Here is a 42,514-nt window from a genome sequence, read left to right as displayed (position 1 = left end):
CCGGTCACGTGACCGGGCCGGCCGCCCGCCGGGGGCCTCAGGAGTAGACCGGACCGGTGAACTTCTCGCCCGGGCCGGCACCCGGGGCGTCCGGGACGATCGAGGCCTCGCGGAAGGCCAGCTGCAGCGAGCGCAGGCCGTCGCGCAGCGGCGCGGCGTGGAAGTTGCTGATCTCCGGGGCGCCGGCGGTGACCAGTCCGGCCAGCGCGGTGATGAGCTTGCGGGCCTCGTCGAGGTCCTTGTCCTTCTCGCCGCCCTCGGCGAGGCCGCACTTCACGGCGGCAGCGCTCATCAGGTGCACCGCGACGGTGGTGATCACCTCGACCGCCGGGACCTCGGCGATGTCCCGGGTGAGGTCGTCGAAGCCGATGGCCTCGTCGTCCGCGGCGGGGTTCTGGATGGGCTCGCTGCTCAAGGGGGGCTCGTTCCGTCGTGCCGGTGTCCGTACAGAGGGAGCGTACAAGCCGGGGCGCGCGGGGGCGGAATAGCGTTCGACCCCCCGGCGCTGTATGCTTCGAGACTGACCGGCCAGACGTCTTCGCGGATGTCCGGCCAGCAAGTGGAGGCTCCACCCAGGAGGCCCGAGAGGGCAACCGCGAAAGTCTCCCACCTGATCGGCCTCGCGGTCGACGGGTCCGGTCCGCGACGGGCGCCCAGTGCGCCGACGGTCGCCGCAGCACCCCTCACCGGGTGCCGCCCCCGGTTGTGTGGAGCCCCGCTTGTACCGAGCGGGGCTTTTTTCGTGTCGCGGTGTGAACGGCCGAAGGGAGCCGGGTACAGCGCAGCACGAATGAAGCCCCGCCCAGTGGTCGAGTCCACTACGTGCGACCGCCGTCCGACGGCCGCATCGCAGAAGGTGCAACCGAGGAGGCCCCATCAGCACCGAGCCCCGCATCAACGACCGGATTCGCGTCCCCGAGGTGCGACTCGTCGGTCCCAGCGGCGAGCAGGTCGGCATCGTGCCGCTTGCCAAGGCGCTGGAGCTCGCGCAGGAGTACGACCTCGACCTGGTCGAGGTCGCGGCGACCGCCCGGCCGCCGGTGTGCAAGCTCATGGACTACGGCAAGTTCAAGTACGAGTCGGCCATGAAGGCCCGTGAGGCGCGCAAGAACCAGGCGCACACGGTCATCAAGGAGATGAAGCTCCGGCCGAAGATCGACCCGCACGACTATGACACCAAGAAGGGTCACGTCGTCCGGTTCCTCAAGCAGGGCGACAAGGTCAAGATCACGATCATGTTCCGCGGTCGTGAGCAGTCCCGCCCCGAGCTGGGCTTCCGTCTGCTCCAGCGGCTCGCCGACGACGTCCAGGACCTGGGCTTCGTCGAGTCCTCGCCGAAGCAGGACGGCCGTAACATGATCATGGTTCTCGGCCCGCACAAGAAGAAGACCGAGGCGATGGCCGAGGCCCGCGCCGCCGCTGACGCCCGCAAGGCCGAGCGCCAGGGCCGCACCGTCGGCCCCGACGCCGCCGTCGAGGCCGACGCCGATGCCGAGCCCGCCGAGCTCGCCGAGGTCCAGGACGCCGCCGACGAGACGGAGGCCCCCGAGGCCGACGCTCCGGTCGAGCAGCCGGCCGAGGCCTCCCAGGGCGCCTGACCTTCCCAGGTCAGCAGAGCCCGGGAGACCGGCCACCAGGGTGACGGGGCGCCCCGCCCGGTCACCGCAGATCCATTCCTTCACGCCCGCGCGGCGCACACCGCGCGGGCGTGGACGGACCGACGAGGAGATACGGCGAAATGCCGAAGCAGAAGACGCACAGTGGCGCCAGCAAGCGCTTCAAGATCAGTGGCTCTGGCAAGGTGCTGCGCGAGCGCGCCGGCCGCCGCCACCTCCTGGAGCACAAGCCCTCCACGCTGACCCGCAAGCTGGCCGGGACGATCGAGCTGGCCCCCGCCGACGCCAAGAAGATCAAGAAGCTTCTCGGCAAGTGATCGCCCTCCCGCCCGGCGCGAGCCGCGTGCGGGGCAGCTGATCCTTCCCGACCCATTCGAATGACGGACCACGTGAAGTAGTCCGTGGTCCAACCCAAGGAGTAATCAAGTGGCACGCGTCAAGCGGGCAGTGAACGCCCACAAGAAGCGCCGGGTCATCCTGGAGCGCGCCAGCGGCTACCGCGGCCAGCGCTCGCGCCTGTACCGCAAGGCCAAGGAGCAGGTCACCCACTCGCTGGTCTACAACTTCAACGACCGCAAGAAGCGCAAGGGCGACTTCCGTCAGCTGTGGATCCAGCGCATCAACGCTGCGGCCCGTGCCAACGGCATCACCTACAACCGCTTCGTGCAGGGCCTGAAGGCCGCCAGCGTCGAGATCGACCGCAAGATGCTGGCCGACCTGGCCGTCAACGACCCGGGTGCCTTCGCCGCCCTGGTCGAGGTGGCCCAGAAGGCGCTGCCGGCCGACGTGAACGCCCCGAAGGCCGCCGCCGACGCCGCCTGATCCTCCTGGATCAGTCGAGTTGAGCTGACCGGACCCGCAGGCTCGATCCTGCGGGTCCGGTTTTGCGTTACCCCGGTCCTCCCGGTCAGCCAGGACAGAGACGAGATCATGCCGAGCACCGACACCCCCCTGCTCACCTCCCTGCGCTCGCCCCGCGTGGTCGCCGCCCGGCGGCTCGCCAAGCGGAGCCAGCGCGGCAAGGAGCGCCGCTTCCTCGCCGAGGGCCCGCAGGCCGTGCGCGAGGCCGTCGCGTTCGGGCGGCTGCCGGGCTCGGGCGAGCACGCCGTCGTCGAGGTGTACGCCACCCCCGAGGCCGCCGAGCGGCACGCCGCCATCGTCGAGGCCGCCCTCGCCGAGGGGCTGCCGGTGCTCACCGCCACCGACGAGGTGGTCGCCGGGATCTGCGACACGGTGACCCCGCAGGGCATCGTCGCGCTCTGCCGCTTCATCGACACGCCGTTCGCCGACGTGCTCGCCGCCCGCCCCCGGCTGGTCGCCGTGCTCGCCCACGTGCGCGACCCCGGCAACGCGGGCACCGTGCTGCGCACCGCCGACGCGGCCGGCGCGGACGCCGTGGTGCTCACCGACGCCTCCGTGGACCTCTACAACCCGAAGGCCGTGCGGGCCTCGGTCGGCAGCCTCTTCCACCTCCCGGTCGCCGTCGGCGTGCCGGTCGAGGAGGCGATCGGCAGGCTGCGCGAGGCCGGGGTGCGGGTGCTGGCCGCCGACGGCGCGGGGGAGCGCGACCTCGACCAGGAGCTCGACGAGGGCACCCTGGGCGCGCCGGGCGCATGGGTGTTCGGCAACGAGGCGTGGGGGCTCCCGGAGGAGACCCGCGCACTGACCGACGAGGTCGTGCGCGTGCCGATCCACGGCCACGCCGAGAGCCTCAACCTGGCCACCGCCGCCGCCGTCTGCCTCTACGCCTCGGCCCGCGCCCAGCGCTCTCCCGGCGGGTGCCGCGCCACGCGCTGACCCGCGCCGGCAACTCGCCGGGGGCCCGATGACGCGGGCCCTACTACAGGGGGCTGCGAGGCGCTAGGGTCTGCCTCGGTGGGGGGAAAGACACGGTGGGTAATCGGGGAGGACACCCATGGTCGGCAGCGGGCCAGAGCTCGACCCGGACGACCTGCCGGACGGCCTGGTGGTCGCCGACGCCCTGGGCCGGGTGGTCCGCTTCAACCGGGCCGCCGCCCGGCTGACCGGCGTCGCCGCGCAGGCGGCGCTCGGCAGCGCGCTGGAGGACGTCCTGCCGCTGGAGGACCTCGACGGCCGCCGCTGGTGGCAGCTGACCGACCCGTACGGCGGCCTGGCGGTGCGCACCGGCCAGCCGGAGCGCAACCTGCTGCTGCCCGGCGGGCGCGAGGTGCTCGTCTCCGCCCGCTACGTCCGCAGCCGGCCCGGGGAACCGCTGGAGCGGCTGGTGATCGCCCTGCGCGGCACCGAGGCCCGCCGGCGCACCGAGCGCAGCCACGCCGAGCTGATCGCCACCGTCGCGCACGAGCTGCGCTCGCCGCTCACCAGCGTCAAGGGGTTCACCGCGACCCTGCTCGCCAAGTGGGAGCGGTTCACCGACGGGCAGAAGCGGCTGATGCTGGAGACCGTGGACGCCGACGCCGACCGGGTCACCCGGCTGATCGCCGAGCTGCTGGACATCTCCCGGATCGACGCCGGCCGGCTGGAGCTGCGCAAGCAGGTCGTCGACCTGGCCGCCGCGGTGCGCCGGCACGTCGAGCGCAAGGTCGCCACCGGCATCCCCGAGGAGCGCTTCGACGTCCGGGTCAGCGAGCCGCTCACCGTGCTGTGGGCCGACCCCGACAAGGTGGACCAGGTGCTCGCCAACCTGCTGGAAAATGCCGTGCGGCACGGTGACGGGACTGTCACCATCGAGGTGGCACCGGCCAAGGAGGTCGTCGAGGCCCCCGTCTGGGAGCGCCCCGGCACCCCGCCCCGCATCGTGGAAGGCACAGCGGTCACCGTGAGCGACGAAGGCAGCGGCATCCCCGAGGAGGCGGTGCCGCGCGTCTTCACCCGCTTCTGGCGCGGCTCCAAGCGCGGCGGCACCGGGCTCGGCCTCTACATCGTCAAGGGCATCGTGGAGGCCCACGGCGGCTCGATCCGCGTCGACCGCGCGCCCGGCGGCGGCGCCCGGTTCCGATTTATCCTGCCCGCCGGGGTGCCCGACTTCATGCTCTGAAGGAGCACGAACGACGAACACAGCATGCTGTGAGCGCGTGGTGGTCGGTCCCCCGGGCGGGCTTGACGGCAGTCGCGCCAAGCGCTGCGACTACACTCGACCTTTGGCGTTGTGGAACGCCCGGCGCGGCCGAGCCGCGGACACCCCGCCTCCCTCGTTCGGAGAACGGCTGCCCGTGCCCCGGCCACGCCGGGCGTGACGCGAAGGCACGAGCCCCTTACCTGAGCACGGACGAGCAGGAGCACGGGAAAGATAGAGATGTCGGCACCCAACAAGTCGTACGACCCGGTCGAGGTCGAGGCCCTCAAGCCCGAGGTGGTGGAGGCGGCCCGGGACGAGGCCGTCGCCGCGTTCGCCGCCGCCACCAGCCTCGACGAGCTGAAGCAGGCCAAGGTCGCCCACACCGGCGACCGCTCCGCCCTGTCCCTGGCCAACCGCGAGATCGGCGCCCTCCCCCCGCACGCCAAGGCCGCCGCCGGCAAGCTGATCGGCCAGGCCCGGGGCGCCGTCAACCAGGCGCTCGCCAAGCGGCAGGCCGAACTGGAGGCCGAGCGCGACGCCCGTGTGCTGGTCGAGGAGGCGGTGGACGTCACCCTTCCCTACGACCGCACCCCGCGCGGCGCCCGCCACCCGCTGACCACGCTGGCCGAGCGCATCGAGGACACCTTCGTCGCGATGGGCTACCAGGTGGCCGAGGGCCCCGAGGTCGAGGCCGAGTGGCTCAACTTCGACGCCCTCAACCTGGGCCCGGACCACCCGGCCCGCTCGATGCAGGACACCTTCTTCGTCCAGGCCCCGGACGGCTCCGCCGACTCCGGCGTGGTGCTGCGCACCCAGACCTCCCCGGTCCAGGCCCGCACCCTGCTCGACCGCGAGCCCCCGGTCTACGTCGTCTGCCCCGGCCGGGTCTACCGCACCGACGAGCTGGACGCCACCCACACCCCGGTCTTCCGCCAGGTCGAGGGCCTGGCCGTGGACGAGGGCATCACCTTCGCCGACCTCAAGGGCACCATCGAGCAGCTGGTCTCGACGCTCATCGGCGACGGCCTGGAGCTGCGCTGGCGGCCCTCGTACTTCCCGTTCACCGAGCCGAGCGCCGAGATCGACCTGCAGTGCTTCGTGTGCCGCGGCGCGTCGGTCGGCAACCCGGACCGCCCCTGCCGCACCTGCGGCTCCGAGGGCTGGATCGAGCTCGGCGGCTGCGGCGTCGTCAACCCGCGGGTGCTGGTCGCCTGCGGCGTGGACCCGAGCCGCTACAGCGGGTTCGCCTTCGGCCTGGGCCTTGAGCGGATCCTGATGAACCGTCACAACGTCGCCGACATGCGCGACATGGTCGAGGGTGACGTGCGCTTCACCCTCCCGTTCGGGATGGAGATCTGATGCGCGTCCCGCTTTCCTGGCTGCGCGAGTACGTCGACCTGCCGGCCGGCGAGACCGGCCGCGACGTGGCCGAGAGGCTGGTCCGCGCCGGCCTGGAGGTCGAGACCGTCGAGCAGCTCGGCGGCGACCTCAAGGGGCCGCTGGTGGTCGGCGAGGTGCTCTCCATCGAGGAGCTGACCGGCTTCAAGAAGCCGATCCGGCACTGCTTCGTCAACGTCGGCGACGCCAACGGCACCGGCGAGCCGCAGGAGATCGTCTGCGGCGCCAGCAACTTCGCCGTCGGCGACAAGGTCGTCGTGGTGCTCCCCGGCGCGGTGCTGCCCGGCCCGTTCCCGATCTCCGCCCGCAAGACCTACGGCCAGACCTCGGCCGGCATGATCTGCTCGGCCCGCGAGCTCGGCATGGGCGACGACCACAACGGCATCATCGTGCTCCCGCCCGAGTACGAGCCCGGCACCGACGCCATCGAGCTGCTCCAGCTCGTCGACGAGGTGCTGGACATCGCCGTCACCCCGGACCGCGGCTACTGCCTGTCCATGCGCGGCGTCGCCCGTGAGGCCGCCGCCGCGTACGGGCTGCCGCTGGCCGACCCGGCGCTGCTCGACGTGCCGCCGGCCAACTCCTTCGGCTACCTGGTCAAGGTCAACGACCCGGCCGGCTGCGACCGCTTCGTGGCCCGCACGGTCGTCGGCCTCGACCCGGCCGCCAAGTCCCCGATCTGGCTCCAGCGCCGGCTGCAGAAGGCGGGCATCCGCCCGATCTCGCTCGCCGTCGACATCACCAACTACGTGATGCTCGAGGTCGGCCAGCCGCTGCACGCCTACGACAAGCAGCGCGTCGACGGCCCCATCGTGGTCCGCCGGGCGGAGGACGGCGAGAGCCTCACCACCCTGGACGGTGTCAAGCGCACGCTGTCCGCCGAGGACCTGCTGATCTGCGACAACAGCGGCCCGATCGGCCTGGCCGGCGTCATGGGCGGCGCCTCCACCGAGATCCTCGACCCGGCCGCCGGCCCGGGCACCACCGAGGTGATCATCGAGGCGGCGCACTTCGACGCGGTCGCCATCGCCCGCGGCGCCAAGCGCCACAAGCTGCCCTCCGAGGCGTCCAAGCGCTTCGAGCGCGGCGTCGACCCGGAGGCCGCCCGCGCCGCCGCGCAGCGCGCCGTCGACCTGCTGGTGCTGATCGCCGGCGGCACCGCCGAGGCCGGTGTCACCGACATCGCCGCCCCGCACCCGGTGCGCACCATCACCATCGCCGCCGACCTGCCGGACCGGGTCGCCGGCACCGCGTACGGCCGCGAGACCGTCACCCGGCGCCTGCAGGAGATCGGCTGCTCGGTCGCCGGCGCCGACGTCCTGGAGGTCACCCCGCCGACCTGGCGCCCCGACCTCACCGACCCGTACGACCTCGCCGAGGAGGTCATCCGGCTGGAGGGCTACGACAACGTCCCCGCCCGGATGCCCACCGTCCCGCCGGGCAAGGGCCTGACCGAGGCCCAGCGGATGCACCGCCGGGTCGGCGTCGCGCTGGCCGGCGCCGGCTACGTCGAGGTCAACAACTACCCGTTCGTCGGCGAGGCCTCCTTCGAGTCGCTCGGCCTGGAGCCGGCGGACCGCCGCCGGCGGACCGTCACCCTGGTCAACCCGCTGAACGACGAGGAGCCGGGGCTGCGCACCACGCTGCTGCCGGGCCTGCTCGGGGCGCTGCGCCGCAACGTCGGCCGCGGCAACACCGATCTGGCGATCTTCGAGACGGGCACGGTGTTCCTGCCGAAGGACGAGCTGTCGGTCGCCCCGCGTCCGGCCGTCGACCGCCGGCCCAGCGACGAGGAGCTGGCCGCGCTGGACGCCGCGCTGCCGCACCAGCCGCGCCGGGTCGCCGTCGCGCTGGCCGGCGAGCGGCTGCCGTCCGGCTGGTGGGGCAAGGGCGCTCCGGCGACCTGGGCCGACGCCATCGAGGCCGCCCGCACGGTGGCCCGCGCCGCCGGCGTCGAGCTGACCGCCCGCCAGGGCCGGCTGATGCCGTGGCACCCGGGCCGCTGCGCCGAGCTGGTGGTGGCCGGCACCGACCGCGTGGTCGGCCACGCCGGTGAGCTGCACCCGCGCGTCGTCAAGGCGATGGGCCTGCCCGAGCGCACCGGCGCGATGGAGCTCGACCTGGACCTGCTGGCCGCCGACGGCGCCGCGCGGGTCGAGGGTCCGGCGGTCTCCGGCTTCCCGGTGGCCACCCAGGACGTCGCGCTGATCGTCGACGCCGACGTGCCGGCCGCCGACGTGGAGGCCGCGCTCCGCGCCGGGGCCGGCGAACTGCTGGAGGCGATCCGGCTGTTCGACGTCTTCACCGGCGAGCAGGTCGGCGCGGGCAGGAAGTCGCTGGCGTACGCGCTGCGGTTCCGCGCCGCGGACCGGACGCTGACCGCCGACGAGGCGAGCGCCGCCCGCGAGGCGGCCGTCGCCGAGGCCGTCGCCCGCACCGGCGCGGTGCTGCGCGGCGCCTGACGCCCCGTCAAGTGCGCCCTGCCCGGGGCGTTCTGCCGAAGTGGCCCCGACCGGTACGCCGGTCGGGGCCCTTTCGCGTGCCTTTGCGGGCAATCCCCTTGCGCCGTGCCCGGCGTGAACGCTTCAATCAAGTTAGGAAACTTTCCTAACTCTCACGGGTCCGGCCACCCCCATGCCCGGATCAGGGAAACGGAGCGTCAGATGCGTACCCAGCACCGCACCGTCCGCCTCGCCCTCGCCGCCCTGCTGGTCGCCGCCCCGGCCACCGTCGCGGCCGCCGGCACCGTCCACGCCGCGCCCGCCGCCGGCACCGTCCGGCTCGCCGCCGTGGGCCTGGACGACCCGCACAAGAAGGACATCGCCATGCAGCTGGTGTCCAGCGCCGAGAACTCCTCCCTCGACTGGAAGGCCCAGTACAAGTACATCGAGGACATCAACGACGGCCGCGGCTACACCGCCGGCATCATCGGCTTCTGTTCCGGCACCGGTGACATGCTCGAACTCGTCGAGCACTACACCGACCTGAAGCCGGGCAACATCCTCGCCAAGTACCTCCCGGCGCTGCGCAAGGTCAACGGCACCGACTCGCACTCCGGGCTCGGCTCCGCCTTCGAGCGGGACTGGGTCACCGCCGCCAAGGACACCGTCTTCCAGCAGGCCCAGAACGAGGAGCGCGACCGGGTCTACTTCAACCCCTCGGTCAGCCGGGCCAAGTCCGACGGCCTGCGCGCGCTCGGCCAGTTCATCTACTACGACGCCATCGTCATGCACGGCCCCGGCACCAGCTCCGACAGCTTCGGCGGGATCCGCGCGGCCGCCATGAAGAAGGCCAGGACCCCCGCGCAGGGCGGCGACGAGGCCACCTACCTCAAGGCCTTCCTGGAGGCCCGCAAGGTCGTCATGAAGCAGGAGGAGGCCCACGCCGACACCAGCCGGGTCGACACCGAGCAGCTGGTCTTCCTCAACGCCGGGAACTTCGACCTCAACCCGCCGCTGAAGTGGAAGGTCTACGGCGACAGCTACACCATCAACAGCTGACCGCCGGCGGCCGGCCGCCGCGGCGCGGTGGCGGGAGGAGCCGGCCCCCGGCCGGACCTCCCGCCCACCGGCGTCAGGCGGTCGCGGTGTAGTCGTAGAAGCCGCGGCCGGACTTGCGGCCCAGCAGGCCCGCGTCGACCATCCGGGACAGCAGCGGGGGAGCGGCGTACAGCGGCTCCTTGTACTCGTCGTACATCGACTCGGCGATCGACACGATGGTGTCCAGGCCGATCAGGTCGCACAGCCGCAGCGGGCCCATCGGGTGGGCGCAGCCGGCCTCCATGCCCTTGTCGATGTCGGAGGCGGTCGCCACCCCCGACTCGAACATCCGCACCGCCGACAGCAGGTACGGCACCAGCAGCGCGTTCACCACGAAGCCGGCCCGGTCGCGGGCGCGGATCGGCGACTTCTGCAGCACCTCGGTGGCGAACGCCTCCACCCGGTCGGTGGTGGCGGCCGAGGTGGTCAGCGTCGGGATCACCTCGACCAGCTTCTGCACCGGCGCCGGGTTGAAGAAGTGCAGGCCGATCACCTGCTCCGGGCGGGTGGTGGCGGCGGCCAGCTTCACGATCGGGATCGAGGAGGTGTTCGAGGCCAGGATCGCGTCCCGCCGCTCCACCACCCGGTCCAGCGTCTCGAAGATCTGCACCTTGACGTCCGCGCGCTCGGCGACCGCCTCGACCACCAGGTCACGGTCCGCGAAGTCCGCCAGGTCGACGGTGAACGCCAGGCGGGACAGCGCCTCGTCGCGCTGCTCCTGCGTCAGCTTGCCGCGCTTCACGGCGGTGTCCAGGGAGTTGGTCAGCCGGGCGCGCCCGAACTCCAGCGCCTCCCCGCTCGCCTCGGCGACCAGGACCTCCAGCCCCGCCCGGGCGAACACCTCCGCGATGCCCGACCCCATCAGTCCGCAGCCGATCACTCCGATGCGCGCGATGTCACTCACTCAGTTGCCCTTCGGTGGTGCTGGGGGTCGCCCAGCGTGGTGGCCCAGCAGCTGCTGTTCGGCGGTTCGGGGCACCGGTATGTGCGGACCGGTGCACCGCCCCGACGACGTTACTACTCCCTACCGGCCAGTAGGTCATCCCCTCCCCGGCCGACCCGCCGCCCCGCGCCTTCCCCCGAACGGGTGGGCCCGCCCGCGTCGCCCGTGCGCTGGCGCCCCGCCCGCGCCCGCCGGGCGACAGAATGCGGGCCCGGACCGAGGGTGGTCCTGGACGGACGGAGGGAGCACGCCATGCCGACGGGATCGCTCGCGGGACAGGTCGCCCTGGTCACCGGCGCCGGCCGCGGCATCGGCCGGGAGACCGCCATCGGCCTCGCCGCCGAGGGCATGGCCGTCGGCCTCGTCGGGCGCACCCACGAGACCCTCACCGACACCCTCAAGGAGTGCGCGCGGCACGGCTCGCGCGGCGTCGCCGTCACCGCCGACGTCACCCGCCCCGGCTCGGTCCGCGAGGCCGTGCGCGTCGTCGAACGCGACCTGGGCCCCGTCGACCTGCTGGTCAACAACGCCGGCCAGATCGACCGCGCCGAGGTCCCGCTCTGGGAGACCGACGTCAACCAGTGGTGGCAGGTCGTCGAGGTCAACCTGCGCGGCCCCTACAACCTGCTGCGCTGCGTCCTGCCCGGCATGGTCCGCCGCCGGCGCGGGCGCGTCGTCAACCTCAACTCCGGCTTCGCGCTGCGCCCCGACGGCCAGTACACCGCGTACGCCACCTCCAAGGGCGCGCTGCTCAAGCTCTCCGACAACCTCGCCGACCCGCTCGCCGAGCACCACGTGGTGATCCTGGACATCAGCCCCGGCGCGGTCGAGACCGACATGACCGCCGGCATGCCGATGTTCCGCGACACCACGAGCTGGGGCTCCATCCCGTACATGGTCGCCGTCGTCGTGGACGCCGCCCGCGGGCGCTTCGACGCGCTGCACGGGCGCTTCCTGCACGCCGGACGCGACAACCTGGAGGAACTCGTCCGCCGCGCCGAGGAGATCCGCGTGGCGGACGCCCGCACCCTGCGGCTGCGCCCCTACGGGCCCGACGACCCGATGGCCTGACGCGCGGCGGTCCGGGGCGCGGCGGTCCGGGGCACGACGGCCCGGGTCGCCGCGGTCCGGTTCACAGCGCGCGCAGCTCCGCCAGCTCCCGCTCGGTGAGCGAGCCCGGCGCCCGGCCGGTGCGGGCGAACTCCCCGGCCAGCCGCTGCAGGGCCTCGTTGAGCGGCGCCGCCACCCTCGTGCAGCCGGGCACCGATCGTGCCGCCCACCGCACCCGCCCCGATGATGACGTACCGCATCCCGGAAGCATCGCACGCTCCGAACGGCGGCCGACCGGGGGTCAGGCGAAGAGGCGGCTCGCGGTGACCGGGGTCAGCCCGGCCCTGCCGAGGCCGTCGAGGATGCCCGGCAGCGCGTCGACCGTGCAGCGGTGGCCCAGGTGCAGGGCGACCACCGAGCCGCCGCGCACCGAGCCCAGCACCCGGCGCTGCAGTTCGGCGGCGCCCGGGTCGGCGTAGTCGCGCGGGTCCACGTCGAAGGAGAGCACGTGCTCGTACCCGACCGCCTTCGCCTGCTCCCGCACCATCGGCGTCGCGTACTGGGCCGCCGACGGGCGGAACCAGCGGCCGATCGAGCCGGTGAGCCGCTGCAGCCGCTCCGCGCACTGGGCGATCTCGGCGCGTGCCCGGTCCGGTGGCATGGTCGAGATGTTCTGGTGGTTCTGGGTGTGGTTGCCCAGCTCGTGGCCGCCGTCCAGGATCCGGCGGGCCATCTGCGGCTGCTGGTCGAGCCAGCTGCCGACGGCCATCACGGTGAGCCCGACGCCGCGCCGCTCGGCGATCTCCAGCAGGGCGGCGGCGAGCGCCGGATCGCCGCTGCCGTGGAAGGTCAGGGCGACGCCGCGGCCGGTGCGCGGCCCGTACGCGACCTCGACCGGGGTGCCGGGCGCCAGCGGCGGCAGCACCGGCGGGGCGGGCGGGGCGGTGGCGGTCGCGGCCGGTGCGGGGGAGGCGGCGGCCGTCGTCCCGGCGGGCTCCGGCGAGGCGGGCCCCTCGCCGCCGGCCCAGGCCGGATCCACGGTGCCCGACGGGTCCACCGCCTCCGGACGCGCGGCGAACACCCCCGGGTCGGCCCGGCGGCGACCGGGGTCGCCGCAGGCGGTGAGCAGGCCGCCGGCGGCGAGCGCGGCCAGTTTGACGGTGGTGCGCAGGACGGTGCGCCGGTCGGCAGTCATCGGCAGCCAGCATAGGGACGGCGACACCCCGGCGGCGACCGCTCGCCTCGGCCGGGACCGGCCACCCCGCACACGGTGTTGACGTGCACACACACCATGGTTCGGATGCTGCGGAAACCTGAACTGCCGCTGTTTCGATGGCGTTTCGTCGGTTACGATCACGGCGCACCGTGCGGTGGGGGCCGCCACCGGCCGCCTGCCGGGAGCGGGGCGGAAGCGACAGGAACCGTCCGGCGGGGGCACCCCGGACGGACGCGAACACCAGGGGGCGGCAGATGACCGAGGACAGGACGGCGGCGCGCGGCGTCACCGGCACCGACTGGGAGTGGGCGCGCGCCGGGGACTGGCAGCCGCCGACCGAACTGGACACCGGGGTCCCGCACACGGCCCGGATGTACGACTACTACCTCGGCGGCAAGGACAACTTCGAGGCCGACCGCAAGGCCGCCGAGGCCGCCATCGCCGCCTACCCGGCGCTGCGGCTGCTGGCCCGCACCAACCGCGAGTTCCTCGGCCGCGCCGTCGAGTTCGCGGCCGGCCGGGGCATCCGGCAGTTCGTCGACATCGGCACCGGCATCCCCGCCGTCGGCTCCACCAGCGAGGTCGCCCGCCGGGTGGCCCCGGACGCCCGGGTCGTCTACGTCGACAACGACCCGATCGTGGCCACCCACGCGCGCGCCCTGCTCGCCGGCCACCCGGCCGGCCACACCTCGGTGATCGAGGCCGACCTGCGCGAGCCCGAGGCGATCCTCGCCCACCCCGCCCTGCGCGGCGCCGTCGACCTCGGCGAACCGGTCGCCCTGATGCTGGTCGCCGTCCTGCACTTCATCCGCGACGAGGACGGCGCCGAGCGGATCGTCCGCACCCTGCGCGAGGCGCTCGCCCCCGGCAGCGCGCTGATCCTCTCGCACGGCAGCCCCGACTTCGCCTCCCGGGAGAGCGCCGCCGAGGGCACCCGGGTGTACCGCAGCGCGAGCGCCCCGCTGGTGCTGCGCCCGCGCGCGGCCGTCGAGCCCTTCTTCGGCGACTTCGAGTTCGCCGGCCCCGGCCTCGTCCAGCTCCCGCTCTGGCGCCCGGACGCCGGTCACGTGCGCACCACCGACCTGCCCGAGGGCTGGCAGGACGTCTCGGCGTACGCGGGCGTCGCCTTCAAGCGGGCGTGACCGACGGGATCGCGCCGCTGCCCGCGACCGCCGCGGCCCTGCTCGCCGAGGTCGGCGCCCCGCCCCGGCTGGTCGCCCACCTCGGGCTGGTCCACGAGGTCGCCGCCGCCGTCCTGGACGGCTGCGCCGGGTACGGCGTGCCGGTGGACCGGGAGGCCGTGCTGTTCGGCGCCGCCACCCACGACATCGGCAAGGTCGTCCACCGCGAGGAGCTCTCCGTCCCCGGCTCGCTGCACGAGCGGGCCGGGTACGGGCTGCTGCTCGCCCGCGGCGTCCCCGAGCGCCTGGCCCGCTTCGCCCGTACCCACGGCAGCTGGACGGACCCCGGCACCACGCTGGAGGACCTGCTGGTCGGCCTGGCCGACAAGGCCTGGAAGGACAGCCGGGTCCGCGACCTGGAGGACCGGGTGGTGGCCCGCCTCGCGCAGGCGGCCGGGCGCGAGCCCTGGGAGGTGTTCCTCGGCCTCGACGACCTGCTCGCCGGGATCGGCGCGGACGCCCCGCGGCGCCTCGCCGTCCAGGCCGCGCACCCGGTGGCCTGACGTCCCGGGCCACCGGCGGACGGGCGGCCCGGGAAAAACCGGGCGACGCGCCCGCTGGTCCGGTGTTAGCTTGCCGGGCATGCGAGCCCTGAACGAGACCGAGATCCGCGCGTCCTTCGTCAACTGCTCCAAGGGCGAGGCCCGGCGGCTCAGCCTGCCCCGCGGGCTGGCCGAACTCCCCTGGGAGCACCTCGACTTCCTGGGCTGGCGGGACCAGGGCGCGCCCGACCGCGCCTACCTGGTCGCCGAGCACCGCGGCGCGCTGGTCGGCGTCACCCTGCGGGTGCCGTCGTTCCGGCGGAGCCTGACCAAGACCAACGTCTGCTCGCTGTGCGTCACCGCCCACGCGGGCTCCGGCGTCGCGCTGCTCACGGCCCGCCGGGCGGGCGCGGCGGGCCGCGAGGGCAACACCGTCGGCACCTACCTCTGCGCCGACCTCGCCTGCTCGCTCTACGTGCGCGGGCGCAAGAACTCCGCCTCGGTCACCCGGCCCAACGAGTCGCTCCCGGTGGAGGAGCAGATCGCCCGCACGGTGGCGAACCTGGACGCCTTCCTCACCGAGGTCCGCACCGACACCCTCGCCGGCTGAGCCGGGGCCGCGCGCGGCCCCGGCGGCGCGCGGCCCCGGCCCCGCCGGCAGTCCGGCCGGCGCCGTGGTGGAGACCGCCGTGCGCGACGCCCTGCCGGTGCTTCCTGCCGCGGACCCGTCTCAGTGCCGCCGCAGCTGGTCCATCTCCCGGCGGTCGCGCTTGGTCGGCCGCCCGGCGCCCCGGTCGCGCACGCCCGGCGCGGCGACGAACTCGCGCGCCGGACGCGGCGGGCTGTTGTCCACCAGGCACTCCGCCGCGACCCCCGCGCCGACCCGCTTGCGGATCAGCTTCGTCACCACGACGACCCGCTCCCACCCCTCCAGGCGCACCCGGACCTCGTCGCCCGGCTTCAGCGCCTGCGCCGGCTTGGCCCGATCACCGTTGACCCGCACGTGCCCGGCCTTGCACGCCGCCGCCGCGGCCGACCGCGTCTTGGCCAGCCGCACCGACCAGATCCAGCTGTCCACCCGGACGCTTCCCTCGTCTTCGACCATCCTCCGAGCTTAGGTCCTCCCGTGCCCGGCGCCGGATTCAGCGCCGGCCGGGCGCCTCCTGGACGGCCCAGCCGTTGCCGTCCGGATCGCTGAAGAAGACGAAGGAGTTCCACAGCTCGCCCCGCCCGTCCACCCGGTCCCCGTCCTCGAAGTGCTGCACCGGACTCACCTCCACGCCCCGCGCCACCAGCTCCGCGTGCGCCCGGTCGATGTCCGGCACCACCAGCTGCAGCCCCTTCAGCGAGCCCGCCGGCGCGTCCGTCAGCCCGGTGCCCACCACGATCGAGCAACTGGAGCCGGGCGGCGTCAGCTGCACCACCCGCACCCCGTCCCGGATCCGGGTGTCGTGGTCGACGGCGAAGCCGACCCGCTCCTCGTAGAAGACCTTCGCCCGGTCGACGTCCGTCACCGGGACCACCACCACTTCGAGCTTCCAGTCCATGGCCGTGCCCCTTCCGTCGGGCCCTCCCAGTATCGGCCGCCGCCCCGGTCCCCGCGCGGGCGCCGGTCGGGCGCCGGTCCCCGCGCGGCAGCCGGTCGGCTAGCCTGGGCGGCGATGAACCACCTCGCCACCGCCGCCGTGACCCCCTTCCCGACCCCGTGGGGCCCCCTCGGCCTCACCCGCTACCCGGAGGACCCGCGCGAGCGGCTGCGCGCCTGGGACGCCGCCGACGAGTACCTGCTGCGGCACCTGGCCGGCGAGGCCGACTCCGCCGAGGGCCGGGCCACCGCCCTGGCCGGCCGCGCCGTCACCGTCCTCGGCGACCGCTGGGGCGCGCTCACCACCGCCCTCGCCACCGCCCCCGCCGAGCGGGCCCCGGCGCGGATCACCCAGATCAGCGACTCGCACCTCGCCCAGCGCGCCACCGCGGCCAACCTCGCCCGGGCCGGCGCCGCCCCCGGGGCCGCCCGGCTGCTCACCACCCGCGACACCCCGCCCGCGTCCACCGACGTCCTGCTGGTGCGCGTCCCCAAGAGCCTCGCCCTGCTGGAGGACCAGCTGCACCGGCTCGCCCCGTCCCTGCGCCCGGACACCGTGGTCCTCGGCACCGGCATGACCACCGAGATCCACACCTCCACGCTCGACCTCTTCGAGCGGATCCTCGGCCCCACCCGCACCTCGCTCGCCGTCCGCAAGGCCCGGCTGATCCTGTGCACCCCCGGCCGGGCCGCCGACCCCGGTCCCAACCCCTGGCCGCACCGCTACGCCCTGCCCGGCGACATCGGCCCCGCCTCGGGCCGCACCGTGGTCAACCACGCCGGCACCTTCTGCGCCGACCGCCTCGACATCGGCACCCGCTTCCTGCTCGCCCACCTGCCCACCGCCGCCCCCGGCGCCAGGATCGTCGACCTCGGCTGCGGCAACGGCGTGGTCGGCACCGCCGCCGCCCTGGCCGCCCCCGGCGCCGAACTGCTCTTCGTCGACGAGTCCCACCAGGCGGTCGCCTCCGCCGAGGAGACCTTCCGCGCCAACCTCGGCCCCGACGCCCCCGCCGAGTTCCTCACCGCCGACGCGCTGAGCGACGCGCCCGTCCCGGCCGGCTCGGTGGACCTCGTCCTCACCAACCCGCCCTTCCACTCCCACCAGGCCACCACCGACGCCACCGCCTGGCGGATGTTCACCGGCGCCCGCCGCGCGCTGCGCCCGGGCGGCGAGCTGTGGGTGGTCGGCAACCGCCACCTCGGCTACCACGTCAAGCTGCGCCGCCTGTTCGGCAACTGCCGCACGGTCGCGGGCAACCCCAAGTTCGTGGTGCTCAGGGCCGTCAAGCGCTGACCGCGTGCCCGCGCCGCCCGGGACGCCGGGCCGGGCGGCGGTCCTTCGCACCCTCCCTTGCATGAATGTTCCGTACTGCGTATATTCATGCCACGACGAAGGAGGAACGCCATGGCATTGCGAGTCGCCGTCGCCGGCGCGAGCGGATACGCGGGCGGTGAGGTGCTGCGCCTGCTGCTCGGCCACCCGGAGGTGGAGATCGGGGCGCTGACCGGCGGCTCGAACGCGGGCACCCGGCTGGGCCTGCTCCAGCCGCACCTGCTGCCGCTGGCCGACCGGGTCCTGGAACCGACCACCCCCGAGGTACTGGCCGACCACGACGTGGTGTTCCTGGCGCTGCCGCACGGCCAGTCCGCCGCCGTCGCCGAGGCGCTCGGCGCGAACGTGCTGGTCGTCGACTGCGGCGCCGACTTCCGGCTCAAGGCCGCCGCCGACTGGGAGCAGTTCTACGGCTCCGCGCACGCCGGCACCTGGCCCTACGGCCTGCCCGAGCTGCCCGGCCACCGCGCCGCGCTCAAGGGCAGCAACCGGATCGCCGTCCCCGGCTGCTACCCGACGGCCGTCTCGCTCGCGCTGTTCCCCGCCTACGCGGCCGGCCTGGCCGAGCCCGAGGCCGTGGTCGTCGCCGCCTCCGGCACCTCCGGCGCGGGCAAGGCCGCCAAGACCCACCTGCTCGGCAGCGAGGTGATGGGCAGCGTCAGCGCCTACGGCGTCGGCGGCGTCCACCGGCACACCCCGGAGATGTCCCAGAACCTCACCCCGCTCGCCGGTGAGCCGGTCACCGTCTCCTTCACCCCCACCCTCGTCCCGATGCCGCGCGGCATCCTCGCCACCTGCTCCGCGAAGGCGAAGCCCGGGGTGGGCGCCGAGGAGCTGCGCGCCGCCTACGCGCGGGCGTACGGCGACGAGCCGTTCGTCCACCTGCTGCCCGAGGGGCAGTGGCCGCAGACCAGCAGTGTCTACGGCTCCAACGCCGCCCTGGTGCAGGTCGCCCTGGACGCGGCCGCCGGGCGGATCGTGGCGATCAGCGCGATCGACAACCTGGTCAAGGGCACCGCCGGCGGCGCGGTGCAGAGCATGAACATCGCCCTCGGCCTGCCCGAGGAGCTGGGCCTTCCCGTGAACGGAGTCGCACCGTGACCGACCACCAGAACGTCGGCGTCACCGCCGCCCAGGGCTTCCGGGCCGCCGGCGTGACCGCCGGGATCAAGGCCTCCGGCACCCCCGACCTCGCGCTCGTCGTCAACGACGGGCCCCTGCTGGCCGCCGCCGGCGTCTTCACCGCCAACCGGGTCAAGGCCGCCCCCGTGCTCTGGTCCGAGCAGGTCCTCAAGGGCGGTACGGTCTCCGCCGTCGTCCTCAACTCCGGCGGCGCCAACGCCTGCACCGGCCCGCTCGGCTTCCAGGACACCCACGCCACCGCCGAGAAGGTCGCCGGGGAGCTGGGGCTGAACGCCGGCGAGGTCGCCGTCGCCTCCACCGGCCTGATCGGCGTGCGGCTGCCGATGGACATCCTGCTGCCCGGCGTCACCACGGCCGCCGCCGCGCTCAGCGCCACCGGCGGCGAGCGGGCCGCGATCGCCATCAAGACCACCGACACCGTCCACAAGACCGCGCAGGTCACCAGCCCGGCCGGCTGGACGGTCGGCGGCATGGCCAAGGGCGCCGGCATGCTCGCCCCGAGCCTGGCCACCATGCTGGTCGTGCTCACCACCGACGCCGAGGCCGACGCCGCCGCCCTGGACGCGGCGCTGCGCGGCGCCACCCGCACCACCTTCGACCGGATCGACTCCGACGGGTGCATGTCCACCAACGACACCGTGCTGCTGCTCGCCTCCGGCGCGTCCGGCACCGTCCCGGACCCGGCCGAGTTCGACGAGGCGGTGCGCACCGTCTGCGCCGACCTCGCCCGTCAGCTGATCGCCGACGCCGAGGGCGCCAGCAAGGACATCCGGATCGACGTCACCGGCGCCGCCACCGAGCAGGAGGCCGTCGAGGTCGCCCGGGTGATCAGCCGCAACAACCTCCTGAAGTGCGCCATCCACGGCGAGGACCCGAACTGGGGCCGGGTGCTGGCCGCGATCGGCACCACCGACGCCGCCTTCGACCCGGACCGCCTGGACGTCGCGATCAACGGTGTCTGGGTCTGCCGCGACGGCAGCGTGGGGGAGGACCGCGACCTCGTCGACATGACCGGCCGCGAGGTGGTCATCACCGCGAACCTCAACGCCGGCGGGGCCGGGGCCAGCCTGTGGACCAACGACCTCACCGCCGACTACGTGCACGAGAACAGCGCCTACTCCACCTGACAGCCGCCACCAGAGCCGGGGAAGCAGAACAGTGCAGATCGCACCCAAGGGCGAACAGGCCCGCAACAACACCGCGTTGCCCAAGGCCATGACGCTCATCGAGGCCCTGCCGTGGCTGGAGCGCTTCCACGGCAAGACCGTGGTGATCAAGTTCGGCGGCAACGCCATGGTCGACGAGGAGCTCAAGGCCGCCTTCGCCAAGGACGTCGTCTTCCTGCGCTTCGCCGGCCTGCACCCCGTCGTGGTGCACGGCGGCGGCCCGCAGATCAGCGCCCAGCTCGACAGGCTCGGCCTGGAGTCCTCGTTCACCAACGGCCTGCGGGTCACCACCCCGGAGACCATGGACGTGGTCCGGATGGTGCTCGCCGGCCAGGTGCAGCGCGAGCTCGTCGGTCTGCTCAACCAGCACGGCCCGTTCGCGATCGGCATGACCGGCGAGGACGCCCACACCATGACCGCCGTCAAGCGGTACGCCGTGGTGGACGGCGAGCAGGTGGACATCGGCCTGGTCGGCGACATCGTCAACATCGAGGCCGGCGCGGTGAAGGCGCTGATCTCCGACGGCCGCATCCCGGTGATCTCCTCGATCGCCCGCGGCACCGACGGCCACGTCTACAACATCAACGCCGACACCGCCGCCTCCGCCCTCGCGGTCGCGCTCGGCGCCGAGATGCTCGTCGTCCTCACCGACGTCGAGGGCCTCTACAAGGACTGGCCGAACTCCGACGACGTGATCAGCCAGCTCAACGCCTCCGAGCTGGAGGAACTGCTGCCGGACCTGGCCAGCGGCATGCTCCCGAAGATGGAGGGCTGCCTGCGCGCCGTGCGCTCGGGCGTCGGCACCGCCCGCGTCCTGGACGGCCGGGTGCCGCACAGCCTGCTGCTGGAGATCTTCACCGACGAGGGCATCGGCACGATGGTCGTGCCGGACGACGAACCGACCGTGACCGGGGGACTCGCATGACTTCCAACGCCCAGCTCACCGAGCGGTGGCAGCACTCCTTCACCGACAACTACGGCACCCCGCGGATCCCGCTGGTCCGCGGCGAGGGCAGCACGCTCTGGGACGCCGACGGCAAGGCGTACACCGACCTGCTCGGCGGCATCGCCGTCAACGCCCTCGGCACCGCCCACCCGGCGGTCGTCGAGGCCGTGAGCCGCCAGATCGCCACCCTCGGCCACGTCTCCAACCTCTTCATCGCCGAACCCACCGTCACCCTCGCCGAGCGGCTGCTGCGCCTGGACGGCCGCCCGGGCCGGGTGTTCTTCTGCAACTCCGGCGCCGAGGCCAACGAGGCCGCCTTCAAGATCAGCCGCCGGACCGGCCGCACCCACCTGGTCGCCCTGGAGGGCGGCTTCCACGGCCGCACCATGGGCGCCCTCGCGCTCACCGGCCAGCCCGCCAAGCAGGAGCCGTTCCGCCCGCTGCCCGGCGACGTCACGCACGTCCCCTTCGGTGACGTCGAGGCGCTGCGCGCGGCCGTCACCACCGAGACCGCCGCCGTCTTCCTGGAGCCGATCCAGGGCGAGAACGGCGCGATCCCGCTGCCCGACGGCTACCTGGCCGCCGCCCGGGAGATCACCCGCGCCACCGGCACCCTGCTCGTCCTGGACGAGATCCAGACCGGGGTCGGCCGCACCGGCCACTGGTTCGCCCACCAGGCCTTCGAGGGCATCGAGCCGGACGTGGTCACGCTCGCCAAGGCGCTCGGCGGCGGCCTGCCGATGGGCGCGGTGCTGGCCTTCGGCCGGGCGGCCGAGCTGCTCACCCCGGGCCAGCACGGCACCACCTTCGGCGGCAACCCGGTGGCCGCGGCGGCCGGCCTCGCGGTGCTCGACACCATCGACTCCGAGGGCCTGCTGGAGCACGCCCGCAAGATCGGCGAGCGGCTGCGGCACGGCGTCGAGGCGCTCGGCGACCCGCTGGTCTCGCACGTGCGCGGGGCCGGGATGCTGCTGGGCATCGTGCTGACCGAGCCGGTGTCGGCGAAGGTGCAGGCGGGCCTGCAGGAGGCCGGCTTCCTGGTGAACGCCGCCGTGCCGGACGCGGTGCGGCTCGCTCCGCCGCTGGTGCTCACCGAGCAGGAGGCCGACGCGTTCCTCGCGGCGCTGCCGGCCGTCCTGCGGGCCGTCCGCGAGGACGCCCCGGACGATGCGAACCGAGCGTAGTCCGGGAGAATAACCACATGACCGTACCCAACTCCGGGCAGCCCGCCGCCGGCCCGACGCCGCAGGTCCCGCAGACCCGCACCGCGCGCCACCGGCGGATCGTGGACCTGCTCACCCGCCAGCCCGTGCGCTCGCAGAGCCAGCTCGCCAAGCTGCTCGCCGACGACGGACTCGTGGTCACCCAGGCCACCCTCTCCCGGGACCTGGACGAGCTGGGTGCGGTGAAGATCCGCAACCGGGACGGCGCGCTCATCTACGCCGTCCCGGCCGAGGGCGGCGACCGCACCCCGCGCGCGCCGATGGGGGAGTCCGCCACCGAGGGCCGGATGGCCCGGCTGGCCGGCGAGCTCATGGTCTCCGCCACCGCCTCGGGCAACCTGGTCGTGCTGCGCACGCCGCCCGGCGCGGCGCAGTTCCTGGCCTCGGCGATCGACCAGGCGGAGGTGTTCGAGATCATCGGCACCATCGCCGGCGACGACACCGTCCTGCTGATCAGCCGCGACCCGTTCGGCGGCCAGGCGCTCGCCGACCACCTGATGCAGCTCGCCCAGGCGAAGGCGCAGTAGCCCGGGGCGCGGCATCCCCGGGTACGGCAACCCCGGGGCGCGGCAGCCCCGTTCCCTCCCCTGTGGGCCCGGTTCCGACCGGGCCCACAGGCGTGTCCGGAACCGGTTCGTCCTTCGCGTTTTGAATTTCATACGGAGTAGTGCATACTTATGCCTATCGCCGTAAGCCTGTTCGCACAGTTGTGAAGGAGAAAGCCGTGACCGAGCGCGTCGTACTCGCCTACTCGGGCGGTCTGGACACGTCCGTCTGCATCGGCTGGATCGCCGAGGAGACGGGCGCGGAGGTCATCGCCGTCGCCGTCGACGTCGGCCAGGGCGGCGAGGACCTGGACGTCATCCGCCAGCGGGCGCTGGACTGCGGTGCCGTCGAGGCCGAGGTCGCCGACGCCCGCGAGGAGTTCGCCGACGAGTACTGCCTGCCGGCCCTCAAGGCCAACGCCCTCTACCAGGGCCAGTACCCGCTGGTGTCCGCCCTCTCGCGGCCCGTCATCGTCAAGCACCTGGTCGCCGCCGCGCAGAAGCACGGCGCCACCACCGTCGCCCACGGCTGCACCGGCAAGGGCAACGACCAGGTCCGCTTCGAGGTCGGCATCAACTCCCTCGCCCCGGGCCTCAAGTGCATCGCCCCGGTCCGCGACTACGCGATGACCCGGGACAAGGCCATCGCCTTCGCCGAGGCCAAGGGCCTGCCGATCGCCACCACCAAGAAGTCCCCGTACTCGATCGACCAGAACGTCTTCGGGCGGGCCGTGGAGACCGGCTTCCTGGAGGACATCTGGAACGCCCCGATCGAGGACGTCTACGAGTACACCCAGAACCCGGCCACCGCGCGCGAGGCCGACGAGGTGATCATCACCTTCGACGCCGGCGTCCCGGTCGCGGTCGACGGCCGCAAGGTCACCGTCCTGCAGGCCATCGAGGAGCTCAACAGGCGGGCCGGTGCCCAGGGCGTCGGCCGCCTCGACATGGTCGAGGACCGCCTCGTCGGCATCAAGTCCCGGGAGATCTACGAGGCCCCCGGCGCGATCGCCCTGATCACCGCCCACCAGGCGCTGGAGAACGTCACCGTCGAGCGCGAACTCGCCCGCTACAAGCGGCAGGTCGAGCAGCGCTGGGCCGAGCTGGTCTACGACGGCCTGTGGTTCTCCCCGCTCAAGCGCGCCCTGGACGGCTTCGTCAACGAGGCCAACCAGCACGTCTCCGGCGAGATCCGGATGGTCCTGCACGGCGGCCGGGCCGTCGTCAACGGCCGCAAGTCCGACCAGTCGCTCTACGACTTCAACCTCGCCACCTACGACACCGGCGACACCTTCGACCAGTCGATGTCCAAGGGCTTCATCGAGATCTTCGGCCTCTCCTCGAAGATCGCCGCCCGGCGCGACCTGGGCTGAGCCCCACCGGCCCCGGCCGCACCCGGCCGGGGCCGCCCCCTCCCTCCCCCCTCTCTCCCTCCCTCCCGCACGTCAGTAAGGAGCCAGCGATGTCCGCCGACCAGACCGCCTCCGGTGGCGACGTCCGCCTCTGGGGCGCCCGCTTCGCCGACGGCCCGTCCGAGGCCCTGGCCAGGCTCTCCGCCTCGGTGCACTTCGACTGGCGCCTCGCCCCCTACGACATCGCCGGCTCCAAGGCCCACGCCCGCGTCCTGCACAAGGCCGGCCTGCTCGACGACGCCGAACTCGCCGCCATGCACGACGGACTCGACCGGCTCCTCGCCGACGTCGAGGCCGGCACCTTCACCGGCACCATCGCCGACGAGGACGTCCACACCGCCCTGGAGCGGGGCCTGCTGGAGCGCCTCGGCCCCGACCTCGGCGGCAAGCTGCGGGCCGGCCGCTCCCGCAACGACCAGATCGCCACCCTCTTCCGGATGTACCTGCGGGACCACGCGAAGACCATCGGCGCCCTGCTGCTCGACCTCCAGCACGCCCTGGTCGGCCTCGCCGAGGCCCACCCGGACACCGCCATGCCGGGCCGCACCCACCTCCAGCACGCCCAGCCCGTCCTCTTCGCCCACCACGTCCTCGCGCACGTGCAGGCCCTCGGCCGCGACGCCGAGCGGCTGCGCCAGTGGGACGCCCGCACCGCCGTCTCCCCCTACGGCTCCGGGGCCCTGGCCGGCTCCTCGCTCGGCCTCGACCCGCAGGCCGTCGCCGCCGACCTCGGCTTCGAGGGCGGCTCCGTCGGCAACTCCATCGACGGCACCGCCTCGCGCGACTTCGTCGCCGAATTCGCCTTCGTCACCGCGATGATCGGGATCAACCTCTCCCGCATCGCGGAGGAGGTGATCATCTGGAACACCAAGGAGTTCGGCTTCATCACGCTGCACGACGCCTTCTCCACCGGCTCGTCGATCATGCCGCAGAAGAAGAACCCCGACATCGCCGAACTCGCCCGCGGCAAGTCCGGCCGGCTCATCGGCAACCTCACCGGCCTGCTCGCCACCCTCAAGGCCCTCCCGCTCGCCTACAACCGCGACCTGCAGGAGGACAAGGAGCCGGTCTTCGACTCCTGCGACACCCTCGAAGTCCTGCTGCCCGCCTTCACCGGCATGATGGCCACCCTCACCGTCCACCGCGAGCGCCTGGAGGAGCTCGCCCCGGCCGGCTTCTCCCTCGCCACCGACATCGCCGAATGGCTCGTCAAGCAGGGCGTGCCGTTCCGCGTCGCCCACGAGGTCGCCGGCGCCTGCGTCAAGGAGTGCGAGGCCCACGGCATCGAACTCGCCGACCTGACGGACGCCCAGTTCGCCGCCATCTCCGAGCACCTCACCCCCGAGGTCCGCACCGTGCTCAGCGTCCACGGCGCCATCGCCGCCCGCAACGGCCGCGGCGGCACCGCCCCCGGCGCCGTCGCCACCCAGCTCGCCGAGGTCAAGGCCGACCTGGCCGCCCAGCAGGAGTGGGTGACCGGCTGACCCGGTCCCACCACCCGGGGGAGGGGCGCGGTGCACGGTGCACCGCGCCCCTCGCGCGCGCACGCCACCGCACGGCCGTAACCCGCACGGCCGCCACCGGGTCAAGCACGGCATGCGCACCGACCCTCCCTCCCACCCCTCCGCCGAGGACGAGGTCCTCGCCGCACTGCGCCGCCGCCACGTCCGCGAGGCCGTCGCCGCCCTGCCCGGACGCTGCCCGCAACTGGTCGCCGCCCTCACCGAGGACCCGCCGCCCACCTACCGCGAGATCTCCCGCCGCCTCGGCATGCCGCGCGGCTCCATCGGCCCCACCCGCGCCCGCTGCCTCGCCTGCCTGCGCACCCTGCTGCGCACCGAGCGCTACGGCTGACCCGGGCCGCCGTGACCCCCGCCGCCCGCGCCCCGCCGCCGGCCCCTCACCCGTCCGGACGTGACGCTCGCCACGTCCGCCCCTCCCGTCACCCGCGAACGCCGGGCGTGACCCTCGCCACGTCCGGCGGCCGGAAGGTTGAGAGCAGCTGACACGGGGGTAAGGCGCTGGCGAACGCCGCTCTTGACGGTGACGCGCCCGCCCCGATACTGACCGTGGACGCGCCGCCGCCGCCACGGCCCCACCGGGCCGTGCGGGCCGGTACGTTCGTGCGCCACCCCGGCCTGGGCGGATCCCCGGCCGGGACAACACCTCCGGCAGGGAACCGGTGCCACACCCTCACGTTCGCGCGCCGGCACAAGGATGGGGAGGCCCCCGCACATGGGCATGAGCGTCATCATTTCTACCGCCGACACCGACGACGCGGAGCAGATCCTCAAGCTCCAGTACCTCGGCTACCAGAGCGAGGCCGAACTCTACGGCGACTGGGCCATCGAGCCGCTGACCCAGTCCCTGGAGAGCCTGCTCACCGAACTGACCGAGCAGCACGTCCTGGTCGCCCGCCTCGGCGACGAGGTCGTCGGCACCGTACGCGGCCGGGTCGGCGCCGACGGCGTCGCCCGGATAGGGCGCCTGGTCGTCCACCCGCGCATGCAGCGCCACGGCCTCGGCGGACGCCTGCTCCAAGCCCTCGAACAGCGCCTCGCCGACGACGGCGCGCCCACCTCCTACCGGCTGTTCACCGGCCACCGCAGCCTCGGCAACCTGCGCCTCTACGCCCGCCAGGGCTACCGCCAGACCGCCGTCGAACAGGTCAGCGGCCGGCTCGCCCTGGTCCACCTGGAGAAGCCCGCCACCGCCCCGCTCGCCGCCACCGCCTGAACGCCCCGACCGCCCCGGTCCCCGACGGCGCCGCCACCATCCGGACCCCCGGTGGCGGCGCCGAGCCGCATCACCACAGGTCAAGGCCATCGCTGTCCGCAATGCGGACAGCCTTGCCAAATAGTTGGGCGTACCCCCGCCCATCTGTTTTACTGGCTCACATGACTGCGACGACGAAATGGACCCCCACCGGCACACTGCCGGCAGGTGAGCGTGCCATGTGCCGTCGAATGTGTCACCGCTGAGGGCCACCGCCCCCGGCACCCGCTGAGAGTGCCTCCCCCTCGCGCCCCGAAGCGAGGACCCCGGCGCCGTTCCCGTCCGTGCGAGCGCGCCCTTCCTGCCGCACCCCCTCCTTCCGCCTGCCCGCCCACCCGCGGACACGGTGACTCGTAAGGGCCACGCCGTCGCGCGGCCCGGCCGTGCAACGGCCACGATCAAGAGGTGGCAGGTCCGGACCCCCCAGGCACGACGCCGTCCACGTCGCCGACCGCACCCCGGCGCGGCGGCCGTACGCCGTCCGCCCCCGACCCACGGAAGCAGCTGTGATCACCACCACGGACCTCACCAAGGTCTACCGCTCCCGCGGCCGCGAGGTGACCGCCCTCACGGGCGTCGACCTCCACGTCCGCCCCGGCGAGGTCTACGGAGTCGTCGGCACCAGCGGCGCCGGCAAGTCCACCCTCATCCGCTGCGTCAACATGCTGGAACGGCCCAGCTCCGGCACCGTCACCGTGGACGGCGTCGAACTCACCGCCCTCGCCGGCGGCGAGAACCGCGCCGGCAGGGAACTGCGCGAGGCCCGCCGCCGCATCGGCATGGTCTTCCAGCACTTCAACCTGCTCGCCTCCCGCACCGTCCAGCAGAACGTCGAACTCCCGCTGGAGATCATCGGCCTGGACCGCACCGAGCGCCGCCGCAAGGCCGCCGAACTGCTCGACCTCGTCGGCCTCGCCGACAAGGCCCGCAGCTACCCCGGCCAGCTCTCCGGCGGCCAGAAGCAGCGCGTCGGCATCGCCCGCGCCCTCGCCGGCGACCCCAAGGTGCTGCTCTCCGACGAGGCCACCTCCGCCCTCGACCCCGAGACCACCCGCTCCATCCTCAAGCTGCTGCGCGACCTCAACCAGCAGCTCGGTCTCACCGTCCTGCTGATCACCCACGAGATGGACGTCATCAAGTCCGTCTGCGACTCCGCCGCCCTCATGCGCGGCGGCCGGGTCATCGAGTCCGGCGCCCTCACCGACCTGCTCGCCCGGCCCGACTCCGAGCTCGCCCGCGAACTCTTCCCGCTCGGCGAGTTCGGCACCGGCCACCCCGGCGCCACCGTGCTGGAGATCACCTTCCAGGGCGACACCCCCGCCCAGCCCTTCGTCTCCCAGCTCGCCCGTACCTACCAGATCGACATCAACATCCTCGGCGCCGCCGTCGAGACCATCGCGGGCCGCATGGTCGGCCGGATGCGGGTCGAACTGCCCGGCAGCCACCAGGACAACGTGGTGCCCATCGGCTTCCTGCGCGAGCAGGGCCTGCAGGTCGACGTCCTCGACACCACCCTCACCGCGACGACGAAGGGAGCGGACGCATGACCTGGGACCAGATGCAGGAACTGATGTGGCCCGCCACCTGGGAGACCCTCCAGATGGTCGGCGCCGCCACCGTCGGCACCGTCCTGCTCGGACTGCCGCTCGGCGTGCTGCTGGTGCTCACCGACAAGGGCGGCCTGCTGCAGAACCGGCCCGTCAACAAGGTGCTCGGCGCCGTCGTCAACATCGTCCGCTCGGTGCCGTTCATCATCCTGATGATCGCCCTGATCTCCTTCACCCGCTGGCTGGTCGGCACCTCCATCGGCTGGCAGGCCGCGACCGTACCGCTCACCATCGGCGCGATCCCCTTCTTCGCCCGCCTCGTCGAGACCTCCGTGCGCGAGGTCGACCGCGGCCTGGTCGAGGCCGTCCAGGCGATGGGCGGCTCCACCTGGACCATCGTCCGCAAGACGCTGATCCCCGAAGCCCTCCCCGGCCTCGTCGCCTCCGTCACCACCACGATCATCACCCTGATCAGCTACTCCGCCATGGCCGGCGCGGTCGGCGGCGGCGGCCTCGGAACCCTCGCCATCAACTACGGCTACTTCCGCTTCGAGACCGCCTTCATGTGGATCATCGTCGCCGAACTGGTGATCATCGTCACCCTCGTGCAGCTGCTCGGCGACTGGGCCGTCCGCGCCCTCGCCCACCGCGGCCGCAGCGGCGGACGGACCCGCCTGCTCGGCCCGCGCGGCCGCGTCCCCGCCGCCCAGGCCACCCCCGACGACGACCTCGTCGCCCCCTAGACCACCCGGCGTCCGAACCCGGACCCGGCTCCCCGCATCACGCAGAAAGGCACTTTTCGTGCGCAACGCCCTGAAGTTCACCAGCGTCCTCGCCACCGCCGGCATCGCCCTCTCCCTGGCGGCCTGCGGCAGCAACGGCGACTCGAAGTCCTCCTCGGACCCGAACGCGCCGCTCACCGTCGTCGCCAGCCCCACCCCGCACGGACAGATCCTCAAGTACGTCAAGGACAACCTCGCGGACAAGGCCGGCCTCAAGCTCACCATCAAGGAGGTCACCGACTACGTGACCCCCAACACGGCGGTGCAGGACGGCTCGGCCGACGCCAACTACTTCCAGCACGTGCCGTACCTGGAGGACTTCAACAAGAAGCACAACACCCAGATCGTCTCCGTCGAGACGGTCCACCTGGAGCCCCTCGGCCTCTACTCCAAGAAGGTCAAGGCCGTCGGCGACCTCAAGGACGGCGCCACCGTCGGCCTGCCCAACGACGCCACCAACGAGGGCCGCGCGCTCAAGCTCCTCGCCGACAACAACGTCATCACCCTCAAGGACGGCGTCGGCACCGCCGCCACCCCCGCCGACGTCACCGGCAACCCCAAGAACCTCAAGTGGAAGGAGCTGGAGGCCGCCCAGCTGCCCCGCTCCATCGACGACCTCGACGCCGCCGTCATCAACGGCAACTACGCCATCGACGCCGGCCTCAAGCCCACCAGCGACTCGCTCGTCCTGGAGAAGGCCGAGGGCAACCCCTACGCCAACATCCTCGCGGTCAAGCAGGGCAAGGAGAACGACCCCCGGGTCAAGAAGCTCGCCGAGCTGCTCCACTCGCCCGAGGTGAAGAAGTACATCGACGACACCTTCAAGGGCGCCGTCATCCCGGCCTTCTGATCCGCGCCACCCGCGCCGCCGACCCGTCCCGCCGGACCACACCGGGCCCCCGCCGCAACCAGGCGGGGGCCCGGTCGGGCAGTATGCACCAGTGACGGTCCGACAGACCCACATCTGACGTACCGTCGTCCGGTCCGTGCACCGCGTGACAACCCGGCACCGGCGAGGCGTACGGTGTGTCCACGACCCGGCGAGGAGAGACGGCATGGCAGCGAGCTTCCCCGAGACCGCCATCAGCACCGAACGGCTGCTGCTGCGCCCGCTTGCGGAGGACGACGCCCCCGGCCTGGCCGCCATGATGGCCGACGAACTCGTCCTGGCCTGGACCGACCAGCCCCACCCCTTCACCGAGGCCCACGCCACCGACCTGGCCCGCACCCTCGCCCCCGCCCACCGCGCCGCCGGCCACGGCATCGTCCTCGCCGTCACCGAACACCTCACCCAGCGCCTGGTCGGCCTCGTCGAACTCCGCAACACCGACTGGCGGCTGCGCTCCACCGAGATCGCCTTCGTCACCGCCGCCTGGGCCCGCGGCGAGGGCTACGCCCCCGAAGCCGTCCTCGGCGTCGCCCAGTGGCTCTTCGAGGACCGCGGCTTCCAGCGCCTGGAACTGCGCACCGCCGCCGGCAACACCGCCGCCCAGCAGGTCGCCCAGAAGATCGGCGGCATCAGCGAAGGCGTGCTGCGCAGCGCCTGGATAGTGCGCGGCGAGCCCGGCGAGAGCGCCCCCGGGGCCCCCGCCGGCCGCCCGGCCGCCACCGACAGCCGCAGCGACCTCATCCTGTGGAGCCTGCTGCCCGAGGACCTCGACACCCCCGAGGCCCCCGCCCCGGCCTGGGCCGGCGGCGACCGCTACGTCCTGCGCGACTGACCCCGCCGCCCGCCCCGCACCCCGCACCCCGCACCGTCCGCCGCCGCCCCGCCCGCCCCGCCGCGCACAGGTGTGCGAGATGTCCGCGCCGAGGGGATCACACCCGGTAACCTCTGACCGGCGCCGCACACCGGCGCCGCCTGTCGGCGCACGGATGGCGAGGGAGACAGCCGCAGATGGCTGACCGGATCACGGTCATCGGATGGGACGGCACACCGCTCACCGAGGCCGCCGCCGCGGCCCTCGCCGCAGCCACTCTGGTGGCCGGCGCCCCCTACCAACTGGGGGCCCTCCCGGTCCCGCCCGCCGCCGAACGCATCGCCCTCGGCAGCATCCAGCTCGCCGCCCGCCGCATCGCCGAACACCGCGGCGCCGCCGTCGTCATCGCCGAGGGCGACCCCGGCTTCTTCGGTGTCGTGCGCACCCTGCGCCGCCCCGAATACGGCCTCGAACTCGAAGTCCTGCCCGCCGTCTCCTCCGTCGCCGCCGCCTTCGCCCGCGCCGGCATGCCCTGGGAGGACGCCCAGGTCGTCAGCGCCCACGGCGGACGGCTGCGCCGCGCCGCCAACGTCTGCCGCGCCCACCCCAAGGTCGCCGTCCTCACCGCCCCCGGCGCCGGACCCAGCGAACTCGCCCTCATGCTCCGAGGCGTCCACCGCACCTTCGTCGTCTGCGAGGCTCTCGGCACCCCCGACGAGGACGTCACCGTCCTCACCTCCGACCGCGTCGCCGACCACATCTGGCGCGACCCCAGCGTCGTCCTGGTGATCGGCGGCAGCAGCGCCGGCGGCCCCGGCGGCGGCCCGCAGAGCGGAGCCGCCGGCGAAGCGGCCGGCTGGCTCGCCGGACGCCCCGTCGGCTACCCCGGCCCCGACCGCGGCTGGGCCCTGCCCACCGACACCTACACCGGCACCGGGCGCACGCCCGGCGCGAGCGACACGCTCCCGGCGCACGTCCGCGCCCTCGTGCTCGCCCGCCTCGGCGCCCGCCCCGGCGACCTCGTCTGGTCCGTCGGCGCCGGAAGCGGCGCACTCGCCGTCGAGGCCGCCCGCTTCGGCGCCGCCGTCGTCGCCGTCGAGGCCGACCGCGCCGCCTGCGCCCGCCTCGCCGTCAACGCCCGCCGCCACGGCGTCGAGGTCGAGACCGTGCACGGCCACGGCCCCGACGTCCTCGGCGAACTCCCCGAACCCGACGCCGCCGTCGTCGAGACCGGCGGCCCCGAAGCGGTGCGCGCCGTGCTCTCCCGCCGCCCCGAACGCATCGTCGCCGTCGCCCGCACCCTCGCCGAGGCCGAGGAGGTCCGCCGCACCATCGCCGAGGCCGGCTACCGCGCCGACGGCGCCCTGCTCCAGTCCGCACCACTGCTCGCCCCCGCCCCCGCCGACCGGACCGGCGGCGACGGCGGGCACGGGCTGCGCCTCGGCGTCGGCGACCCCGGCACCTTCCTGCTCTGGGGTGAGCAGAAAGCGTGAAGGCCCGGTGCCGATTCCGGCGCGCGCGCCGGAGCCCCGCGACCGCCCGGCCGCACCGGACGGTGATCCAGGTCGCATCCGGACACCGATTCGAGAGGCGGACCCGCCGGGCCGGTAGTGTGGCGTCCGGGACGGCTGCGGCCTCCGCCGACCCGCCCGATCCGGTCGGTCCGTCGCCTTTCTGACGCGGTGCGGACCGATTCGGCTCGAAGTGTGGGCAATTCGACGGGCCGCCCACCGGACCTGGAGAATGCCGTAGGGTCCGGTGCGGTCGTGCCGGTTGCCCCGGCTTGTCGTTGTTTCAGATGACGCGCCGCCCGTCACGGGTGGTGCGCGGGGCCGGGGTGCCGCAGCGCGCCGGAAGGACTTCGGCCGCAGCGCCTCGGCGCGGCGGCCGTGTGTGGTTGAGGGGCGGGCCGGTGCAGGCCCGACCCGTGCGGATGGGCGCTGCGGTCGGTGATCGCGTCGCCGAGGGCGCGGCAGCGGCCTGGAAGGAGCTTTGACATGACCGATGGCGGCCACGTCCCGAACGAGGGACTGCCGGAGCACCTGCTCGCCGGGCCCGACCCGCTCCGCGGCCCCGAGGGCCCCGCGGCCGTCGCACCCGGGCAGGGCCTCGCGACGGACGGCTCCGGCCTGCCCGGCACGCTCCCGCCCGGCGCCGGCGTCCTCCCGCCGCACGGCGTCCCCGCCCAGGGCGCCCCGCTCGGCGCGCCCGGATTCGCCGCCCCCGGCGTCCCCGGCGACGGCTGGACCGTCGACCAGGCCGCCCAGCACCCCGCCTTCCACTTCGTCGACCAGCCGGACGGCCTCGACGACGAGGACGACGTCCTGCTGATGCCCGGCCCGCAGGGCACCTGGGGCGAACCCGTCGCCGACCAGCAGACCCCGCCCGGCACCCCCGTCGAGCCCTCCTGGCCGCCGCTGGACCCGCCCGTGCTCGGCGCCGCCCAGGCCCCGCAGGCCCCGCTGCACGCCCAGCCCGCGCCCGGCGGCCAGACCGTCCCGGTCCAGGCCCAGGGCCCCGAGGCGATGACGGCCGCTCAGCAGCCGCGCCGCCCGCTGCACGCCGGCCCGCCGATCCCGGACCCCTCCCTGATGACCGGCCAGGTCCCGGTCCGCTCCCTCGCGGACCGCGGCCCCTCCACCGGCAGCACGCCCGCCCACGGCATCCCCGTCGTGTCGCCGGCCGCCGCCGTCCAGCCGGAGGCGCAGGCCGCCCCGGTGGCCGCGCCCGTCGCCCAGCCCGTGCCGGCCGCGCAGCCGGCCGCCGCGCCCGCCGGGGCGCCGGTGCCGGTCGCGCCCGTGGAGGCCGCCGCGAGCGCCGCTCCGGTCGAGATCGCCGAGGCCGTCGAGGCCGCGGGGGCCGCCGAGGCCGTTGCCGTGCCCGTCGAGCAGGCCGTGGCCGGCCCGGAGACCGTCGAGGTCCCCGCGGCGCAGCCGGGCGCCCCCGCCCCCGTCGCGACGCCCGAGACCGCCGAGCCGGTTGCCGCCCCCGTCGCCGCCGAGGCCCCGGCCGCCCCTGTCGCCGAGCAGCCGGTGGCCGAGCAGGCCGTCGCCGAGCCGGTCGCCGTCGAGCAGCAGCCCATCGTGGAGCAGGCCGTCGTGGAGCAGGCCGTCGTGGAGCAGCCGGCCGCCGAGGCCCCGGTCGCCGAGCAGCAGCCGGCCGCTCCGGCCGGCCCGCCGCGCCGCATCTCCGCCTTCCTCGCCGCGCCGACCCCGCACGGCCTGCCGCAGGTCGAGGCCGTCGCCCCGGCCGCGCCGGCCGCCGTCGACACGGAGGCCGAGCAGTCCGCCCCCATAGCGCCCGTCGCCGAGCAGGCCGTGCCCGTCGAGGCGTCCGCGCCCGCCGCCGAGGTCCCGGCCGAGGCCGTCGAGGCCGCCGCCCCGCCGGCCGAGCCCGTTCCGGCCGAGCAGCCCGTCGCCGAGCCGGCCGAGCCGGTGGCCCAGGCCGCGGAGCCGGTCGCCGCCGAGCAGCCTGTGGTGGAGCAGCCCGCCGCCGAGCCGGTCGCCGCCGAGCAGCAGCCCGTCGCCGAGGCCGTGGTGGAGGCCGTGGTCGAGGCCGCCGCCGAAACCGCCGTCGGCACCGGCGAGATGCCCTCGGGCCAGCCGGTCGCCGTCGCGGCCCCGGTCGCGGCGGAGGCCGCCGAGCCCGTTGCCGAGCCGGTCGCCGCCGAGCAGCAGCCCGTCGCCGAGGCCGTGGTCGAGGCCGCGCCCGAGGCCGACGCCGCCGCTCCGACCGGGGCCGCCGGCACCGCCGAGACCGTCGCCGAAGCCGTCGCGGAACCCACCGAGACCGTCGAGTCCACCGAGGCCGCTGAGACCGAGGGCGCACCCGCCGAGGCCCCCGAGGGCGAGGCCGTCACCGAGGCCGAGCCCGAGGCCGTCACCGAGCCCGCCGAACCGCGCGGCCCGGCCGCCCCCGGCTACGACGACGCCGGCCGCGAGGCCGTGCACCAGGTCATCCGCGAGCGCCGCGACGTCCGCAACGGCTTCCGCCCCGACCCGATCCCGCACGAGGTGCTGATCCGCGTCCTGGAGGCCGCTCACACCGCCCCCAGCGTCGGCTACTCGCAGCCCTGGGACTTCGTGGTCATCCGCTCCGCGAAAACCCGCCGCAAGATGCACGAACTGGCCGAGCGCCAGCGCGAGGCGTACGCGGACTCGCTCCCCAAGGGCCGCGCGAAGCAGTTCAAGGAAATCAAGATCGAGGCGATCCTCGAGACGCCCGTCAACATCGTGGTCACCGCCGACCGCACCCGCGGCGGCCGCCACACCCTGGGCCGCCACACCCAGCCGCAGATGGCCCCGTACTCGGCCGCCCTCGCCGTCGAGAACCTCTGGCTGGCCGCCCGCGCCGAGGGCCTGGGCGTCGGCTGGGTGAGTTTCTTCGACGAGGAGGAGCTGGTCCGCGAGCTCGGCCTGCCCGAGCACCTGGAGGTCGTCGCCTACCTGTGCGTCGGCTTCGTCGACACCTTCCCCGACGAGCCCGAGCTCCAGCAGCAGGGCTGGGCGAAGAAGCGCCCGCTGTCCTGGGTGGTCCACGAGGAGCAGTACGGCAACCGCGCCCTGCCGGGCGAGGAGCCGCACGACGTGCTCTCCGAGACGCTGCGCGGCATCCGCCCGCTGGACGCCAAGGCGCTCGGCGAGGCCTGGGACCGCCAGAAGCGGATGACCAAGCCGGCCGGCTCGCTCGGCATGCTGGAGATCATCTCCGCCCAGCTGAGCGGCCTGTCCCGCAAGTGCCCGCCGCCGATCCCGGAGCCCGCCTGCGTCGCGGTCTTCGCCGGCGACCACGGTGTGCACGCGCAGGGCGTCAGCCCCTGGCCGCAGGAGGTCACCGCCCAGATGGTCGGCAACTTCCTCGCCGGGGGAGCGGTGGTCAACGCCTTCGCCAAGCAGATCGGCACCGAGGTCTGCGTGGTCGATGTCGGCGTGGCCGCCGAACTGCCGGACGCGATCCAGCAGGGCCGCACCACCGGCCTGCTGCCGCGCAAGGTCAAGCCCGGCACGGACGACATGACCCAGGGCCCGGCGATGACCCGCGAGGAGGCCCTCAAGGCCCTCGAAGTCGGCATCGAGACGGCCCGCGACCTCGTCGCGGCCGGCAACAAGGCCCTGGTCACCGGCGACATGGGCATCGCCAACACCACCGCCTCCGCCGCCCTGATCTCGGTGTTCACCGGCCTGGACCCGGCCGAGGTCACCGGCCGCGGCACCGGCATCGACGACGAGACGCACGCCCGCAAGGTCGAGGTGATCCGGACCGCCCTGGCCCTGCACCAGCCGGACCCGGCCGACCCGATCGGCGTCCTCGCCGCCGTCGGCGGCCTGGAGCACGCGGCCCTCGCCGGTTTCCTGCTCGGTGCGGCCAGCCTGCGCACCCCGGTCATCCTGGACGGCGTGATCGCCGGCTCGGCCGCGCTCGTCGCCAAGGCGATCGCCCCCGAGGTGCTGGCCGCCTGCATCGCCGGCCACCGCTCGGCCGAGCCCGGCCACCAGGCCGCGCTCGCCAAGCTCGGCCTGCGCCCGCTGATCGACCTCGACCTGCGGCTCGGCGAGGGCACCGGTGCCCTGCTGGCCCTGCCGCTGGTGCAGAGTGCGGCCCGCGCGATGCACGATGTAGCCACCTTCGACTCCGCCGGGGTCACCGAGAAGGCCTGACGCTCGTCCGAACCGCTCCGCGCACCGGCCCGAGGGCGCGCCGGTGCGCGGAGCGGCGCCGCATCCCCCCACTCTCACCGATCCAGGAGCACCACCGATGACCGCGCCCACCCCGCACCCCAGCACCGAGGGCCGCACCCCGTACCCCGTCGGCCTGCTGCTGGCCGGCCGCCGCGTCGTCGTGGTCGGCGGCGGCCACGTCGCCCAGCGGCGGCTGCCCGCCCTGCTCGCCACCGGCGCCGACGTGCACCTGATATCCCCGGCCACCACCCCGGCCGTCCAGGCGATGGCCGACGCGGGCGAGCTGACCTGGCACCGGCGGCCGTACCGGGACGGCGACCTCGCCGACACCTGGTACGCGCTGGTGGCCACCGACGACCCGGCGGTGAACACCGCCGTCAGCGCGGAGGCCGAGCGCGAGCGGGTGTTCTGCGCCCGCAGCGACGACGCCTCCGCCGCCACCGCGTGGACTCCGGCCAGCGGGCGCGACGCGGGGGCGACCGTGGCCGTCCTCACCGGCGACCCGCGGCACTCGGCGGCGCTGCGCGACTCGATCGTCGAGGGGCTGCGGGACGGCTCGCTGGCCGCCCGCCAGTACCGCGCCCGCGGCGCGGGCGTCGCGCTGGTCGGCGGCGGCCCGGGCGACCCGGACCTCATCACGGTGCGCGGCCGGCGCCTGCTCGCGGACGCGGACGTGGTGGTGGCGGACCGGCTGGCGCCGCGCGAACTGCTCGCGGAACTGCCGGAGCACGTCGAGGTGATCGACGCGTCGAAGATCCCCTACGGGCGCTTCATGGCGCAGGAGGCGATCAACCGGACGCTGGTCGAGCACGCCAAGGCCGGCAAGTTCGTGGTGCGGCTGAAGGGCGGCGACCCGTACGTGTTCGGGCGCGGCGGCGAGGAACTGCTGGCCTGCGCCGAGGCGGGGCTGCCGGTCACGGTGGTGCCGGGCATCTCCAGCTCGATCAGCGTGCCGGCGGCGGCCGGCGTGCCGGTCACCCACCGGGGGATGACCCACGAGTTCACGGTGGTCTCGGGACACGTGGGGCCGGACGACGAGCGGTCGCTCACCAACTGGGGAGCGCTCGCGCGGATGACCGGCACCCTGGTGCTGCTGATGGCCGTCGACAAGATCGGCGCGATCGCGGCCCGGCTGATCGAGGAGGGACGCGCCGCCGACACCCCGGTGGCCGTCGTCCAGGAGGGCACCACCGCCGCCCAGCGCCGCGTCGACGCCACCCTGGCCACCGTCGCCGCCACCGTCGAGGCCGAGGGCGTCAAGCCCCCGGCGGTCATCGTCATCGGCGACGTCGTCAACGTCCTCGCCCCCGGCGCCTGAGCCCCGTCCCCCGTTCCCCGTCCCCTTTGCAATCCCTCGCCATCGGCACTTTGCAAACAGCTCTGTTTGCAAAGTGCCGATGCGTTTTCCCAGTTCATCCCGCCCAGCACCCCGTTCTCCCGCACTTTGCAAAGTTTGTACTTTGCAAAGTGCGGGAGGGGGAGCCGGACCCGCCGGCTACTCCAGCGGCTGCTCGGTCCAGATGACCTTCCCGGTGGCCGTGTACCGGGTACCCCAGCGGTCCGCGAACTGGGCGACCAGGAACAGCCCGCGCCCGCCCTCGTCCGTGGTGGCCGCGTACCGCAGGTGCGGCGACGTGCTGCTGCCGTCCGACACCTCGCAGATCAGCGCCCGGTCGAGCAGCAGCCGCACCTTGATCGGCCCCGTGCCGTAGCGGATCGCGTTGGTCACCAGCTCGCTCAGGATCAGCTCGGTGACGAACGCCGCGTCCGCCAGCCCCCACCGCTCCAACTGCTCCGCCACCGCCGCCCGCACACCCGCGACCGCCGCCGGATCCGACGGCACGTCCCACTGCGAGACCTGCCCCGCCGGCAGCCCCCGGGTCCGCGCCACCAGCAGCGCGATGTCGTCCTGTGGCCGCGCCGGCAGCAGCGCCCCCAGCACGTCCGCACACGTCTGCTCCGGCGTCCGCGGCGGCCCGGCCAACGCCGCCCGCAACAGTTCCAGCCCCTCGTCGATGTCCCGCTCGCGGTCCTCCACCAGCCCGTCCGTGTAGAGCACCAGCCGGCTGCCCTCCGCCACCTCCAGCTCCACCGTCTCGAACGGCAGCACCGCCAGCCCCAGCGGCGGCCCGGTCGGCAGCTCAGGGAACACCACCGACCCGTCGGGCCGCACCAGAGCCGGCGGCGGATGCCCCGCACTCGCCACCGTGCACCGCCGCGCCACCGGGTCGTAGATCAGGTACAGGCAGGTCGCCCCCGTCACCGCCGCCGCGTCCCCGGTCGCCGACTCCTCCAGGTCGATCCGGTTCACCAGCTCGTCCAGATGCCCCAGCAACTCGTCCGGCGGCAGGTCCAGCGTCGAGAAGTTGTGGATCGCCGTCCGCAGCCGCCCCATCGTCGCCGCCGCGTGCAGCCCGTGCCCCACCACGTCCCCCACCACCAGCGCCACCCGCGCCCCCGGCAGCGGGATCAGGTCGAACCAGTCCCCGCCCACCCCCGCCTGCGCCGGCAGGTACCGGTGCGCCACCTCCAGCGCGTTCTGCGCCGGCAGGCTGCGCGGCAGCAGACTGTGCTGCAGGGTCACCGCCATCGCGTGCTCGCGGGTGTACCGGCGCGCGTTGTCGATGCACACGGCCGCGTGTGAGACCAGCTCCTCCGCCAGCGCCAGGTCCTCCTCCTCGAACGGCTCCGCCCGCTCCGCGCGCCAGAACCGGACGATCCCCAGCAGCACCCCGCGGGCCTTCAGCGGCACCCGCACCAGCGAGTGCACCCCGTACGCCAGCACCCGCGCCGCACCCTCCGGGTCCTGCTCCCGCCACCCCTCGGCCTCCGCCAACCGGGGCTCCACCCCCGGCAGCCCGCTGTTCAACGACCCCGCCAGCGGCGTCGAAGGTGCCACGTCCACCACCGTGCCCACCGGGTAGAACGGCGCGTCGTCGCGCACCGCCGCCACCGCCGCCCGCCGCATCCGCAACAGCGCCGGACCGGCCGGCGGCTCGTCGCCCTCCAGCACCTGGTCGGCCAGGTCCACCGTGACGATGTCGGCGAACCGGCCCACCGCCACCAGCGCCAGCTCCTCGGCCGTCCGCGTCACGTCCAGCGTGGTGCCCACCGTCACCCCGGCGTCGTACAGCAGCCGCAGCCGCCGCTGCGCCCCCTCGGCGCGCCCGGACAGCGCCAGCAGCTCCGTGGAGTCGCGCAGCGTCGCCACCGACCCCGGCGGCCCGCCGTCGCGGTCGGTGGGCCGCACGTTGACCGCCAGCAGCCGCTCGCCGGCCAGCACCACCTCGTCGCTGACCGCCCGCCCGTCCGCCAGCAGCTCCAGCGGCGCCGTCTCCAGCCCCAGCTCGGTCAGCGGACGGCCCTCGGCGTCCGGCGGCAGGTCCAGCAGCCGGCGCGCCTCGTCGTTGCAGAGCAGCAGCCGCCCGTCACCGCCGATGATCAGCACGCCCTCGCGCACCGCGTGCAGCACCGCCGCGTGGTGCTCGTACATGCGGGTCATCTCGGTCGGCCCCAGCCCGTGGGTCTGCCGCTTCAGCCGCCGGCTGATCAGCGCCGTCCCGCCGGTCGCCAGCGCCAGCCCGGCCGCCGCGGCCCCCAGCACCACCGGCAGCTGCCGCTCGCTGGCACTGCTCACCTTGGCGATGGTGATGCCCGCCGACACCGCCCCGACCACCTGCCCGTCCGCCGCGTGCACCGGCACGACGGCCTGCACCAGCGCTCCGAGGGTGCCGGTGACCTGCTCGGTCACCACCTGGCCGGCCAGCGCGGGCTGGTAGTCGCCGATGAACTTCTGGCCGATCCGCGCCGGATTGGGGTGGGTGAGACGGATGCCGTCGGTGTCGAGCACCACGATGAAGTCCACGCCCGCGTTGATCCGCGCCGACTGCGCCGAGGGCTGCAGGAGCGCGGTCGGGTCCGGGGAGCGCAGCGCCGCGACGATGCCCGGCGAGTTCGCGTAGGTCTGCGCGACCGCCACCGAGCGGTTGGTGGCCTCCTGCCGGGCGTCGTTGCGGGACTGCACCACCAGCGCGACCACGGCCGCCACCACCAGCAGCAGCACGACCACGACCTGCAGCGCGAAGACCTGTCCGGCCACCGACCGCACCCGGGCCGGGGTGGTCCGGGCCGTTCGTGATCGCTGGTGCCGACCGTGAGGGCGCCCACCGGGCGAGCCGGCGACGGTACCGGTGGATCGGGAGGCGGAGGTGGAACCGGCCGCACCAGGGTCCGACGGAGCCCAAGATCGGCCCGGAAAACGGGCCATACGTCATATTTGCACTCCACGCGGTGGCGGGCCAAGGCCGACCACCCCGCTCGTTGGGCCGGTTGGCCTTCCCCGCCCCGACTTGGCAAGATCGCAGGGTGTCCGAACCCCGCACCATCACCGACCCCGACGACCCGCGCCTGGCCGACTACACCGGCCTGACCGACGTCGAACTCCGCCGCCGCCGCGAACCCGCCGAGGGCCTGTTCATCGCCGAGGGCGAGAAGGTCGTCCGCCGCGCCCTGGCGGCCGGCTACCGGATGCGGTCGATGCTGCTGACCCCCAAGTGGCTGGACGTGATGGCGGACGTCATCGCCGAGGTTGACGCGCCCGTCCACGTCGTCGAGCCCGCCCTGGCCGAGGCCGTCACCGGCTACCACGTCCACCGCGGCGCCCTCGCCTCGATGGAGCGCCAACCGCTGCCGGACGCCGCCGAACTGCTGGCCGGCGCCCGCCGGGTGGCCGTCCTGGAAGGCCTGGTGGACCACACCAACCTGGGCGCCATCTTCCGCAGCGCCGCCGCCCTCGGTATGGACGCCGTCCTGCTCTCGCCCGACTGCGCGGACCCGCTGTACCGGCGCGCGGTGAAGGTGTCGATGGGCGCCGTCTTCGCCGTCCCGTACGCCCGGCTGGACCCCTGGCCGGCCGCCCTGGACACGGTGCGCGCCGCCGGCTTCAGCCTGCTCGCCCTCACTCCGGCCGACACCGCTGTCGACCTGGCCGCCCTCGCCCCGCACCGCCTCCCCAAGGCGGCCCTGATGCTCGGCGCCGAGGGCGACGGCCTCACCCGTCACGCCCTGGCCGCCGCCGACCACGCGGTGCGCATCCCGATGGCGCACGGCGTCGACTCGCTCAACGTCGGCGCCGCGGCGGCCGTCGCCTTCTACGCCGTCAGCACCACCGCCTGAGCGGGAAGCCCGAACGGGACGCCGGACCGGCAAGCAAGCCAGACCAGTAGGCAAGCCAGACCAGTAGGCAAGCCGGAGCGGGAAGTCGGACCGGCCGACTTCCTGCTCCGCGGTGTCGGCGTCAGCCCGCCGGGGCGGTCGGCGGCGCGGGGGCGGCGGCGGGCGGCGGGGTGGTGACCGGGGGAGTCATGGTGGGGGAGCCGGGCCAGGACTCCTCCAGCGTGCCGTCCGCGCGCGCCGTGTACCGGGTGGAGGTGGCGGCCCCGGTCTGGGCGACCCGCTCCTCCCGCACCAGCGCGCCGTTCTCCAAGCGCCAGGCCGCCGTCGCCTGCGGATCCGCCGCCGAGGAGCGGGAGGCCACGGTGACGGGGGAGTCCCCGGTGAAGGAGAACAGCTGCACGAGGTCGACCGGCACCGAGCCCTCCGAGCGCCGCAGCACCACCAGCGCGGCCGGCGCGCCCTTGTACCGGGCCGGGAGTACCGCGGTGAGCGCGACCTGCGGCCCCGCGCCCGCCGAACGGCCCTCCCGCAGGGCGATCGCCGGACCGCCCGCCGGATCGGCGTAGGAGCGGTTCGGCCAGTCGACCGCCGGGCCGGCGCCCTGGGCGGGCAGCAGCGCGCCCTCCGCCGCGCCCCCGTGCGCCGCGGCCGCCAGCGGGGTGGTCGACGGCGCGAGCCCGTCCGCCGAGAGCGCCGCCCCGGTCGGCGTCTCCACGGCGGGGACGGACGCGGGCCCGGCGCCGTCAGCGCCCGGCGAGGTGGCCGGGGAGGCCGGCGCCGCCACCGAGTTCGTGGGCGCCCGCACCCCCTGCTTGTCCCGGTTCTCGCACCCCTGCGCCGCCGCGATGGCCAGCGCCACACCCACCGTCACCGTCACGAACACCACCAGCCGCTGGCGCAGCAGCCGCTGCCGCGCCGTCCCGGGGCGCCCGCCGGGGGCGGGCGTGTGCTGCCCGTTCGGTACAGATCGCCACCGGCCCCAAACGCACCTACCACAGGTCCGGCCAGATCGACCCCTCCGGCACCGCGGGCGGCC

General features: G+C 74.3%; 38 protein-coding genes. 30 read left to right on the top strand and 8 right to left on the bottom strand.

Features of this window, described 5'->3' with window-relative positions:
* Nucleotides 1-37: 37 nt before the first annotated feature.
* The gene (locus tag ABT093_RS34300) at nucleotides 38-415 is read right to left on the bottom strand and encodes a DUF1844 domain-containing protein (protein WP_350571016.1); all 378 of its coding nucleotides are present in this window, start codon (nucleotides 413-415) and stop codon (nucleotides 38-40) included.
* Nucleotides 416-875: 460 nt separating this feature from the next.
* Here ABT093_RS34300 and infC point away from each other — a divergent pair, with 460 nt between their 5' ends.
* From infC to ABT093_RS34260, 8 genes are all read left to right on the top strand, one after another.
* On the top strand, nucleotides 876-1,598 hold the full coding sequence (infC, locus tag ABT093_RS34295; RefSeq protein WP_350571018.1) for a translation initiation factor IF-3: 723 nt from the start codon (nucleotides 876-878) through the stop codon (nucleotides 1,596-1,598).
* Between the two features lie 140 nt (nucleotides 1,599-1,738).
* Entirely contained in the window at nucleotides 1,739-1,933 is a 195-nt protein-coding gene (gene rpmI / locus ABT093_RS34290) for a 50S ribosomal protein L35 (protein ID WP_045701618.1), read from the top strand.
* 109 nt (nucleotides 1,934-2,042) lie between these two features.
* Nucleotides 2,043-2,438 carry a 50S ribosomal protein L20 gene (rplT, locus tag ABT093_RS34285; protein ID WP_030395970.1) on the top strand — a complete coding sequence of 132 codons (396 nt, stop codon included), beginning with the start codon at nucleotides 2,043-2,045 and terminating at the stop codon, nucleotides 2,436-2,438.
* Nucleotides 2,439-2,546: 108 nt separating this feature from the next.
* On the top strand, nucleotides 2,547-3,413 hold the full coding sequence (locus ABT093_RS34280; protein WP_350571014.1) for a TrmH family RNA methyltransferase: 867 nt from the start codon (nucleotides 2,547-2,549) through the stop codon (nucleotides 3,411-3,413).
* Between the two features lie 118 nt (nucleotides 3,414-3,531).
* Complete coding sequence (locus ABT093_RS34275; RefSeq protein ID WP_350571012.1) at nucleotides 3,532-4,635, top strand: sensor histidine kinase; 1,104 nt, start codon at nucleotides 3,532-3,534, stop codon at nucleotides 4,633-4,635.
* 258 nt (nucleotides 4,636-4,893) lie between these two features.
* Entirely contained in the window at nucleotides 4,894-6,015 is a 1,122-nt protein-coding gene (pheS, locus tag ABT093_RS34270) for a phenylalanine--tRNA ligase subunit alpha (protein WP_350571011.1), read from the top strand.
* Nucleotides 6,015-8,516: a phenylalanine--tRNA ligase subunit beta gene (pheT, locus tag ABT093_RS34265; protein ID WP_350571010.1), complete on the top strand. Its 2,502-nt coding sequence runs from the start codon at nucleotides 6,015-6,017 to the stop codon at nucleotides 8,514-8,516. The genes pheS and pheT overlap by 1 nt, the downstream gene beginning before the upstream one ends.
* Before the next feature lie 201 nt (nucleotides 8,517-8,717).
* Entirely contained in the window at nucleotides 8,718-9,554 is an 837-nt protein-coding gene (locus ABT093_RS34260; RefSeq protein ID WP_350571008.1) for a chitosanase, read from the top strand.
* Nucleotides 9,555-9,627: 73 nt separating this feature from the next.
* Here ABT093_RS34260 and ABT093_RS34255 read toward each other — a convergent pair whose 3' ends face one another.
* On the bottom strand, nucleotides 9,628-10,497 hold the full coding sequence (locus tag ABT093_RS34255; RefSeq protein ID WP_350571006.1) for a 3-hydroxybutyryl-CoA dehydrogenase: 870 nt from the start codon (nucleotides 10,495-10,497) through the stop codon (nucleotides 9,628-9,630).
* 291 nt (nucleotides 10,498-10,788) lie between these two features.
* Here ABT093_RS34255 and ABT093_RS34250 point away from each other — a divergent pair, with 291 nt between their 5' ends.
* Nucleotides 10,789-11,607: an SDR family NAD(P)-dependent oxidoreductase gene (locus ABT093_RS34250; protein WP_350571005.1), complete on the top strand. Its 819-nt coding sequence runs from the start codon at nucleotides 10,789-10,791 to the stop codon at nucleotides 11,605-11,607.
* A 61-nt stretch (nucleotides 11,608-11,668) separates the two neighbouring features.
* Here the strand turns inward: ABT093_RS34250 and ABT093_RS34245 are convergent, their stop codons facing one another.
* Together ABT093_RS34245 and ABT093_RS34240 are read right to left on the bottom strand one after the other, a co-directional pair.
* Nucleotides 11,669-11,800 (bottom strand): hypothetical protein, encoded by a 132-nt coding sequence (locus ABT093_RS34245; RefSeq protein ID WP_350571004.1) that lies wholly within the window; start codon nucleotides 11,798-11,800, stop codon nucleotides 11,669-11,671.
* Between the two features lie 87 nt (nucleotides 11,801-11,887).
* Entirely contained in the window at nucleotides 11,888-12,781 is an 894-nt protein-coding gene (locus ABT093_RS34240; RefSeq protein WP_350571002.1) for a polysaccharide deacetylase family protein, read from the bottom strand.
* Between the two features lie 275 nt (nucleotides 12,782-13,056).
* On the opposite strand from ABT093_RS34240, the gene ABT093_RS34235 reads away from it, so the two are divergent.
* The 3 genes from ABT093_RS34235 (at nucleotide 13,057) to ABT093_RS34225 (ending at nucleotide 15,075) form a co-directional block, all read left to right on the top strand.
* Nucleotides 13,057-13,944: an SAM-dependent methyltransferase gene (locus tag ABT093_RS34235; protein ID WP_350571001.1), complete on the top strand. Its 888-nt coding sequence runs from the start codon at nucleotides 13,057-13,059 to the stop codon at nucleotides 13,942-13,944.
* The gene (locus tag ABT093_RS34230) at nucleotides 13,941-14,486 is read left to right on the top strand and encodes an HD domain-containing protein (RefSeq protein ID WP_350570999.1); all 546 of its coding nucleotides are present in this window, start codon (nucleotides 13,941-13,943) and stop codon (nucleotides 14,484-14,486) included. The genes ABT093_RS34235 and ABT093_RS34230 overlap by 4 nt, the downstream gene beginning before the upstream one ends.
* Before the next feature lie 79 nt (nucleotides 14,487-14,565).
* Nucleotides 14,566-15,075, top strand: a complete 510-nt coding sequence (locus tag ABT093_RS34225) for an FBP domain-containing protein (RefSeq protein WP_350570998.1) — start codon at nucleotides 14,566-14,568, stop codon at nucleotides 15,073-15,075.
* A gap of 120 nt (nucleotides 15,076-15,195) precedes the next feature.
* Here the strand turns inward: ABT093_RS34225 and ABT093_RS34220 are convergent, their stop codons facing one another.
* Together ABT093_RS34220 and ABT093_RS34215 are read right to left on the bottom strand one after the other, a co-directional pair.
* Complete coding sequence (locus ABT093_RS34220; protein ID WP_350570996.1) at nucleotides 15,196-15,570, bottom strand: RNA-binding S4 domain-containing protein; 375 nt, start codon at nucleotides 15,568-15,570, stop codon at nucleotides 15,196-15,198.
* A 37-nt stretch (nucleotides 15,571-15,607) separates the two neighbouring features.
* Nucleotides 15,608-16,012 carry a VOC family protein gene (locus ABT093_RS34215; RefSeq protein ID WP_350570995.1) on the bottom strand — a complete coding sequence of 135 codons (405 nt, stop codon included), beginning with the start codon at nucleotides 16,010-16,012 and terminating at the stop codon, nucleotides 15,608-15,610.
* Between the two features lie 114 nt (nucleotides 16,013-16,126).
* Here ABT093_RS34215 and ABT093_RS34210 point away from each other — a divergent pair, with 114 nt between their 5' ends.
* The 17 genes from ABT093_RS34210 to cobA all read left to right on the top strand — a co-directional run bounded on the left by ABT093_RS34210 (nucleotide 16,127) and on the right by cobA (nucleotide 37,621).
* Complete coding sequence (locus ABT093_RS34210) at nucleotides 16,127-17,347, top strand: methyltransferase (RefSeq protein WP_350570994.1); 1,221 nt, start codon at nucleotides 16,127-16,129, stop codon at nucleotides 17,345-17,347.
* Nucleotides 17,348-17,458: 111 nt separating this feature from the next.
* Complete coding sequence (gene argC / locus ABT093_RS34205) at nucleotides 17,459-18,487, top strand: N-acetyl-gamma-glutamyl-phosphate reductase (RefSeq protein WP_350570993.1); 1,029 nt, start codon at nucleotides 17,459-17,461, stop codon at nucleotides 18,485-18,487.
* Complete coding sequence (argJ, locus tag ABT093_RS34200) at nucleotides 18,484-19,656, top strand: bifunctional glutamate N-acetyltransferase/amino-acid acetyltransferase ArgJ (RefSeq protein ID WP_350570992.1); 1,173 nt, start codon at nucleotides 18,484-18,486, stop codon at nucleotides 19,654-19,656. Before argC ends, argJ begins: the two co-directional genes overlap by 4 nt.
* An 88-nt stretch (nucleotides 19,657-19,744) precedes the next feature.
* Nucleotides 19,745-20,620 (top strand): acetylglutamate kinase, encoded by an 876-nt coding sequence (gene argB, locus ABT093_RS34195; protein ID WP_350571017.1) that lies wholly within the window; start codon nucleotides 19,745-19,747, stop codon nucleotides 20,618-20,620.
* On the top strand, nucleotides 20,617-21,825 hold the full coding sequence (locus tag ABT093_RS34190; RefSeq protein ID WP_350570990.1) for an acetylornithine transaminase: 1,209 nt from the start codon (nucleotides 20,617-20,619) through the stop codon (nucleotides 21,823-21,825). The genes argB and ABT093_RS34190 overlap by 4 nt, the downstream gene beginning before the upstream one ends.
* A 17-nt stretch (nucleotides 21,826-21,842) precedes the next feature.
* Nucleotides 21,843-22,391, top strand: coding sequence for an arginine repressor (locus ABT093_RS34185; RefSeq protein WP_350570988.1), 549 nt, complete (start codon nucleotides 21,843-21,845; stop codon nucleotides 22,389-22,391).
* A 197-nt stretch (nucleotides 22,392-22,588) separates the two neighbouring features.
* A complete protein-coding gene (locus ABT093_RS34180; protein ID WP_350570987.1) occupies nucleotides 22,589-23,782 on the top strand; it encodes an argininosuccinate synthase in 1,194 nt (397 codons plus the stop codon).
* Between the two features lie 89 nt (nucleotides 23,783-23,871).
* Nucleotides 23,872-25,305 (top strand): argininosuccinate lyase, encoded by a 1,434-nt coding sequence (argH, locus tag ABT093_RS34175; protein ID WP_350570985.1) that lies wholly within the window; start codon nucleotides 23,872-23,874, stop codon nucleotides 25,303-25,305.
* Between the two features lie 112 nt (nucleotides 25,306-25,417).
* Nucleotides 25,418-25,675: an RNA polymerase sigma factor gene (locus ABT093_RS34170; protein WP_350570983.1), complete on the top strand. Its 258-nt coding sequence runs from the start codon at nucleotides 25,418-25,420 to the stop codon at nucleotides 25,673-25,675.
* 381 nt (nucleotides 25,676-26,056) lie between these two features.
* Nucleotides 26,057-26,557 (top strand): GNAT family N-acetyltransferase, encoded by a 501-nt coding sequence (locus ABT093_RS34165; protein ID WP_350570982.1) that lies wholly within the window; start codon nucleotides 26,057-26,059, stop codon nucleotides 26,555-26,557.
* Nucleotides 26,558-27,102: 545 nt separating this feature from the next.
* Nucleotides 27,103-28,143, top strand: a complete 1,041-nt coding sequence (locus ABT093_RS34160; RefSeq protein ID WP_350570980.1) for a methionine ABC transporter ATP-binding protein — start codon at nucleotides 27,103-27,105, stop codon at nucleotides 28,141-28,143.
* Entirely contained in the window at nucleotides 28,140-28,886 is a 747-nt protein-coding gene (locus ABT093_RS34155; protein WP_350570979.1) for a methionine ABC transporter permease, read from the top strand. The genes ABT093_RS34160 and ABT093_RS34155 overlap by 4 nt, the downstream gene beginning before the upstream one ends.
* A 58-nt stretch (nucleotides 28,887-28,944) precedes the next feature.
* Nucleotides 28,945-29,775, top strand: coding sequence for a MetQ/NlpA family ABC transporter substrate-binding protein (locus ABT093_RS34150; RefSeq protein WP_350570978.1), 831 nt, complete (start codon nucleotides 28,945-28,947; stop codon nucleotides 29,773-29,775).
* Between the two features lie 205 nt (nucleotides 29,776-29,980).
* Nucleotides 29,981-30,646 carry a GNAT family N-acetyltransferase gene (locus ABT093_RS34145; RefSeq protein ID WP_350570977.1) on the top strand — a complete coding sequence of 222 codons (666 nt, stop codon included), beginning with the start codon at nucleotides 29,981-29,983 and terminating at the stop codon, nucleotides 30,644-30,646.
* 176 nt (nucleotides 30,647-30,822) lie between these two features.
* On the top strand, nucleotides 30,823-32,118 hold the full coding sequence (gene cbiE / locus ABT093_RS34140) for a precorrin-6y C5,15-methyltransferase (decarboxylating) subunit CbiE (protein ID WP_350570976.1): 1,296 nt from the start codon (nucleotides 30,823-30,825) through the stop codon (nucleotides 32,116-32,118).
* Nucleotides 32,119-32,622: 504 nt separating this feature from the next.
* Nucleotides 32,623-36,282, top strand: coding sequence for a nicotinate-nucleotide--dimethylbenzimidazole phosphoribosyltransferase (gene cobT / locus ABT093_RS34135; protein ID WP_350570974.1), 3,660 nt, complete (start codon nucleotides 32,623-32,625; stop codon nucleotides 36,280-36,282).
* Between the two features lie 97 nt (nucleotides 36,283-36,379).
* Nucleotides 36,380-37,621 (top strand): uroporphyrinogen-III C-methyltransferase, encoded by a 1,242-nt coding sequence (gene cobA, locus ABT093_RS34130; RefSeq protein WP_350570973.1) that lies wholly within the window; start codon nucleotides 36,380-36,382, stop codon nucleotides 37,619-37,621.
* Between the two features lie 177 nt (nucleotides 37,622-37,798).
* On the opposite strand, the gene ABT093_RS34125 is transcribed toward cobA, so the two are convergent.
* Nucleotides 37,799-40,570: a SpoIIE family protein phosphatase gene (locus ABT093_RS34125; RefSeq protein ID WP_350570971.1), complete on the bottom strand. Its 2,772-nt coding sequence runs from the start codon at nucleotides 40,568-40,570 to the stop codon at nucleotides 37,799-37,801.
* A gap of 98 nt (nucleotides 40,571-40,668) precedes the next feature.
* Between ABT093_RS34125 and ABT093_RS34120 the strand changes: the two genes are divergently transcribed.
* Nucleotides 40,669-41,478: a TrmH family RNA methyltransferase gene (locus tag ABT093_RS34120; RefSeq protein WP_350570970.1), complete on the top strand. Its 810-nt coding sequence runs from the start codon at nucleotides 40,669-40,671 to the stop codon at nucleotides 41,476-41,478.
* A gap of 121 nt (nucleotides 41,479-41,599) precedes the next feature.
* Here ABT093_RS34120 and ABT093_RS34115 read toward each other — a convergent pair whose 3' ends face one another.
* The gene (locus ABT093_RS34115) at nucleotides 41,600-42,355 is read right to left on the bottom strand and encodes a hypothetical protein (protein ID WP_350570968.1); all 756 of its coding nucleotides are present in this window, start codon (nucleotides 42,353-42,355) and stop codon (nucleotides 41,600-41,602) included.
* Nucleotides 42,356-42,514 lie beyond the last annotated feature (159 nt).

It is taken from the genome of Kitasatospora sp. NPDC002551, from assembly GCF_040296005.1.
Taxonomy (GTDB): Bacteria; Actinomycetota; Actinomycetes; order Streptomycetales; family Streptomycetaceae; genus Kitasatospora.
This window is presented reverse-complemented; position numbering and strand designations above follow the sequence as displayed.

Bases quoted from the DNA above. Each gene is read 5' to 3' on its own strand.
- rpmI (WP_045701618.1), top strand. From the start codon at position 1,739: ATGCCGAAGCAGAAGACGCACAGTGGCGCCAGCAAGCGCTTCAAGATC.
- ABT093_RS34280 (WP_350571014.1), top strand. From the start codon at position 2,547: ATGCCGAGCACCGACACCCCCCTGCTCACCTCCCTGCGCTCGCCCCGC.
- ABT093_RS34275 (WP_350571012.1), top strand. From the start codon at position 3,532: ATGGTCGGCAGCGGGCCAGAGCTCGACCCGGACGACCTGCCGGACGGC.
- pheS (WP_350571011.1), top strand. From the start codon at position 4,894: ATGTCGGCACCCAACAAGTCGTACGACCCGGTCGAGGTCGAGGCCCTC.
- pheT (WP_350571010.1), top strand. From the start codon at position 6,015: ATGCGCGTCCCGCTTTCCTGGCTGCGCGAGTACGTCGACCTGCCGGCC.
- ABT093_RS34260 (WP_350571008.1), top strand. From the start codon at position 8,718: ATGCGTACCCAGCACCGCACCGTCCGCCTCGCCCTCGCCGCCCTGCTG.
- ABT093_RS34250 (WP_350571005.1), top strand. From the start codon at position 10,789: ATGCCGACGGGATCGCTCGCGGGACAGGTCGCCCTGGTCACCGGCGCC.
- ABT093_RS34240 (WP_350571002.1), bottom strand. From the start codon at position 12,781: ATGACTGCCGACCGGCGCACCGTCCTGCGCACCACCGTCAAACTGGCC.
- ABT093_RS34235 (WP_350571001.1), top strand. From the start codon at position 13,057: ATGACCGAGGACAGGACGGCGGCGCGCGGCGTCACCGGCACCGACTGG.
- ABT093_RS34225 (WP_350570998.1), top strand. From the start codon at position 14,566: ATGCGAGCCCTGAACGAGACCGAGATCCGCGCGTCCTTCGTCAACTGC.
- ABT093_RS34220 (WP_350570996.1), bottom strand. From the start codon at position 15,570: ATGGTCGAAGACGAGGGAAGCGTCCGGGTGGACAGCTGGATCTGGTCG.
- ABT093_RS34215 (WP_350570995.1), bottom strand. From the start codon at position 16,012: ATGGACTGGAAGCTCGAAGTGGTGGTGGTCCCGGTGACGGACGTCGAC.
- ABT093_RS34210 (WP_350570994.1), top strand. From the start codon at position 16,127: ATGAACCACCTCGCCACCGCCGCCGTGACCCCCTTCCCGACCCCGTGG.
- argC (WP_350570993.1), top strand. From the start codon at position 17,459: ATGGCATTGCGAGTCGCCGTCGCCGGCGCGAGCGGATACGCGGGCGGT.
- argB (WP_350571017.1), top strand. From the start codon at position 19,745: ATGACGCTCATCGAGGCCCTGCCGTGGCTGGAGCGCTTCCACGGCAAG.
- ABT093_RS34190 (WP_350570990.1), top strand. From the start codon at position 20,617: ATGACTTCCAACGCCCAGCTCACCGAGCGGTGGCAGCACTCCTTCACC.
- ABT093_RS34185 (WP_350570988.1), top strand. From the start codon at position 21,843: ATGACCGTACCCAACTCCGGGCAGCCCGCCGCCGGCCCGACGCCGCAG.
- argH (WP_350570985.1), top strand. From the start codon at position 23,872: ATGTCCGCCGACCAGACCGCCTCCGGTGGCGACGTCCGCCTCTGGGGC.
- ABT093_RS34170 (WP_350570983.1), top strand. From the start codon at position 25,418: ATGCGCACCGACCCTCCCTCCCACCCCTCCGCCGAGGACGAGGTCCTC.
- ABT093_RS34165 (WP_350570982.1), top strand. From the start codon at position 26,057: ATGGGCATGAGCGTCATCATTTCTACCGCCGACACCGACGACGCGGAG.
- ABT093_RS34155 (WP_350570979.1), top strand. From the start codon at position 28,140: ATGACCTGGGACCAGATGCAGGAACTGATGTGGCCCGCCACCTGGGAG.
- ABT093_RS34145 (WP_350570977.1), top strand. From the start codon at position 29,981: ATGGCAGCGAGCTTCCCCGAGACCGCCATCAGCACCGAACGGCTGCTG.
- cbiE (WP_350570976.1), top strand. From the start codon at position 30,823: ATGGCTGACCGGATCACGGTCATCGGATGGGACGGCACACCGCTCACC.
- cobT (WP_350570974.1), top strand. From the start codon at position 32,623: ATGACCGATGGCGGCCACGTCCCGAACGAGGGACTGCCGGAGCACCTG.
- cobA (WP_350570973.1), top strand. From the start codon at position 36,380: ATGACCGCGCCCACCCCGCACCCCAGCACCGAGGGCCGCACCCCGTAC.
- ABT093_RS34125 (WP_350570971.1), bottom strand. From the start codon at position 40,570: ATGGCCCGTTTTCCGGGCCGATCTTGGGCTCCGTCGGACCCTGGTGCG.